Origin of the sequence: Richelia sinica FACHB-800 (genome assembly GCF_014698825.1) — a bacterium.
Taxonomy (GTDB): domain Bacteria; phylum Cyanobacteriota; class Cyanobacteriia; order Cyanobacteriales; family Nostocaceae; genus FACHB-800.
The window spans coordinates 173,014-230,684 of sequence record NZ_JACJTT010000002.1 but is presented as its reverse complement, the minus strand read 5'-3'; the positions used below and the strand labels follow the sequence as shown (position 1 = coordinate 230,684).

The window sequence follows — 57,671 nt, the reverse complement described above, 5'->3', positions numbered from 1 at the left end:
CGAGAACCTGTGAGTAGGTTGGGTTTCAGCAGGACGCGATCGCCTGGTTTCACGAAAGCTGCCATTCCTCCTAAAGGTTCCAGCAGCGTTGTCAGAGATTCTCTTAAAGCATCTTGTGCGTAGGATGTAGCCCGAATCAGACTAACGGAAGGTTTTTGCGTCTGCATAGAAAAAATGGCAATTATTGCTAATAACTAACTTAGGGGCAGAATAGCGCTCATTTGTTCTAAATCTAACACAGTGGCTAAGTCTGCCTCGGTCATTAACCCTTTTTCTAAAACTATCTGTCGCAATGATTTGCCGGTTTCTAAAGATTCTTTCGCCACAGCGGCAGCATTGAGATAACCAATATGGGTATTGAGGGCAGTGACTAGGGCTAAACTACCTTCCGCATAGGCTACACACCGTTCTTGGTTAGCAGTAATGCCTTGGATACAGCGTTGGGTCAGGGAGGAAATGGTATTACCCAGGATTTCGATGCTGTGAATGAGGTCGTAGGCAATGAGGGGCATCATCACATTTAATTCTAATTGTCCAGCTTGGGCAGCTAGGGCGATCGCATTGTCGTAACCCATGACTTGAAAACAAACCATTGATGTCATCTCTGCCATGACTGGGTTATATTTCCCTGGCATTATGGACGAACCAGGCTGAACAGGTGGTAATTGAATTTCTTTAAATCCAGTTTTGGGGCCAGAGTCCATCAACCGTAGGTCATGGGATATTTTCACTAAATCTTGAGCTAAGTTACGAATAGCACCGGAAACATTGACAAAAGGGGCCATACTTTGCATGGCAGCCATGAGATGGGGTGTAGGTTCCAGAGGAATGTTGAGTAATTCGGAAAGTACCTCCACTACACGGCCACGATATTGAGGATGGGTATTTAAACCAGTTCCCGCTGCACTTCCACCTAAACCCAGCACCATCAAATCCCCGGAGGCGGTATAAATACGGTTTTGATGTTCGGTGAGGATGTAAGCCCAGGCCCGGAAATTTTCACCTAAGCGCACAGGTACAGCGTCCTGGAGGTGAGTTCTACCAGATTTGACGATATCTTGAAATTCGTTGGCTTTGGCTTCCAGGGCTAAAATAGCTGCTTCTAAAGCTGGATGGAGAGTGTTGGTCAAGGCTAATAAACCACCGATGCGAATGGCTGTAGGAATTACATCATTGGTGGACTGTCCATAGTTTACATGGTCGTTAGGACTGACTCGTTTATAGTTGCCTTTTTCATCACCGAGAATTTCTAGGGCCCGGTTGGCTAGAACTTCGTTGACGTTCATGTGGTGGGAAGTTCCTGCACCTGCTTGATAGACATCCACCACAAACTGATCCCGTAAATTTCCTGCCAAGATTTCATCGGTCGCTTGGATAATAGCCTGACTGATATCTTGGGGAATACAGCCTAATTCACCATTGACAATAGCTGTAGCTTTTTTAATATATAAACAAGCATTTACGTAAGTAGGTAATGGCTTTAATCCACTGATGGCGAAGTTTTCAATGGCTCTTAGGGTTTGAATACCGTAATAAACGTTACTAGGAATAGAGCGATCACCCATCGAGTCTCGTTCAATGCGAAAATCTGTATTGTTGGTCATAATCTGGGAAGGATAATCTCAAAATACAGATCATCCCATGCAGATAGACCAAAAGCCGAAATTTTCAGTTTAGAACTTCTGTTCGCGCAGCGTGCCGTAGGCATACTCCTGAACTCCTGTCTTCTTCTTTTATGAACCCGATTCGTTACAAAGCACCTGTCGCATTTTGCGGAGGTTAGCTGGTAACTCGTGATTCATAGATTGTTGAATAAAAATTGAGGGGATAGGAATATTCGGTGTAGCTTGAACTTTATAGGTGATCAAAGTCCCATTTCCCATGTCTTTTAACTCTAAATGGGCGTTAAAGTCTTCAAAAGAGCCTTTTAAGAAGCGGAATTGGATTTGCTGTCCTAGCACTTCGACAACGTTGAGGTAAATTTCTACTTGAGCAGTAAAAAATAAAAAGGCTTTTTGACCTACTTGATACAGATATTTCCCATCTCCCTTGGATATAATTTCACTTTTGGTGACATCGGGAAAATACTGTACCCATCGAGGGTAATCTGTAAGTTTTTGCCATACATGGGAGCGAACTAGGGGTAAATATATCCAAGCTGTGACTGCACCACCCCAGGTATTATGCGATCGCGTTTCTACTAAAACTTCTCCCTGTACGAGCAACTGCTGTTTGTTTTGACTCCCAACCATATCCCCACCGTGCATAGTTGAGCCTGAATAAAAATTAGACATAATAATTTTAGTTACTCCTCAATTAGTCTCCTGGACTAGGCTGTCATAGTAACAACTATTAGACTCCTACAATTATTTTTCCCATGAGCATAGATATTAATTACAGTTGCAGAGGTTAATTTTTCGGACAATAATGATTGTAAATTAATGTATATTAATCAAATTTAATTTAAAAATTTGTTGTATCGGTTATTTAGATAATTAGCAACATATCCTCTCATAAATTATGGAGAATGACTATAAGTAATAATTGCTATTTTTGCCGTATCAACCTCAACATATGGTCAAACTTAAAAATTCAGTATTCAAAAAGCTTGTACCGCGATGAAAATCAACAATAGTCTATCAAGTCGCCAGTTTTTGATCAATAATTGAGTTTAATGAGAAACAGCAGATATATAGGTAAATTTGCAATTGTGCAATTATGAAAATTACTCAACTGATCATTGATAGCTGTGGACAAGGCAGTTGGGACATTAACTAAAACTTAGATACCCAAAGTCTGTTGACACTGTCTCCTGTACCCTGGGATGCACTGTATATCAACTACGCGGTAGTTAAGCGTAGTTGAAACTTGATAACCGTGGAGTCTGATCGCTAAACCGTTCGTGCAGCATTAGCGATAGTGTCACCTGCTGTATCTATAAAGGCGCTGCTGATTTCCCACAATTACCGTTCAGCAACGCCAAATCAGATAATAGCAGATAGACCCGACAGCAAATTTTAGGTAAATGAGGCAAGAAATTTAAGAACAAATCTATGTACCAAGAGATTTTCCATTTTTCTGTTTCTTCTTGCCTGTTACCTGCTGTAGGATTTACACTGCTTCTGTGTTTTTTTCGCCAGTACGAATACGGACAACTTGTTCAACAGGAGAGATGAAAATTTTACCATCACCAATTTCACCTGTTCTAGCAGCAGCAATAATCTTGTCTACTACCATATCAACTTGAGCATCTTCAACCACAATTTCTACTTTCAGTTTTTGTAGAAACTCCACTGTATATTCTGAACCACGATACCGTTCAGTTTGACCTTTTTGGCGACCAAAACCCCGCACCTCGGAAACAGTCATACCGACAATACCAGCATTTACCAAGGCAATCTTCACTTCATCTAGCTTAAATGGACGGATAATGGCTTCTACTTTTTTCATTGATTTTGATTCCTGACTTTTAATAGCGTCGTTTATCTATCTAACCAGATTCGTTGTCTAACGCTGTAACTACAGCACTACTTAATAGAGAGTTATACAGCTAGAAGGAACCTTTCAGTTGAATAGGATACACTGGGAAGGGAAGATATTGGTCGATACCGTTGAGGTCAATTGATTTTGTCGTGGTTGAGGTGCAGAAAATTTGATTGCCAATAGTTGAAGAATTTCTATTGATTTGTTTGTAATAAAGAACGCCAATCAGCGATCGCCTGTTCAGTCCACAGCCAATTATGAGATAATTTGTCTACGGTAAAATTTACTGGCTCTTTCTGAATCACCATTTGTCTGAGCTTAATCGCTTCATTAATATATTGTTGTTGCTTGCTACTATCTTGATTATTAGCTGATTTATACAAACCCAAGGCTAATCCAGCATAGGCAGTTAATGCTTCCGAGGGAATTTCAATTTGGCTGGCTGTACTAGAACTAGTATTTTGCTGGGAGTTGAGGGCTAAATTCAAGGCTTTGAACCAGGCATCATTCGCCCGATTTAAGTTTCCTTCCGCATAATAAGCAAAACCCAAAGCATTGTTATACACAACCGAATCTGGTCGGTCTCGTACTGCCACTTCCCAGTAACGACGGGCATCATCAATACTATATTTTTCTTCTCCTTTCTGGACTAATTGCCAAGCCAAACGGCCCCGCAAAAAGTTGACTTCCGCATCTTGACGTAATCGTGGAGGAATTAAATCTAAGGCTGTTTCTGCATCGGCTAAAGCGCCACGACTGAGTAGCGCATCTACGGCTTCTAGTCCTGCTTGTAAATTGCCTTGACTCAACAGTGCTGTGGCAGATGCTGTTACCATTCCCGTTGGGGATGTTTGTAAATTGATGGGTTTATGGTTCTGTTGGGCTAAATTTTCTGTGGGAATGGTAGGAATATCGGCGATGATTCCCGAATTTCGATATTGCCACCAACTAATAACTAAAGTTAGGGCGATCGCACTACTACCCACAACACCGATAATTTTCCATATAGGTCTTTTTTTCGGTCTTTTGGGACGGTTTGATGGCGGCAAGGAAGAAGTAAGAGGTGGCGTTTCTAAATCTAAAACCGTAGGTGCTGCGGAAGCGGGAGTTTCACCCCACAAACTTAAAGCCTCTTCCACCTTCATCACCTGCATATCCTCCTCATCATCCTGGGGCTGTAATAACTCTGCCGTCAAGGTGCTGTCAGTGACCTCTGAGGGGTGATTTAATTGGCGTAATAAATCGGAAACAATAGCAGAATCTTCGTCATAACTGGATTCATCATATTCGATGTCATTGCCTAAATCATCCCAAGCATCTTCACCCACCCAATCTAACCCCAAAGGGTCGCTATCAAAACTAGCCGTCATCTCGATGTCATCAACCAAAGGAGAATAGAAGGAATTGGTTGTTGATACTACAGGTATCTGATATTCATTCAGTAACTCACCATGACCAGATCCACTTCCTTGGGCGGTCAAAAAGCCGTCAAACTCCCTTTGCAAGTACAATACTGGTAATGCCCAGTACATTTGGTGAGAACCATAGGCAGAAATTAACCCCTGTCTGACTCTACTCACACACAAATCTAATGAATACCCTTGGTTTAGGTTCCGGTAAAACAGTTGTGTTAATGTCAGTGCTACTTCATCAGGAATTCTTTCTGACATGGCCAAGACACTTCTAATACCTCGTTTGACCAAACTTTCTGTCAGGTTCCTTTCCGCTGTATCTCCAGCCCCATCAGATTTAGCACTATAAGCCCCTAAGCAGGAATTAAACACTGCCATCTGGATATTGTTATTGACTAACAACCCTGCCAAATCGTCGCCACTCAGGATTTCTGTCAGACCAGTTTTGCGACTAACTAGATAAATTTCCCCTCCATTGGCCCCCACATTGCTATGGCCAGAGTAATGGAGAATATGATATCTTCCCTGTTCTAAGGCTTGGGTGAGTTCTTCCCGCCCTGGTTGGTCAAGAACTGTCAATTCGATTTCCGGTACATACTGGTTGTCTGTCCCTAATCTAGAGGGTTGTCGATGCAATTCTGCTTGCAGGTTAATAGCTTCTTGTTTAAGTAAATCTAGTCGGACTTGATCAGTGGGTGCAGAAATCACCATCAAGACCTTGACCCCTTTTGTGTCCTGGGAAGTTGGGGTTTTATGGGTGGGTAGAGAAGCTGCTGGTATTCCACTTTGATAGCGAGAGAAAGCGATATAGGGACCGGTAGCGAGGGGGCGATCTCCTGCGTGCATCACTTCCCAAGGTAAACTAGCTAAACGAGTATCCTTTAGCCCTAGCCGCAACCGCAGTACCTGTTGTTGATTTTGAGCAATTCCTTGGGCGGTAATCCAACTATCCCTGAGAGTCCCTTGAAATAGGGCGTTATATAATTGCTGACCTAACGCGACCAAATTGACTGAGTTAATGGCAAACATGTCTCCCTGCAATACTGATTGCAATGGGTCATTGATTAAATTTCCTGCCGTCGCTAACCACTCAGCCACAGGCCAAGTTACCAATTCCTCTGCCAATGGCACCCCAGGTGCGACTTGTTCCGTCCGCACCAAGTAGTCATTTTGTCCTACCAGGGTTACGGAAATATGAAATTCCTGTGGGAGTACCATAAATCAATGTGTTTAGCTTCTACTACTTTAATTAATGCTCAAAAAATTGCAAATTGCCTTGATCAATTTAGAGCATCTATCAAGTTAATAAATGTTGGCGCAATCTGCTCAACAGATGCTCATATTTTAATCGACATCTCAGTAGAACCTAAAACTATTGCCTGCAACTTAGATGGTAGAAAAAGTGGCTACCAACCTGTTTCTGATTTCTGAAACACGTAACCTGCTACTTCTAAAATTTCTTGGGCAGTTAACTTATCTTTGAAAGCAGGCATTGCCCCTTTACCATTTTGGACTTGATGAATAATAGCCTGTAACGGCTCCTGTTGATAATTTTCTAAGTATTTTGATAATGCTTCTTTGTGCAAAGTTTTCTGTTCAATCAGGATATTTGCCCCGCCTATGTGACACGCAGCACAGTTAGAGTTAAATATTTTGCTTCCGTTCGATGTTTCTGCGGCTATAGCTGGATGAATAAATATAAGGTTAAATAGAGCGATCGCCCATACTAAAATCAATAATATTCTGCTCAAGAGATTTTCCTCGCAACAACCATCCAGCAACTGAAAAACTTTCTTCAGTAACTATTCTATGGCTGATAGCCACCTGAGGAATTGATTTACATCTATAATTTTTAGCTGCTATGTATAGCCTAATACAGGTCTCTCATTTTAGCTGTGGGCGGGTGGGGTGAATCATTCCTTGATGGGGGAAATAGGGGTAACAGGGAAAGAGTTTAAATTTGTTACCCTCTAGCTCTAGCTACTGTGAGAGACTATTGGCAAAATCTTGTAATTGTAGTTCCCATTCCCCCTGTTCCCTGTTCCCGGTATTTTTAACCTTGAACAGTGATTTTACCAACCATACCAGCACCACGATGGGGTTCGCAGTAGAAGGTGTAGTCACCAGGTGCTGCATCTGCGGGGATCACAGTCTCTTGCGATTGACCAGGATTCATCAGCAACTTTTTATGAGACAAAGACTTAGCTAAATCAGCACTTTTAGCAGGGTTGAGAGCAGCATCAAAAACTACGTTATGGGGAGGAACTTTATTATTTACCCATTTAATTGTGTCCCCTGGTTTAACAGTGAGTTTTTTGGGTTGAAATCCTAACATGCCTTGATCAGTTCCCAGCTTCACTGTGTAGGTTTCAGCAGCAGCAGTGGGAGCGACAATTGCAAAGCTGCTAATCACCAACAGCACTGTTAACACAGCTAATCCAAAACGTTTCCATGTGGCAGCAATAAATTTCATTGCTCTCTCCTAACGACTAGTTTGATTTTTCTTTTCTTATTTTAAATAAGATTAACCCTAAATATGACAATCTGTCATATATACTTTTTAAATAAATGAAAAATAGTCATATCTGCCCACATTTTGCTGTTGTCCTGGGTTTACCCTTGAATATCTGGAGTTCCTAGCCCTGATACCAGAGAGCATTTCTTTGATTTAGCGCAATTAATCTTGCTAAAACTGGCGCACCCAAGTGTCAGAACCAAGAACTCACTTACCCCAGACAGTAAGGGCAAAACTGCCCCTACATTAATTCCCTACAGACAAGTATCTTTGTGACCTTAGTAATAAATCTTACCGCCACCCCATCTGGTGCCAACTACTTTTGGTTGTAGGAGAATATGACCAGCGATCGCTACTAAGTCATCTTCAGTCAGATTTCGCATTTCTGTAAAGATATCCGCACTCTTGAGACTGGGGTGTAGTTCAGAAATTTCCTGTTCACCATCGTAGGTGGTAGGATTCTTCATGTAGTCAACCAGACCTTCAATGTTATCTCGCTTAGGTGTAGCTAGTGCTAAAGCTTCTGGTTCTAAGCCCACATTTTGATTGGTTTTGGTCACACCACCAACATGGCATTGAGCGCAAGCATATTGAAATAAAGTTTTACCTTCTTTAACTTGCTTTAGACTCAAAACAACGGTATCACCTTGCTCATTTAATCGAACTGTCCGGGTAGCTTCATCCAGTTCTAGAGCGCTTGCAGCATTGATGAATAGCTGAAACGTCAGCAACACAGTAGCCACAACAACGCCAAATATTCTTCTAAACATGTTTCCCCTTAAAGATTTTGATGCTCAACACAGCTAAAGTAGCGATACTCAATCTCCAACGTTTGCTAATTGCTGATGGCTAATTTTTTTGCTAGTAGCCATTAGCACCCATCAAGTCATAACTACTTCTTGGGTGCGTTGCCAAAAATAATTGGGACTTAATTGCCTGGGCACAACCTAACGCCAAATGGGTCTTATGGTACTGACAAGCAATTAAGAATAGTTTAGACAGAGATAACTCAGGCCCCACAGTTATGCTATGGTCTGGCTCTATCTCTGCGGTCTTTAGGTCTGGAAAACCCATAAAGCTTGTTAAGTGATAGATAGAGATTGAGTCGCTGTAATACCAATATCATGTTAGGAGTCCAATTTGTTCGCCAAAATACTGTTTTCGGTAATCAGCAGGGGATAAGTGTAACTAATGAGAAGTTGTCTACTGGGTTTAATGATGTGCTAGTAGTTACTTCATGTATACCAAATGACCTTATAGTAAAAAGCCTCGGCACCTGCCAAGGCTGTATTTAGTTTCCTTAATTCATCAGCTACAAGTTTAGGTAGCAAAAGGGGAGAAATGGGGGAGAAAGTAGTTGTTAGGGCAAAATAAACCCATATTTCTTGAATACAGCCCTAGCTTCTGGACTGGAGAGAAAACGGGCAAAATCTTTAGCAGCATCAATATTCTTGCTGCGCTTGACGACTGCCAAAGGATAAATAATGGGTGAATGATATTTTTCATCAGCCGCAACTACCACTTTGATATTTCTGGAAATCTTGGCATCAGTGATATAAACTAAACCAGCATCAGCATTACCACTTTCCACAGATGCCAGCACCTGACGTACATTATTAGCGAACACAAGTTTAGATTTCACCTGAGGCCAGATTTTTAATTGTTCTAATACTTGCTGTGCATATTGTCCTGCGGGTACGCTTCTCGGTTCACCAATGGCAATTTTCTTAATCTTGGAGTCTTTTAAGTGATAGAAACTGGTAATGCCATTAACATTTTTCGGGACAACTAATACTAGACGGTTTTTAGCGATAATGCTGCGAGTATTAGCACTTAAAAAACCTTTTTGTTCTAAAGCATCTACTTGCCTTTTTGCCGCAGAGATAAATATATCCGCAGGTGCACCTTGCTCAATTTGCTGTTGTAGTGCACCTGATGCCCCAAAGTTATAACGAACACTGACTCCTGGGTTATTACTTTGGTAAAGATTTTTAATTTCTTCTAGGGATTCTTTTAAACTGGCAGCAGCGGATACGAGTAAGCTGGTGTTGGATTGAGCAACGACGGGTGAAGAGTGGATGGTTGGTAAGCCAACTGATAACAGAAATCCAAAAATTAAGTTAGCAAAATAGACGAAGATTTTTCTGCGTTTCATTGGTAAACAACTCAGAGAGAATTTGGCTGAGACACAATTGATAATTATTTACAGAATACCAACTTTACCCAATAAATACCAACAAACTTAGTAATATTTGGATATTTACCGCTAAATTTACCAACTAAGTTGTTTAAAAGCAGATTGTATCCTTGGCTCAGGGACTCATACTGTAGCCAAAGTTACGGTATTGCTAGGATGAATTGATTAACTGCATCAAGTAAATCCAAAATCACTGGTTCACAAAATGGCGATGGAGTTTTTGTAACTGAATTAGGTATACTACGGTTAATCAGTCGGAAAAGAGTTATATATGCAGATGTCTCTATACCCAGGTCTGACACAGTTACCCATCAAAGATACTCGCCAATATTTTGCCAGGCGATCGCTCTTACCAGATCAGAAAAATACAATTTGGCAAATAGAAACAGGCTTTGTGAGGACTTTTACTTATCTAGAAGACGGTACTACGGTGGCCCTGGGATTATGGGGGCCTGGTGATATGGTTGGTACTGCTTTTTCTCAGGTTAAGCCATATCAAATAGAATGCTTGACCAAAGTTGAGGTAAATCTTATCCCCTTAGGAGAATACAGCGAAATTGCACAAACTCTACTTCATCATATTCAACAAGCCGAAGAATTAATGATAATTCGTAGTTATAAAAAAGTAGAAACTATGTTAATTAAATTGTTGGCATGGTTGTCTAAAAAATTCGGGTCAGAAGTGGAAAAAGGACGTTTAATTGATATGCGTCTTACCCATGAAGATTTAGCGGAAATGATTGGTTCAACTCGCGTGACAATTACTCGTATTCTTGGTCAATTAGAGCAGGAAGGCTTAATTGATAGGTTATCCCTACATCGCATTGTGTTACGAGAAGAGGAAGTTTGGTACTATGAAATTTAAGTAAATAGGTTTTGATATTGACTAACATCAGAGCAATCTCAGTAAATTATTCCCAGGTATTTCCAATTATTGAATGTGAATTTGATAGTCACGAAAAGTCCAGAAGATTGCTCAATTAAAATTTGCTCTATTGAAAATAACAAGTAGCTAATTCACAGCAGGATTATTGAATGTAAAGCTAATAAGCAGCAATTAAATTAACCGTTTCACCTGGAATCATGGTCAATGAGATTGTGAAATGGGCGATCGCTGTCTCAACCACTTTGGTAAAATCCATCATTACTCTGAAGCACAGAAAGACGTGCTGTGATGTTGGGGTTGAGAAGAGTTTGTCCTGTGCAGATATCTTGACCAAAAAACAAGGTGATGAAACAGGTTACATAACTTTTTCAGTAATTGTCTCAGGACTCACTTACTACGCGTGATGGTATCTTATTCCCAGTAACATTGATGACTCTAGAGATATGGTCTATGGTCGGTCAAGTCTCTAGGCAATTGATTTTATAAAAGTTTACAGAAACTGGGAATAAGAGCGATGAATTTTTCTGACTATATATTTCATCAACCTATTACTCTCACTAATTGCGATCGCGAACCTATTCATATTCCTAACGCAATTCAACCCCATGGTGTCTTATTGATTTTTAACGAAGACAATTGGCAGATTACGCTAGTCAGTGATAACACTGACTCAATTCTTGGTTATTCACCCCAAGAATTACTCAACCAAAGTTTAAGTAAAATTCTCTCCACAGAAGACATAGATGCTATCACTCACTGTTTAGATCGGGATTTTGAAGCAATTAATCCCCTAAATTTAAAAGTTTGTAATGCAGCCCAAGAAACAATTAATTTCTCTGGGATTGTTCACCGCTCTTTAGAAAATTTAATAATTTTAGAGCTTGAACCAGTTCATCAAAAAGAAACCTATGATTTTTTAGGATTTTATCAATTAACTCGTCAGTTGCTGGCAAAAATTAAACATGCTTCTAATGTCAGTATTTTAAGCCAGTTAATTGCAGAAGAAATTAGAGAAATTACTAACTTCGATCGGGTAATGGTCTATCGTTTTGATTTAGATGGTTCAGGAGAAGTCATTGCCGAAGCTAAACAACCAGATTTACATACCTATTTAGGTTTACGCTACCCTGATAGCGATATTCCCAAACAAGCTAAGGAATTATATCGTTTAAATAAATTACGTTTAATTCCTAATGTTAATTATCAACCTGCTGCTTTAATTCCTAACCTTTCTCCTGTCACTCAAAAGTCACCAGATTTAAGTTTGTCTGTTTTACGGAGTGTATCACCATTGCATATTGAATATTTACAAAATATGCAAGTAGGTGCATCCATGTCTATTTCTATATTAAAAAATAATCGTTTATGGGGATTAATTGCTTGTCATCATCAATCATCAAAATATATTTCCTATCATGTTCGTACATTTTGTGAGTTGATTGGGCAGTTAATGTCTATTGAATTGAGCAACAAAGAAGATCAGGAAAATTTAAACGATAAAATTACATTAAAGAATTTGCTTTCTCATTTTGTCGAAAGTATATCTGAATCAGAAGACTTTATTGATGTTTTATCTCAAAATAAATCAAGGTTATTACAATTAGTTAATGCCAGTGGTGCCGCAGTTATTTCTAATAATGTAATTATGTTATTAGGAAGAACTCCCCTAGAAAATCAAGTTCAGGAATTAATAGACTGGATAATTCCTAATTTACAAAATAATCTTTATTATACTAATGCTTTACCTCAGGTTTATTCACCAGCAGAACAATTTAAAGAATTAAGTAGTGGAATTATTGCCATTTCCATTACCAAAACCCACCGCAATTTAATTATCTGGTTTCGTCCTGAAGTCATTCAAACGGTAGATTGGGGAGGTAATCCTGAAAAACAAAAAAATATTGATGAGAAGGGTAATTTAATTCTTTCACCACGTAAATCTTTTGAAAAATGGCAGGAAATTGTCCAATTAAAAAGCTTACCTTGGCAAAAATATGAAATCGAAGCAGTCATTGAATTGCGTAGTGTGATTGTTGGTATCATTCTCAAAAAAGCTGACGAATTAGCTGTAATTAATGAACAGTTGCAAGAAAGTAATAATGAATTAGATGCCTTTGCTTATATTGCTTCCCATGATTTGAAAGAACCATTAAGAGGTATTCATAATTATGCTAGTTTTCTGTTAGAAGATTATCGACATCAATTGGATGAAGATGGTGTCCATAAATTAGACACCTTAATGCAATTAACAAATCGTATGGAGAATTTAATTAATGCACTATTACATTTTTCTCGATTATCTCGAACTGAATTGTATCGAACTGATATTCGTCTCAATGACTTAGCAAATAATGTCTTGAATGTGCTCAAAATTAGCCAATCTGAACATCAAATAAATGTGGAAATTGCTGATGATTTTCCACTGGTGCAAGCTGATAGAATTTTAGTAGAAGAAATTTACACTAACTTAATGAGTAATGCAATTAAGTACAATGAAAAACCAGAAAAAGAAATAGAAATTGGTTGGACTATCGGTAAACCACATTGGGCATTAATAGATCATCAGTGCTTTCACCAAGATGTCCCAGTTTTTTACGTAAAGGATAATGGAATTGGCATTAGAGAAAAACATTTTGAAAGTATTTTTCGCATTTTTAAACGCTTGCATGGACGAAGCCAATATGGTGGTGGCACTGGTGCAGGATTGACAATTGTCAAGAAAATTGTAGAAAGACATGGAGGACAAATTTGGGTAGAATCAAAATTAATGGAAGGAACAACATTTTATTTTACGCTTGCCAAATCAAATGAAAATTGAGGATAAATCTATAAGTTTATTAGTAGTGGAAGATAGTGATGAAGATTTTGAATCCTTCAACAGGGTGATTAAATCTTTAAATTTTTCCTTTCCCATTTATCGATGTATTGATGGAGATGCTGCTTTAGATTTTTTGTTTCATGAAGGAGAATTTTCTCAATCAAACACTGTGCCTCGTCCTAATTTAATTCTTTTAGATTTGAATTTACCGGGAACTGATGGTAGAGAGGTATTAGAAACTATTAAAAAAAATGAAGAATTAAAATCAATTCCTATTGTTGTTTTTACGACATCATTCAATCATAAAGATGTAAACTTCTGTTATAAACATGGTGTAAATAACTATATATTAAAGCCAATGGGGTTATCAGCATTGACTGAAACCCTGAATACTGTGATTAAATATTGGTTTGACTTGTCTGTTTTACCTGATTAGAAATCAATCATCTATGGTAATTATGCTAGGTAGTAGAGATAATAATGTCTGGGATTCTGGAAATGTAGGGCATCAAATGATAATTTCTACTCACTACCCATACACAACTTATTCATGTAATAAACCTATGGCAACCAATTAGGGTGATAACCAACTAGGGGAAGTTGTTCTGGTTTGATTTCAATGTTGGGATTATCAACGATAGGTAATAGGGGCATTAACCACAAACTACTGGTAGAAATTGGTTCTCCTTCCTCAGTTTTCAAACTATTAGTTGGTGGTATGACATTATCTGCAAAGGGAACTACTTGGTCAAATAACAAGCCTAAACCATCCGGTGCTAAATTCATTTGTACATTTCTTTGGGCTGGAGGTAGTAACAGCAGTGGTTTTTGTTCCCCTGTTTTTAAGTTAATGGCTACTAGATAGGGCTGTTCAATATATTGGTCTTTGGAGACTAATTGTGTAAGTAAACAGTAAATAGTGGGTGAGGCTGTATCAAAGTTACAACTAAGAATTGAGCCTGTAGTTTTTAATAGTTGTTTTTGCACACCTTGATTAGTGACTAAAAATAAGTCGCGAGTGTAGTCAGTGTTAAACTTGACCATTGCGGCTTGCGATCCGTCTTTAGAAAAAGCCTTAACTAAACCAAATTGGGGCAGAAAATCTAAAGGTTTACTAGCATTGGTTTCTAAAGATAAAATCGCTGTTCCTTGACCTTGGGCTACTGCTACTGCTTTACTATCTGGTGTGATTAGAAAGTCTCCTGGTGGCTGACTTTGGAGTTTTTGAGGCGTGGTTTTTTCTCCATAATTATCACTATTGAGGTGTAAGTACCATAATCCAAAGTCACTAGGATTATCTCTTTTTCCCCGTTGAATAACTACAGTTTTTCCATCAGGAGAAAGGTCAAATTTGAGGTTTTGGTATTCCTTATTATCTAAAATGAGATTAACTTTACCTGCTGGTTCTGTCTGTTTACCAACCTTGCTAGGAATACCTGTTGTGACTGTATAGATTTGGGCAGAGAGAATATCTGGATTTTGGGAAGAACGGGCAGAGAATAATATTTTCTCTCCATCAGGAAATGGCTCAAAATCCATCACTAATAAATCTTTAGGTGTGAGTACCTTCTTTTGTTCTTGGGTTAAGTTATAAACTACTAATTGCCCTTGTTCTTGAGGGTTAGCTCCTACATAAATAATCGCTCGGTTGCGTGTGCTGAAACTACCTGTAAAAGGGTGAATTAGCCTTTTTTTACCTTCGATGCGAGAAAATTTATCGATCGCTCCCTGTAACTGCACCTTATAATTTGAGCCGTAAGGTGCTGGTGTTAACAGTGTGTACACCATTCTCCGTCCCGCCCAACTAATTTTACCTGCTAGCGGTGGGTCAACTTTTAAGTTGTCCTCGACGCTTTTAGTATCCATTGGTCGGCTAAAAGTCATCGTAAAAGAGGTATCGTCAGCACCTATTTGCTGATTTTGCCAGGTAAAGTCCCTTACTTTCGGCTTGACTGCATCACCTTGCCAGATCATCAACCCAATCAGTAGACTCAGCAAGAGTATGACAGCGATCGCTACTCGGTCTAATGGTTGAATAGATTTAGAAGATTTAATCATTTTGAATAGAAGTTACAGAAGTTCAGAAGTATGGCTGCGCCACGCTGCGCGAACAGGAGTGAATTATTTTAGGACTTACTCACAATATCTCTCAAACCCTCTTTCCTATCTCTCTAGATATGCTGCACGAACTAATTCTTGATTGATTCGGGGGTCATTCTGTTGTGATTCTTATGTAAGTCCTAGATTTTTCCCTTTCTTCCCCTTCTTCCCGATTTTGTTAATAGCTATAAGGATTCTTGGGTTGGGGAATTTTCTTTAGAGATGTGGCGTTAATTGTGAGTTGGCGTTTACCGACATGGGTTTCGGTCGTCATTTGTCCTTCTACTTCTAGCCAGGTGTCTGGTGGATATTGGTCACGGGTTCCTGGCAATTTTACAGGTAGGCCGATGGGATAAGCATCTGCGGCACAACAGGTAATGACGAATCTAGCTAAAAATAAATGTTCTTTTCCGAGTTCAGGAGGATGAATAACAAAACCTTGTACCTTGACTTTTTGCCCTGTATAAGCATCAGGTTCTGGGTAGACATTGAGTGTGCGTACCCAATCAATGAGCGATCGCTCTTCTGGACGAATGGTAGCTCTAAATGCCTGTGGTTGAGCGCGAACACCTCCCAGTAAGTCACTGACACCACGGTTTAATGCTGTCTGGCTGGCAAAGACGCGGGGTGTAATCATCAACCCTAAAATAGCTGCTGTTAATAGTAAGATACTACCCCAACCAGGTGGAAAAACGCTGATATGTTGGCCGCTGGGAATATCTTGACGGGGGTGGCGTTGCTTTAGTTGCCAAGCTTTGGCTAGAGCAATCATCAGTAACACAATGCTACCCACTATGGCTAACCAAAAGTAATCAGGATGAATTAATAGACTGAGTTTTTCTGTCAGCCAATATTTCAAAATTAAAATTCCCCATGCCGCTATGGCGACGACATCTAGCCAAGGAAGTAAAGGATTTGCTGTTTTGGGTTTAGTCATTGGTCTTTTGTCAAATGCAACTGACAGACATTAGATGACGTATAGGTTCAAAAATAAGGTAGACAAAAGTGTTAATAATCCGGCTAAAGCAAACAGATAAAATAAGGCTCTGGTTTTGAAAATTGATAACATCAAACCTACACCTTTAATGTCAATCATTGGCCCAAATACCAAGAATGCTAATAAAGAACCACTAGTAAAGGTGGAAGCAAATGAGAGGGCAAAAAACGAATCGACTGTAGAACAAATAGATACTACCGCCGCTAAGATTAACATGGCGATAATAGAGCTAATGGGGCCTGCACCTAAACCAATAATGAAATCACGGGGAGCTAAAACTTGAATAGCTGCGGCTACAGCACTACCTAGCACCATTACCCCGCCTAATTCCCGCAGTTCTTGGATGACATTCTCTAAAACCAAAGGCAGTTTCTCAACTACGGATTTCTTTGTGGGGCTGGGGTTGCTAGAAATGGGGAGAGAACTATCTAATCGAGTGGGTATTCCTGCTTTGCCACCCAGGATATAAGTTCCTGATTGTAAAAAATTTGGTGTTGATTGGTCTGTTGGGAGCGAAAACCTTTTCCCACGGCGCTTTTCTGATTTAGGTGGTGGGTTAAATTTCAGATAGCGAGCGATCGCTGGTTGCAAAATTGGACTTAAGTCTTTTTGAAAACTAAAGATGAAACCAATGATTGTGGCAATCGCTAAAGACAATATAACGCGTAATATCACAATTTCCGGCTGATCTCGGAAGGCCTTCCAAGTTGACCAAATGACAATTGGGTTAATGGTAGGTGCAGCCAGTAAAAAGCCAATAGCAACTGATGAAGGAACGCCTTGCATTAATAATCGTCGTGCTACTGGGACATTACCGCACTCACAGACAGGAAATAAGAAACCAATTAAACTCCCGAATAAAGCTCCCAGAAAGGGGTTGGTAGGCATTTTATCGACTAATTTGCGTTCATCGATAAAAAACAACAGCAAACTGGAGAATAACACCCCAATTAACAAAAAAGGAATCGCCTCGACTAGCAGACTCAAGAACAGAGTAAAGCCATTGTGTAATTGATTCATGGGTGTCGCAGTCACAAGCGGTGTTGAGTTTGTGGATTGTTCCTAGACATGTTACGGCAATGGGGATCAAGGACAGAACACAGAAAGTAAACCATATTATAAACAGTTATTTTGCAGAATGCGGGCGATCGCACCTAATTAATAGTTAGACCAACCTGAGGAAAAAGCTGATGATACATTTATTTAGCTTGTTATGCTTGTGATTGCTTCTTGTACCCTAATTTTCAGAATTTACCAATTCAACCAGATACCAGATGCTGATAGAGATAAATTCCTATGACCAGCGTTACCCGCAGACAAAGATGATCAATCTAACAAAAATTATGAATGTTGAGGTAGCAGGTAGAATATTAGGTAAGGGATTTCTCGTTTTCGTAAAAATTGGTGTGTTCGGTGTCACAAGAGTTTAGTTCTCAAATATCAGGGCCGTCTTTATCAGTAGGTAGCGATCGCGATCTGCATATAGATTCCACCCTCAACGAACTGCCAATGTATAGTTTTCAGGCAGAGAATACTTGTACTGGCAGAGAAATTATTAAATATTTAGAACAATATCCCCAATTACCAGGAATTATTTTATTAGAACAGGGAAAACACTGGGGCATGATCTCCAGAAAACAACTGCTAGAATTAGCAATTCGTCCCCATGGACACAAAATGTTACTAAAAGAAAGCTTAAGTGTTCTTTACAGTTATTTGAGAAAACCAATTTTATATTTAAGCGAGCAAACTTCCATTTTGTCGGCAATGCAATCCAGCTTAACCCGTTCCCCAGACCTGCTAGCAGAACCCATTGTCGTGCAAAGTACAGATAATCATTATCAATTATTAGATCAACAGGAATTAAATATAGCTGCTTGGCAAATTCGCAGCATTGAAACTCAATTAAAGTACGAACGCAGCCAAGCCAAAATGATTCAAAATGATAAAATGGCTAGCTTAGGCAGGTTAGTAGATGGTGTAGTACATGAAATTCTTGACCCTGTAGGTTTTATTTGGGGCAATTTAACCTATGTGACTAAATACAGTCAGGATTTACTCAAACTCATTGCTGTTTATGAGCAACAACTATCTCAAATTAATCAAGAAATAATTGCTTGTAAAGAAGATATAGAATTTGATTTTTTAGAACAAGACTTAATCCAAACTCTCAATAGTATCCGCACCGGAGCCGAAAGATTAAAAAAATTGGTTTCTAGTCTGCAAAACTTTTGTCATATTGATGAAGTTCACCCTAAACCAGCAGATATACACGCCTGCCTAGATAGTATTGTCCTGCTTATTAATAGCCGGATTAAAGGAGAAATCGAAATAGTCAGAAACTACGGACATTTACCGCCAGTTTTCTGCTTCATGGGACAATTAAATCAGGTATTTATGAATATTTTGAGTCAAGCAGTAGATGTATTATTAAATTCTTCTTGGCAGCGCAAATTATATCCAGAATCTACCAATACTAAACCTAAGCCACGCATTAATATTAAGACAAGTGTTATTTCTCAACCAGCAACCCAACCTAATGACCCTGACTCACGCTGGGTTTCTATCCGCATTGCTGATAATGGCCCTGGTATGTCTCCCGAATTAAAAAAACAAATTACAGAAACTTTTTCCACAGAAAAAAATGCAGACAAAGAAACTAGTTTAGCAGTGAGCTATCGTATTATAACTGTTAGACATGGGGGCAAATTATCATTCCAATCGGAATTAAATGTAGGCACAGAATTTGAAATACTTTTACCCCTAGTATAAGATTTACTTCCATGGATATAGTTTTCATCTATGCTCTGGAATAGTAAAATTTTTGTCACTGCACATAGCTATTAACTATCAAACATCACCATAAAGACCAAGCCTAGAGATAAATATATGAGTTATTACATTGCTCCCCGCTTTTTAGATAAACTAGCCGTCCATATTACCAAAAATTTCCTGAATCTTCCTGGAGTCAGAGTCCCCCTAATTTTAGGTATTCATGGACGTAAAGGTGAAGGTAAGTCATTTCAATGCGAACTAGTCTTTGAAAAAATGGGTGTGGAAGTAACACTCATCTCTGGAGGAGAATTAGAAAGTCCAGATGCAGGAGACCCAGCAAGATTAATTCGCTTGCGTTATCGAGAAACAGCCGAATTAATCAAAGTGCGTGGCAAAATGTGCGTACTCATGATTAATGATTTGGATGCAGGTGCAGGACGCTTTGATGAAGGTACTCAATATACCGTCAACACCCAATTGGTAAATGCCACATTAATGAATATTGCTGATAATCCTACAGATGTGCAATTACCTGGTAGTTATGACTCTAACCCCATTCGTCGTGTGCCTATTATTGTCACAGGTAATGATTTTTCCACACTCTATGCACCATTAATTCGTGATGGACGGATGGAGAAATTTTACTGGGAACCAAGCCGCGATGATAAAGTGGGAATTGTGGCAGGTATTTTTAGTCCAGATGGATTATCTCCAACAGAAATAGAACGATTAGTAGATACTTTCCCCCATCAATCAATAGATTTCTTTAGTGCCTTACGTTCTCGCATTTATGATGAACAAATTCGCGATTTTATTCATCAAATCGGCTTTGAAAAAATCTCTATGCGAGTTGTTAATAGTGTAGAACCACCACCAGAATTTAAAAAACCAGATTTCACCTTATCCCATTTAATTGAATCTGGTCAATTCATGATCAAGGAACAACAACGGGTGGAAACTTCCCATTTAGTAGATGAATATAATCGATTAAATCGTGGTAGAAGTTATCAAGCTGCACCTCCAATTCCCGAAGTATCTATTAATCAACCTGTTAATCATCAATACTTGAATCAATCCCCATCGAAAACCCATTTAAGTTTAGAAACTCAAGCTCAAATTCGCCAAATTTTATCCCAAGGTTACAAAATTGGCATTGAACATGTTGACGAACGGCGTTTTCGCACTGGTTCCTGGCAAAGTTGCGGCACTGTGCATATAGATGGGGAAGCAGATGCAATCTCCACCTTGGAATCTTGCTTACTGCAATATAGTGGTGAATATGTAAGGTTAGTGGGAATTGATCCAAAAGCTAAACGTCGAGTGGTAGAGACGATTATTCAACGACCCAATGGCAAAGTTTTCGGACTCACTAATTGATGACAAATAACAGTAGGATGCGTCGTCATGACGCATCCGAACAAAGTAAGATTATGAATAGGGAAGTTGTTAAGTGAGTTCTAACCAGCCTTGATATCCAGTGACAATCCGACTACCATCTTTGAGGATATGCACTTCAATTTGGTCACTGGCCCAGGTAATTTTATCTGCAAATTCTGGGTTTAATATCCGCACCTTTTGATTTTTAGAGGAAACTGGAGAATTAGGCGAATTAATAGCTAAGGATTTGACAAAGGGCCCGTCAATTAAAATGTCTAATTGTTCTAACAATTCTTGAGCACCGGGAGGGGCTGATTCTGATTGGAGTTGTGGGAGGGTAAAACCAGTAAATGACATGACATTTAAACCTGCGGCTTTTAACTTTTTCGCCAAAGCTGCCAATGCAGGTGCTTGCCAAAAAGGTTCACCACCAGAGAAAGTCACCCCTGTATTATTTGGATTACTGAGAATACTAGCTGCTAGACTATCCACGGAAATTAACTGATTAACTGCAAATGACCAGGACTCAGGATTAAAGCAACCAGGACACTCACGGGGACAACCTTGCACCCACACCACGGCACGACAACCAGGGCCATTAACTTCTGATTGATCAACATAACCCATAATGTTGAGATGTCCAGGGGGTATTTCTGGGAGTTGTACGGTTTGTGTGGAGGGCTGTGTTTGCATTGGTGTCTCCTTAGCAGTTTTACCTGTTAATCGTTAATATAGCTAGGTTCTAGAGGCATAACGCACGGGAATCTTGGTAAGATTATTAATTTTTTCAGCCAAAGCAGTTAACTTGTCAGCAGTTATACACTTGAAATACTGGTAAGAGGAAGAACGATTTTCACTGTGTTCATTACCTCTAGATTCTAAGGTTCTAGTTAAAATCCGGGGACGAGAGGGGGTATTAAATTGAATTTCGTCAGGTTTTATTCTTTCTAGAAAGCGGATGTAGTTGTTTTGAATATCTGCTGTCCAATTAGCTAAAACCATTGTTTGAATGGCTAAGATTCCTGAATATTCGCGACGAAATTGCTCAATACCAGCGAGAATTTGTGGTAAATCAATTGTCTCTGTAGGCTGATTAATGTGCCGTAGTTGATTTGACGAAATAGCATCTAATTTAACGGCGACAATATCAGCTGTTGTTAATGCTTGGCGGACAGCAGGATCATCTAACTTGCTACTATTAGTTAAAACAACGATCGCTCGATTGGTTATTTTTTTGGCTATTGCTAGCATTTCCCCTAAATTCAGTGCTAGGGTAGGTTCGCCACTACCACTAAATGTGACTACATCTATATCTAGATATCCCGCGGTGGGAATGGCTTGCAATTCACAGATAATTTGCTCTGTGGGGACAAAAATTTGCCGTTCACTCGTTCGCTGCTGAATATTACCCAGTTGGCAATAGACACAATTGAAAGAGCAGGTGGAAATAATGCCGATAGGATCGATGCCAAGCGATCGCCCATAGCGCCATGATTTAACTGGGCCATAAATTGCCGAAAAGCTTTGTCCTGGGGGAAATGACGACGCAACCATAACCACCTCATCCGCTAACCACCGTTAGGATTTTGGGCGATCGTGCCAACCTAGCGATTTATGTTCTGAATTTAAAGCTAGATTGTGAGAAAGTTGTGAGGGTTTTGGCAATTATCAAAGTTTGGAGGGGAACGAAACCTAGTCTGTATTCTCAATTATGAATATTACATATTAAACCGTAAACTTATTCTTGCATCTGGCATCACTTTCTTACACTGTATATTTTTAGCTTCTGTGTTTATTTTGTTGGTGCAAAATATTAGATTACGGATGTTATATAGGTATAAAACCTTTATTATAGTATTTATAAGCATGAATATATGCTTTTACATTGTATATTTATACTCTTGATACTTAATTGACATAAATTGTAATTTTATGAATTAAGAAAATTGATCAGGCAGGCTCAATAAGCTTATAAACTAAAAATTACATAACTGGTTTAATCCCAGAGTTATGCTCTAATTTTCTGGCTGACAAAAATCTCTATAGGGTATTCAGACTCCACTTTTGTGAATAGAGATGAAAGTTCCTATGTTTATTGTTTAAAACAGCCTCTTACTAGGAACTGAAATTCTATTGTTATTTCATGATTTATGAGCCATCGTCTCCCCCTCACTGTTCTGCTAATTGATGATTGCCCCGAAGACAGGTACTTATACAGTCGCTTTTTGCTACAAGATAGCCTGTATATCTATCAGATTGTGGAGAGTGAAACAGTAACAGAGACAATGAAATATTGTCAGCAGGAGACACCAGATATCATTTTGCTGGATTATAAATTGCCAGATGAAGATGGGCTAGAGGTGCTGGAGAAATTGAAGCAATACTTTACCAACAGTCACACTTCAGTTATCCTGCTGACAGGACAGGGAAACGAAATGATTGCTGTCCGTGCGATGAAAAGTGGTTGTCAGGATTATCTCGTCAAAGACCAACTTACTCCTAACATTCTGCACCGGGCAATTCATCAAGCAGTTGAACGGATGAACCTGACTAGACAGCTAGAACAAAGCCGGCAAAAACAAAAAATAATTGCGGCAGCAGCTTTACGGATTCATCAGTCTCTTCAATTAGAAGAAGTTTTACAGACAACAACAACAGAAGTACGCCAGTTTCTTAAGGCAGACAGAGTATTGGTGTATCAATTTAATCCAGATATGAGTGGTACTATTGTCGCGGAGTCGGTGCTGCCAAATTGGAGAGCATCTTTGGGGGTGCAGATTCAAGACACTTGTTTTCAAGAAGGTGCAGGTCAAGACTATCATCAGGGAAAAAAACGGGCAATTGATGATATTTATCAAGCGGATTTAACAGACTGCCATTTGCAGTTACTAGAACAATTTCAAGTCCAAGCCAACTTGGTAGTGCCGATTATTGTCACAGGGCAATTATGGGGATTATTAATTGCTCATCAATGTTCTGCACCACGTCACTGGGAAGCACAGGAACTGGAATTATTAGATCAACTTTCCGTGCAAATTGCGATCGCCATTCAACAATCTAGCGCATATCAACAGGCACAGGCAGAATTAGCAGAACGCCAACGGATACAAAAGACTCTCCAAGAGAACGAAGAAAATTTTCGCCAACTAGCAACAGCGGTGGAGGAAGTATTTCTGATCCAAAATGCTGACTTTAGTAAAACAATTTATCTTAGTTCGGGATATGAACGCATCTGGCAGCGGCCTTGTGCAGAAATGTACAAAAATCCGATGGTGTGGCTGGAATCTGTTTATCCAGAAGATATAAGTCGGTTACAAATAGAAATGCAGCAAGTGATGTCTGGTCAGAAATGCCAAACCGAGTACCGCATTTTTAGACCCAGTGGAGAATTACGCTGGATTTACGTCCAAGCATTTCCAGTTTTTGATGATTCTGGCAAAGTTTATCGTACTATTGCCTCAGCCAAAGATATTACTGAACGCAAACAAGTAGAAATAGCATTACAAGCACTGAATCAGGAATTAGAAACTAGAGTAGAACAGCGTACAGCAGCTTTACAGGCAAGTGAAGAGCGTTGGCAACTAATATTGCGTGGTACTAATGATGGAATTTGGGATTGGGATACTAGAACGAATCAAGTTTTCTTTTCCACTCGTTGGAAACAAATGCGAGGCTTTAGCGAGGATGAAATTAGCCACAACGTAGAAGAATGGTCAAGTCGCATCCATCCCGACGATTATGAACGGGTGATGCAAGCAGTGGCTGACCATTTTGCCCAAAAGACACCTTTTTTCCAAGAAGAATACCGAGTCAAGCACAAAGATGGCTCCTATCTATGGATATTAGACCGGGGTCAAGCTTTATGGGACGACGCAGGTAGTGTCATTCGCATGAGTGGTTCAGAAACTGATATTACTGAACGCAAACAAAAGAAGGAACAGTTACGGAATCTTTCTGACAGACTGACATTGGCACTGCAAGCAGGAGCAATTGGCACTTGGGACTGGGATATGGTTCAAGACCCAGTATGCGATGACCGAATGTATGAACTGTATGGTGTGCAAAAATCCCAGATTAAATCCACTTATGAGACTTGGCGAAATGCCCTTTATCCAGATGATCTTCCTGAAATTGATGCTGCCCTTGCAGCTGCTATCAGAGGTGAAAAAGACTTTGATACAGAATTTCGCATTGTTCATCCAGATGGCAGCATTCACTTTATTAAAGCTGCTGCCATAGTTCAACGCAATCACCAGGGCGAACCCATACGGATGGTAGGTATTAACTCTGATATTACAGAGCGCAAAACAATAGAATTAGCCCTGCGAGAAAGTGAACGCCGCTATGCAGCTTTAACACAAGCGGTTCCTGTTGGTATTTTCCGGCTGGATACCATTGGTAATTGTCTCTATGTCAATGAATCCTGGAGTCAGATGACAGGTAGACCGACACAAGCAGCTTTGGGTCAGGGATGGATAGAAACTTTGCATCCAGAAGACCGCGATCGCTTGTCGCAAAAATGGGTTCAATGGTCTCAAACTGCCCAGACAGGAGAACTCTTTTCTAACGAAGGTAGACATCTGCTACCAGATGGCAGCATTACTTGGTTCTACAGCTATGTCATAGCAGAAACCAATACCGATGGTAGCATTATCGGCTATGTTGGGACATTGACTGATATCACCGAGCGCAAACAAGCAGAAGCACAACTGTTGTATTTCAATCAGGAACTTAATAAAACTAATAGTGAACTAGCACACGCTACTCGCCTCAAAGATGAATTTCTGGCGAACATGAGCCATGAATTACGAACACCTCTCAATGCGATTTTGGGAATGTCGGAAGGCTTACAGGATGATGTGTTTGGAGCTATCAATGAACGACAACTAAGAGCCATTTCTACCATCGAGCGTAGCGGTAGACATTTGTTAGAACTAATCAACGATATTCTTGATTTATCAAAAATCGAATCTGGCAAACTAGAACTAGACCTGAGTGATGTTTCAGTTCAAAGCCTCTGTGATTCTAGTTTAGTCTTCATCCGACAGATAGCATTGAAAAAAAATATTGCCCTCAAATCCCATATTGCCAACAACCTTGGCAGCCTTCAGATAGATGAACGCCGGATGCGTCAGGTACTGATCAACCTACTAAATAACGCTGTCAAATTCACAAAAGAAAACGGTTCTGTATCCCTAAAAGTCTGGTTGGAAGAACCAGGGGGAGTAGAATCTACAGCTACAGTCAATTCTGCTTTGTCTTCTCCTTTCCTTTGTTTTTCTGTTACAGATACAGGTATCGGTATTAACCAAGAAGATATTAGTAAGTTGTTTCAAGCTTTTATGCAAGTTAATAGCAGCCTTAGCCACGAATATGAAGGCACTGGTTTAGGACTAGCACTGGTGAAGCAAATTGTGGAACTACATGGGGGAACGGTTTCAGTTAGCAGTGAAGTGGGAAAAGGCAGTTGTTTTACTATTCGTATTCCTTACCATAGCAGCAATGAAAGCTTAACAACAAAGGTAAATATTCCCTCACCTACTGAAATTGAATTATCACCACCATCTTTAGAATCTCCCTTAATTTTGATAGTGGAAGATAATCAGGTAAATATTGATATGATGTTTGACTATCTGGAAAGTCACGGATATCGTCTGATTACAGCCAACAATGGTCAGCAAGCACTGGATATTACTGCAACTCAACGCCCCGACTTAATTTTAATGGATATTCAAATGCCCCAAATGGATGGACTTGAGGCAATTCGACGCATACGCAATGATCTACAATTGACCGATATACCAATTATTGCCCTAACCGCTCTAGCTATGCCAGGGGATATGGAAAGTTGTTTAGCAGCAGGAGCAAATGAATATTTATCTAAACCTGTCAGACTTAAACAACTTGCAATTACGATTCAGCAACTTTTATCAAAATAAGTGCGGCTAGTTACTTATATATATTTCAACACCATCTACACGCAGTTTAGCCATGATGCTAACCAAGCTAAATCTTCCTTTGCCTTGTCCTAATTTTCTCGTTTTCTAAAGCTTGTTTCTTTTTTTCTATACTCACATTTTTAAGTGGTCTACCCAGTGGCAGACCACACATACCCTATGAAATAATTGGATATTCCATGGAACTTCTTTAGAAGGATAATAGACAACGCATATTTAATTTCACCAGATGTCTATTTAATAATTTCAAACTTGTCAATTGTTAAATACAATTCTTCATCAGCTATTTGAGTATCGTAATCAATATTAATTTGAGTAGGATAACCAAGTTTCGCGTCATATTTGACATTTAAGCTAGCAGCTTTACGGTCAATTGCATCCTGAATTACAGCAAATAATTTGGGTACACTGTCATATTGTTTAAACAGTTCTGGGTCTACTGCCTGTCCTGTTTCTTCAGAAGTAACTGAAGTAGTTACCCCATCTTTAACAACAATGAGCACTGGGCCTCTTGCTGCGGGAGCACAAAAGCAACTTTTACTGAGTCTATAACGATAATTTTTAACATCTTTCTCTTTCCATAACCGACTAAAAACTTTTAATTGAGCCTTGTCTAATTTGACTTGTTGAGTGGGTGTAAGTTGGACAGGTGGTTTTTTAGATAGTACAGAAGTGTTGAAACTTAAGGCAATTATTAATCCTGTACAAATAGCAATGGGTAAACGCATACAATTTTTGTCTACTGATTCAATCAACTAACTTTCACTTTGACGAGAGAGATAAATATAAAGTTGCCCAAAATGCAGTTTGACACTCCAGATTCAACTAGAGAGTCCTACAGGTAGGTTGAGAAAAGTTTAGCCTCTTGAATTCTTTGCGTCCTCAGCGAACCTCTGCACTAACAACTCTTCTACTTTCTTTTATTTCTTAAAAACTCCCTTAAACTCAATAAACTCAGAGTTTGGCCTAAATTCAGAGGTAACATAGACACTCCTTCTAGACGTGACTGTACCCAACCTTCACCCCAATACCATTCGTGAAATCCATCGATGCCTCCACTCAGTAGTAAGCGTACACAGTTACTTTTCACCACATCGACTTGATGGTGAATTGGGATAGGCCCAGTCCAGGTTGTAAATTGAAATCCTGAAGTTAGTTTTTCTGGCATTCCTGAAGCAAATTTTTGTGCTAATAACCATTGTTTCAGGTTATCTGGACGTAATAGACTATCGTGAATAGCTTCAGATGATGCTGCTATTTCAATTCGCAGTTGGCTTTGTTGAAAATTACCTAGCATAGTGATTAGTGGTTGGTGATTTCCCTTGGTTGCTGCTTTTTATGTTATACCGAAGTCACTTTTGGGGCAGGGGAGAACTTAGAATAGAAAAGTAGACTTGTTAAGAATTGTAAGGTTTTTCATGGCTGATCAATTGATTCGCGCGACAGCAGCGGATGGGGGAATTCGTGCAGTTGGTGTGATCACCACACGCTTAACAGAGGAAGCAAGGGTACGTCATAAGCTTTCTTATGTGGCAACAGCAGCTTTAGGCAGAACCATGACAGCAGGGTTGCTGATGGCTTCCAATATGAAGCGTACTGGTTCGAGGGTGAATGTCCGAATTAAGGGCGATGGGCCTTTGGGTGGTATATTGGTAGATGCTGGTTTGGATGGGACTGTTCGTGGCTATGTTGGCAACCCATCTATAGAATTACCTCCGAATGCCAAAGGTAAACTGGATGTTGGTGGTGCTGTGGGTAAGGGCTATCTCTATGTTGTGAGAGATATTGGCTATGGTTATCCTTACTCTAGTACAGTTGAGTTAGTATCTGGTGAAATTGGTGATGATGTGGCTCATTACCTTGTGAGTTCAGAACAAACACCTTCAGCTTTAGTATTGGGTGTTTTTGTGGGAGCACAAGGAGTGACAGCAGCAGGGGGGATATTGGTGCAGGTATTGCCAAAGGCTGCTAGAGATGAAGCGTTAGTAGCCAAGTTGGAATCAAGGGTTTCTGCTCTATCGGGGTTTACGCCTCTGCTACAAGCTGGAAAGAATTTAATTGAAATCTTGACTGATTTGCTAGGAGATATGGAACTGAACATATTTCCAGAAACTCACATGCTACGCTTCCATTGTGGTTGCTCTTTTGATCGGGTGCTAGGAGCACTAAAGATGTTAGGAGAAGCGGAATTACAAGACATGATTGTCAAGGATGATGGTGCAGAAGCAACTTGCGATTTTTGTGGGCAAGTTTATCAAGCTAGTAGCGATCATCTGGCTCAATTAATTGTTGATTTACAAGCTGAATCTTCTGCGTCTGGCTAATGTAGTTAGTTAAACGGCAACAAATTTAAGCAAATGATAAGTTTGGAGGTGAAAAATGATAAGGATAGATTTTTTATCGGGAGAAAGTATAGGATAACAAAAACAAAATTATCAAAATCGATCATATAGAGATCGTTAAGAAATTACTTTGGTGTGAGAAATGACAGAGCGGGATATTCCAGACAATTGGTCCCCAGGTAGAGCTAGAGAGTCCAATCATCAAGGCAATTTACCCTTGGATGGTGCTGCTACTGGCTCTACCTCTAAGTCAGTAAAAAAAAGGAAAAAAAAAGATACGTCAGGATTTATAAGTAAGGATTCCAAAGTAACGGCTGCATTTAATCAGTTAGCTGAGAAGATGCCAAGGTGGATGAAAAGCTGGGTGTTATGGTCAGTGATACTGACTTTAATTCCTGGTAGCACTGCCTTTCTGGCTGTGTCGATGCTGTTGAAGTTACCTTCTGCTCCTAATTGCCCAGAAATTTTTTGGCCCTTGGCAAGCGCGTCTGTACGGTTACACTGTGCTCAATTAGCAGCTTCTAAGCAGACGGTCAGTGATTTGTTACAAGCGATCGCACTGGTGAAGGAACTACCATCTAATCATCCATTACGCACACAAATTGATGGATTGTTAGAAGATTGGTCACGGGATATTTTACAGTTAGCGGACGAAAGTTTCCAAGCTGGTAATTTAGAAGAAGCGATCGCTACTGCTCGTCAAGTGCCAGAAGATTTAAAAGCTCACGAACTAGTAGACGTACAAATTGCCAAATGGCAAAGAATCTGGACAAGAGCAGAAAAAATCTACCAAGATGCAGAAAATGAACTGCGGCAAAGAAATTGGCAATCAGCTTTTATGCTGACGGCTAAATTGTTGCGCGTGAACAATAAATATTGGTCTAGTACAAAATATGATCAACTAAACCGAATTATTGTCACAGCCAGGGAAGATGGGGATAAGCTTTACAAGGCTGAAAATTTAGCTGGCAGTGGCTCAGTGGAAAATGTCCTGAAAGCCATGAAAATAGCTGAATCAATTCAACGCGATAGCTACATGTATCAAAAAGCGCAAGAATTGATTCCTAAATTTGGCAGCAAAATGCTCAAACTTGCCCAAGCTAGGATGGATCAGCGTGATGCGGATACAGCATTAGATATTGTGCGGAAAATACCTCCTATCCCTTCCCTACAAGCACAAATTGATGATTTTATTGTTTTAGGTGAAGCTCAAAGAAGTGCATTTATTGGCACAGTTGCTGGTTTAGAAGCAGCAATTTCCCAAGCACAACAAATTGATGCTTCCAGGGATATCTATGATAAAGCACAACAATTAATCGCCCGTTGGCAATTAGAAATTGGTGACGTGGGTCGGCTAGAAAAAGCGCGGACACTGGCTAGTCAAGGAACAATTAACGATTTAACCGCCGCAATTTCTGAAGCTGAACAGATTCCTTCTCAAAACCCCCGTGGCCAAGAAGCTCAACAAGAAATGGGACGGTGGCGTTATCAAGTAGAGTCCATTGAAGATAGGCCTTATTTAGATAGAGCAGACCAAATCGCCATGATGGAGGATATCAATTCACTCCAAGCAGCGATCGCAGAAGCTAGACAAATTCGTTCTGGTCGCGCATTATATCCAGAAGCTAGGCGCAAAATCCGCCAATGGACAGCTAAAATGCAGTTAATTCAAGACCGACCAATTTTAGATAATGCCAATGCACTAGCTGATAGTGGAGACTTAAGTGGTGCGATTAATGCCGCCAGAAGCATTGCTGGTTCAGGTAGAGTCTTAGCAGGGGAAGCACAAACAGCTATTAATGGTTGGGAAGAACAACTCAGCGCCAAAGATAACTGGCGCAAAGCCCAGGAAAACGCTAGCATTGGCACACCGGAAGCTTTAGCCAGCGCCATTAGGCTAGCTAATCGTATTTCGACAAATAACATCTTACGGATGGATGCTAATGTCGCTATTGATGGATGGAGTCAACAATTGTTACAGATAGCTCGCTCTCAAGGAGAATCTGACATTCCCACAGCAATTAATACTGCTAAGTTAATTCCCCGTGGCAGTTCTGCTTATGCAGATGCTCAAGCCCAAATTAACACTTGGCAACAGTTTCTTAATCCTCCCGCCACACCTTCAACATCGGAACCGACACCAAATAGCGAAGGTTTGTAGCACCAAGAAAAATATATCAACCAGGGGAGGCAGGGAAAGCCAGACATTTTTACATCTTGAAGGTGAAACTTGTAGGCTAGAAACTGCCTTCTATTATTTATTCATTGAGTGAGAGTTTTTTAATGAAAATATCAACTCATTTCTTGTTTTCACGTAAACAAGATGATAATTTATACCCTTTCAATTTTTAATTTTTAATTCATATATGTCTTAATTCACATAGAGAATTAATCCAGAATACAGTTGATAACTGATACCCAATATTTACTTTGTCCGATGATGATATTTTTGAATATAATGAAGTGGATTTTTAATCATGGTAGACTCTCAAACCTAACTTCTACCATTTTTTAGTCCCGAAATTTATATTGCGGACAGGTCTATTGCTGTTGGGATATGGATGATTTTTTCTGTGTTTAAGATTAGATTTTTTGTGCCGATTAGTCTAAGTATCAGCCTCTTGATTACTGGTTGTAGTGAAAGTAAAGTTTCACAGTGTCAGCGATTAATTCAAGTTGTCAATCAAGGCATATCTTTGATTGATAATAACAAAGGTAAACAAGCTAACACTAGCTTACAATTATCTAAAGATTTAAAAGATGTGACCAAATCTCTCGCAGAACTGAAATTTACAGACCCCAAGCTGGAGGAATTTCAAGGTGATTTTGTCAAAGTTTTTCAAAATTTAAGTCAAGCTATAGCCAAAGCTGCTCAAGCTCTCAATACAGCTAAGACAGCGGAAGCAACGCCATCTGGTAGAGAAAAAATTCAAAAGGCTCGTACTGATATTGATTCTGCACTGACAGCAGCCGCTAAAACGGCTGGTAAAGAATCTGATAATTTAAGTAATCAGCTGAATAAGTATTGTAGTCAATCTCAATAACCACAAAATAGAACCAAGGACATGAAAAACCCAGTCTAATTTACAAGTAGATTCTAGCAGTGTCCTTGGTGGACAAGATACTGTTCAACTCCTTGAATAACTATGAAAGCAGAAGCGATTGAATTGATAGCCAGGGTTCTCCAGGTTTTACAAATTAATATGCGGTGGATGACTTGGAATTTATTTCTGGCTTTTATCCCTTTAGTTTTAAGTGTTTGGTTATTTCGGACGAAAAAGGGACGCTCTTGGGTTTGGTGGTTAGGATTTACAGTTTTTTATGCTTTTTTACCCAATGCACCTTATTTATTAACAGATGTGATTCACCTGATTGATGACATTCGTCAAATTCAATCTGTGTGGGTGATTACACTAGTGTTAATTCCCGTGTATCTATTAGTGATCCTAGCTGGATTTGAAGCCTATGTTATATCCTTAATTAATTGGGGCTATTATTTACACCGCATTGGCAAGAGTAACTGGATTTTCAAGATGGAAATTATCACCCATGCCCTTTGTGCTGTGGGCATTTATTGGGGTAGGTTTTTACGCTTCAATAGTTGGGATTTTATTACTCAACCAGATGCCATTCTGACTAGAGGTGTGGAAGAAATTCTGGGTAAACAACCTTTAGTGATTATTGCTATCACTTTTGTTATTTTGCTTGCTTTGCACTTACTGATGAAACGAGTCACCTTAGGATTTGTTTCGGCTAAAAATCATGACAATGGAATTGATGCAGAATCAAATCATCCTCGTTTACCTCATACTGGATAGTAAAAACAATATATTCAACTTTTCAGGTGTGTTAACGAAGTGTAACGCACCTTATTTATTTATCTTAACAAAGTCTTAAACTACCCATTTGCTAGCTCTATCGGCATGAAGTGGGTGGGAATAAGTTGATCCCTTGCTGATGAATTGTAATGAAAGCATAATCTAGAGTTGCGAAATATCATCAGTATTGATAAGCTGAAACACTGATAAGATTAGCCTTCTGGCGGTTTTTCTGTTTTCACATCCCCATAGGCCGACCTAAGATAGGAGTGTTGTTTCGTGAACGCAGCTGAACAGGCAACCAATGTTGAACTCGCCAGCAAGATTGCTACGGTAGTTAATTTGTTTAAAACGGAGTTTCCTGATGCTAAATCGGATCTCAAACCCTGGAAGAATGACCCGGAAACCAGAGAGTTGGTAGATCCAGATTCCATTGACATCGGGTTTCATTTTCCGGGGATCAGTAAATCTTGGCGTAGTCGTAGCGTATTAATTCAAATCCGTTTTTATGAAGATCCCATCACCAATGTACGACGGGCAATAGGGATAGAAGCTTCAGGATTTGACCATCGAGGAGAAGTTTGGCGACTTTCGACTATCGAAAAATGGAGTTTTGTGGGTGAGTCTCTACCTGCTTCTTCTGTGGCAGAAAAGCTGAAAAAGATTTGTCAACAAATTTTAGAAGTATTTAACAATTCCTGTAATCTTGACCCCAATGTCAATGAATAACTATAGCATCAGATGGTTGGTTGAATGTCAAGATAAATACCTTTGATTGTTTATGGTAGAGATGTGTCAGGGCAAGGTCTATCAAAAATTGATTTGACTTCAACCATCAGCTTGGAGGGTCAATTTGAACCTTGTTTAAGTCGAAAAAGACCAAATTTAGTTGAAAAAATCTATCTATCAATAGTTACCAAAACCAGATGAAGTTGAGAAGGTACTAAAGAGTAGGTGTCAGCAACGCTGATATTTTCTGGCAATGCCAAATAGTACCTGAATCGTCTATGAACTTAAATTCCTGTGCTTTTCTGTTCCCTGCTATTGTGTCTGCACCGATTAAGGAACCTGTACCTGTTTTTTTGACGATATTAGGGATGATGCTGATTGCACCTCTAATTTTTGAAAAAATCCGTCTACCAGGCATCGTGGGATTAATTTTGGCGGGGGTAATAGTTGGGCCACATGGTTTGGGTTTGTTGGCACGGGATAACACCATTGTGCTGTTAGGTACTGTGGGATTGTTGTTTCTCATGTTCATGGCAGGTCTAGAAACAAGCTTGGATGACCTGAAATACAACGCAGATAAGGCAGTGATATTTGGATTAGCCACCTTTGCTGTACCCATGATTTTGGGCACAGGGGCCATGTTAGGTATTGGTTATGGTTTTTTACCTGCAATTTTGGTGGCTTCTTGTTTTGCATCCCATACTTTGCTGGCTTTACCTGTGGCCAGTAAATTAGGGATTATGCGATCGCCAGTTTTAACTACCACTTTAGGTGGAACTTTAATTACCAATATTTTGGCCCTCTTAGTTTTAGCTGTGGTGGTCAGGGCCCATCAAGGTAATTTAACGCTAAGTTTTTGGTTATTTCTCATTCCCTCGCTCATTCTCTACACCTTTCTCACCCTTTGGGGTGTACCTCGTCTCGGTAAGTGGTTTTTTCAGCAGTTCGGACATGATGAAGGAGCAGAATTTACTTTTGTCCTAGCTACCCTGTTTGTGGTGTCCTATGGGGCAGAATTGGTGCAAATTGAACCGATTATTGGCGCTTTTTTGGCAGGAGTGGCCATTACCCAACTTATCCCCCAACTCAGTCCGTTGATGAATCGCCTTCAATTTATTGGTAATACTTTATTTGTGCCATTTTTCTTGATTTCTGTGGGGATGCTGGTTAACCCCAAGATTTTATGGCAAGAACCGCGATCGCTTTTAGTTTCTGGTGTGATGGTAGCGGTGGCACTCGTTGCTAAATATGTACCTGCTTGGGCTACGGGTAAGTTATTTGCTTTCAATTTTGACCATGTAATGGTGATGTTCGGCTTATCTGTGGCTCAAGCGGCTTCTACCTTAGCAGCAATCACTGTAGCTTACAATATCAAGTTGGTAGACCAATTAACGGTCAACGGCACCATTGCGATGATTTTAGTCACCTGTATCGCCTCTCCTTGGGTAACGGCGAGGTGGGGGCAAAATCTTCACCCCGCAGACCAAAAAAGCGTTAATTCTACCGCTGGCAATTTAGGCGATCGCGTTTTAGTTCCTGTTGCTAATCCCAATACTGAGGATAACTTATTAAAATTAGCAATTATTTTGACAAAATCTGTGTCAGGAACACTGTTACCACTGCATATCTTAATTAACGATGGTTCTCCCATTTCCGCCTCTGCCAAGGCTAGGCAGACTCAATTACTTTCTACCGCAGAAATGATAGCCCATGCTGCCGTAACTAAAGTTACACCTATTAGCAGAATTGACGAAACTATTGATCAGGGAATTGCCCATGTGGCAGTGGAACAGCAAGCTAGTGTGATTGTCTGTGGCTGGAAAGGTTACTCCACCTACCAAGAAAATTTCTTTGGTGGTGTGATTGATAAATTGGTATATCGTAGTTTTGTTCCTGTGTTGTTGACGCGGTTTCCTTTACCAATTGAACACACATCAAGGGTTTTTCTAGCCTTTACCAGTCAACAAGCTTACGCTAGTTCCTTTGGGCAAAGTCTCCGATTAGCTCAAGGTTTAGCCACAGAACTGAAAGCATCTTTACGGTTGTTGCAGGTGGTGACAGCAAAAGCAGTAGAAATCAATTTAGCAGAAGTAGGGCTAGCTGAGGATACAGTAATTCAAAATGTGCGGGGTAATTTTGTCCGTCAAGTTTCCCAACTGCTCAAACCTAATGATTTGCTGCTGTTCAATGGTGCAGTGGAACATAAAAACCAAATATTTTCCCTCTTAGGCAGTGTTCCCAGTGCGATCGCTCGTAATCATCCGCAGGTGGGTATGATAGTTGCTTATTTTCCGATACAAAAAAGCTAACTAATGCTAACAAGAGCCAGCTTTTTCTTCCTGCTTCATCCTAAAAGTGTCGGCACTATCTAGTCCACAGGCTAACACGGTCAATCTGACCGCTTCTTGTTTTAAGTTAATCGCAGCATTTACATCTCTGTCACACTCAAAACCACAATGATCACACTGGAAAAATCTTTGAGACAATGACAATGATGATTTTTTCGCACCACATTGAGAGCAAGTCTTACTACTGGGATAATATCTACCCACAATTACTAACTTACTGCCATAAAGTTGTGTTTTATATTCTAGCTGCCTTCTAAATTCATAAAAGCCCATATCTGATATAGCTTTTGATAATTTCCCATTTGCTAACATCCCTGATACATTCAAATCTTCTATCCCTATAACCGCGTGGTTTTTGCTGATATAAGTCGTGATTTTGTGTAATGTATCTTTTCTGATGTTGGCTATTTTTTGGTGTAATCTCGCTATTTTGATTTGTGCTTTTCTGTAGTTATTTGAACCTCTGAGTTTATGACGGTTCAAATATTGCATTCTTCCTAATTTAGATTCATACTTTTTATAGCTTTTTACGCCATTAAATATTTCTACTGTTGATAATGTTGCTAGATGATTTATTCCTAAATCAACTCCTACAAACTCTTGTTTTTTCTCGGTTTGAGTAGCTTCTGCGTCTATTTTCCAAGAGATAAACCACTTATCAGCTTGTTTACTGATGGTGACAGATTTAGGTTTATATCCTGTAGGGAGAATTTCATAAGTTTTTATCCTACCAATTACGGGGACTTTGATTTTTCTGTATTCAATATGAATTGCACCATCTAAGGTAAAAGAATCATGTTGGCCTTTTTTCTTAAACTTAGGAAACCCTTGAGTTTTTTTGAAGAAGGATTTAAAGGCATTTGACAAATATCTTAATGCGTATTGAGGGGCGCATTTAGACACTTCCTAGTACCAAGGATGGGTAGATTTAATGGCTGCTACTAACAATTTGTGTAAATCTATGGCTGTGGGAAATTTAATTTTGTCTTCAGGATTAAGTTTGTTATGTATGAGAACCTGTTGACATAATGCTAAACCTTGATTCCAAGCGTGTCTAGCTACTCCTGCGTGTTGTGCCAGTAGTAGTCTTTGTTGCTGGCTTACCTTCAGTTCTGTCTTGAATCCTAGTAGCATCATTGTATTTTACAGCCAAAGAAGCACACATAACAAGAGCCGATGACTTTAACTGGGAGCATAAGTAAGCAATTGTTAGTAATTGTTAGCTTTTGGCTTACTGTTAATTAACCTCCACAAAAAAGGTGCATTACACGATGTGAATGCACCTAATAGCAAATGATTAATTCTGATTTTTCCTCACAGAAAGTTGGTTAATAACCGCCTTCTTCTTCGTATTCAGGCTGTCTTTCCTTCACCTTCTTGGGAATATTCACAGGTTTTGGTGCATCATCCCAAGCATCACCTTCTACGTCATCATAATCATCGTAATCATCAGCGTAGGTCTTTCTGTAGGTTGGAGTTTCGTATTTCGGCGCTTCTTGATATCTATCTCTACCAGTCGCCTCACTCCAGTTATCTTCCTCTTCTTCGTATTGAATGGATTCGTAGGAACGAGCTTGCATAACTTGACGTTGTGGCCTTTCTTCTTCTATATAGTCCTCAGTCCATTCCTCTTCCTCCCTGGCTACAGGTTCAGGGGTACGAACTTTGGGTTTAGGTGGTTGCAAAGGTACACCGCTAGGTAGCTGGTTACTTGGTGCAACGGCACGGGGCGTAGAATAACCATACTCTTCATCTGCATCTCGTTCCCAGGGGGCTTTACCAATACCCAGCCTTTCCAGCACACCAACTGTTAATTGATTTACTCTTTCTTCAGCACCTTCAAAAACAATCAACCGACTAGGGCCAGTGCTGACAATTTCTTCGATAGATATTTCGTAGGTACTCAAAAACTGGTCGGGAATTTGGGGAACACCCAAGGAAGCAATGACAATGGAGTAAATTTTCCCAGTTTCGCCATTGAATTTAAAGCCTCTGACTCTACCTAAGACTTCACCTGTTTCCGTGATGACTTCCCAGTTCATCAGATTGCTGAGGGATTCCACCTCAATATCTTCGATTACGTCCTCATTATCTACCAAGATAACGTCACCGATCTGGTTGATACTGTTGAGGTACATATAACGAGGAAGACTGGAGATAGAGATCAGGCTGTCTCGTAAGCCAAGAGCCACAACCTCTCTTTGGTCAATATCTACCCAGACTTGACTCACGATACCTAGCCGCTTGCCGTTATCGCGGGTAATCACCTGAGTGTTTAATATATCGGAACGCCTAATAATTTGTTCGGAGGTCATTCTATACGGAGTCCTGATCTCGAATCCGGTTTATATATAAACTATTTTTAACAAAAACTCAAGTCGATTGGTGTTTTGGCGTTTGGGGTCAGGTAGACGAGGAGAAATATAAACCTCTTCTCTGACCTGATTACCTGTCGCTTAACCAGGAGGATGATAAGTTAATCCTCAGAACTTGAGTGTGAAGGTACTCATGCTTGAGTAACGCCAATTTTGCGTTCGGCTGATTCTATCATTGGACGACGCAAACTCACAACAATGAATTGTGCTTGTTGTGCCTGTTGTTTAATTATTCTAGCTAATCGTTCTACGTTTGCCCCATCTAAAAATCTATCAACTTCGTCAAAGGCGTAAAATGAGCTTAGGTGTGGCTGCGCCTGAAGGAGATATCTTTTTTTGTGGATGCTGGTGTTGTGATGGACGCAGATACCATTAATAGACATCAAACTCAAATTTGAGCTTCAACCATTCTGATAATATTTGTACAAGAATAAATATATCAAATTAATTTGATGTCAAGTGGTTGGGTTTCCTTTGGTCAACCTAACCTATAAAAGATCGCCTAACGGTAAAACGTAGCGGTGGCAGATAACCCCAAACTCAGCACCGAGGGTTTTCATCTGTCCGTCTGGACGTGTAAGGCGAACTCACATTCTCCACTCTTGTTTCAGGCAGCACTTCTTGTATTTTTTACCGCTCCCACATGGACATTTTTCATTGCGCCCTACTTTCTTAGATTGTCTAGTTGCAGGGGCAAAATTAATTTTATTTTTTCCTTCAAGGTTCTGAGGCTTGGGCAAATCTTGCACTAATTCATCCATTTCATTAGACTGAACCCAGTCGTATTCTTTATTTACGCCAAATCTTAGCCTCGGAACTTTTTGTCCAATACAAATTCCGAACCATGAGCGTGCTTTTTGTGTGTACTTTCTTAGTTCACAGTGATTTTCTAAACGAGGTCTGGATATAGATTCATGATCATCGTTACAATGGATAGTCAAACCTAATCCCCCCTCACTTATTTCAAGAGTTAGATCATGGTGCTGACCATCTTTTCTGCCTCGCTTAATTAATTCAGAGATACCATTGTTTATCATCTCAATGGCATTGCTGCTCATCGAGAGCAATGTAAATCCAAGACTAATTATTTCAGAATGCTCAAGCTTATCTATATTTCTTATTATTTGATCGAATACCGTCCCTTTGTATTTTGTTAAAATTCCCTCTGGAGTATCTGAACCTGGAGCGCCATCTCGTCTTGTTAGCATCGCAAGATCAAGATCAACACATATTTCATCCTCAATTTGCATCATTGCATACTTATTATCTATCCACAAATTCTGTTTCAGATGATAAGAAAGAATGGTTAACTCATGAGTCGAGAGAATTTTGTCACCGTAAGATGTCCGCCTATTTACATAACTCAAGAAATGTAAGGGCGACTGCAACATTTCTGTCATTACATCAAGCAAAAAAACATCCATTACAAATGGAGGTTTTATATTTTTAGTTTCCTGGAATTTTAAAAACTGCCTTGCTTGGAACGAAAGAGCTGGATAATGCTCAGAAATCACACAAAAAGGATAAATTTCCTTATACTCTCGATTAATATTTAGCTCTTTTCCACTCTTATCAACAAGCTTATATTTTTTATCGTTTAATAGCGTGGCGCACAAATAAGCTTGATCGTAAGCCTCCTGAATAGCTTTCTTAAAATCAGACTGTAAGCTGTTATCGTTACCTTTACGTGAAGTAATAGTCAGCTTCTTTGACTTCGCCTGTAGAATTATTGCTCTGTCGGCGAAAACGACCAATACATCAATTTCACCAACCTGATCTTTAGAATTGTAGATATCAATGTTTGAAAATACGCGCTCTTCGCCAAATACAAGTTTCAATCTCTCAGCAGAAAAGTTTTCAGTAAATTCACCTCTATGCTGGTTCGCAATATTTTTATAGGCTTTATCATCGTTAAACCAGAAAAACGGTGTTTCATATAATGCCTGTGTCAAACTATAAATTTGAAATAATAAATATTCATCTTCTGGAAGCTGAATAATTGGATAAGCATTTTTAGGATTAAAATCATCTAAAGAGTTGAATTCATCCATGCCAATAGATGATACAAATGACTCGATGACCAGTCTTACAGTATCAATTTCAATATTTGAGATGTCACTGACTTCTTTAGCCGTAAACTTATATGCTGAAAGGACAGTCCATTCGCTAGGATTTTTATCAAAGAGTCCTCGCAATACGTTCTTTGCTTTATCGTTTTGTAGCGATTGTATTGACATCACCACATCAATAACTTGTTGAATAGAAAATCCTTTATTCCTCAAGAACCAATCGTTATCTTTTTCATATTTTATCTTTGAAAGGTCTCTGTATTGAAAATAATAGGCACTCTCTCCGCTATAAAAAATAGGTTCCCTCAAGACTAAGCCATCTCTAAACGGATTGAAATTATGATCACTAACTTCATTTGAATCAAATATGTATTCCATTGGCAGCATCATAGACTGATGAATTTCTTTCAGCAAAGAATCAGTCTTGTCAATGTATCTTTGGATTACTTCAGGCGATGGCAAGTCTATATTGAGTTGTTTTTTGCAAGCAAGTCCTATAAGAGTTGATACTTCAGTCCTCACCAAAATATCCCTCGCGAACTGCTGAAGCATATCCTCTGGAGTTAATTTATCAGCATATATAAGTATGTTGTTCTGATAGCAAAGGCTCGCAATTGCATGAACGTATCCTGGAGAAGTACATATTTCAGCTAACTCCGAAAAAATCTCAGATTCTTTTCTGACTGCCTCTCTCACAAATACTTACTCCAATACTATGATTTTTGAGTGCCTAACTGGTTATTTGAAGGAAAATTTCCGTCTAACATACCTAGATATTAAGCGGGTTATGTTGAGATTAAGTGAGGTGTGAAAAAATTAGTGGCCACCACAGCGTATCATAACACTTAGATAATAGCAGGAAAAATTCTGGATATCGTCAATATCCAGGTATTACACAGAATACTTCGGCCTGTTCATCTGAGTTTCTAGGTAAATACAGTAGTTTGAGCTTATTTCTCGCTTATATCCACAATTTTTCTATCAAATGCCAAAGCTGAGATATTAAACGAAAATCTTATGGATATTATTTTATGGAACAACACTCAAAGAAGCTAATTCAATGGTAAATAAATCGTTATGCTAATAATTTAATCTTTATAAACTACTATTAATAATTCAATGGTCAGATGATTTCAATTTAATCCCCAAAACCTGAGTATAAGCACCTCTCGCTTGAGTAACGCCAATTGTGCGTTCGGCTGATTCTATCATCGGACGACGTAGACTCACAACAATGAATTGTGCCTGTTGTGCCTGTTGTTTAATCATTCTCGCTAATCGTTCCACGTTTGCCCCATCTAAAAACATATCAACTTCGTCAAAGGCATAAAAGGGGGATGGACGATAGCGTTGCAAGGAAAAAATAAAACTTAATGCAGTTAAGGATTTTTCTCCCCCAGACATGGAAGCTAAACGTTGTACAGGTTTTCCTTTGGGGTGTGCAACTAAATTTAAGCCACTGTTAAAGGGGTCTTCTGGGTTATCTAGTTGTAAATAACCATCACCATCGGAAAGGGTAGCAAAGATAGATTGGAAGTTTTCGTTGACAGCATCAAAGGCTTCTTTAAAGGCAATTTGGCGTAAGGTGGTGAAGTTTTCGATGCGTAAGAGTAATTCTGTCCGTTCTGCTTCTAATGTTTCTAATTTTTGGGTGAGTTCTTGCAAACGAGTTTCAACTTTTTCATAGTCTGTAAGTGCCAGCATGTTTACAGGTTCCATTGCCTGTAGGCGTTTGGAGAGACTGCGTAATTCTTTTTGCAAGTCATCTAAATCAACTTTTTCTGGTACTTCAGGTAGGGGGTTGGGCAATTCTGCGCTGAGGTTTTGCAGTTGAGTTTGCAGGGCAGTTAAATCTTCCCGACGCTTTTGTTGGGTTTGGTCTAGTTTCTCTAATTCCCATTGTAGTTGCTGTTGTCGGAGAAGAAGCGATCGCACTTCCTGTTCTGTTACATCCCGTTTCTTTTTCTCTTCCCCTAAATTCTGTTCTAGTTGGTGTAAATTGGCTTGAATTGCCAAAATTTGCTGATTTAGCTCCACCAATTGATTGTTAACTACCGTTTGTTGGTTGTTAATACTAGATTGTTCTTGTGCCAACTCCAGAATTCTCGCTTCTGCTGCTTGAATTCTTTCCTGTAATCGCTGTTGTTGACTTTCGAGATTTTTTAATTGCTGTTCCCCATCCCGTAAAGTCGTTTCCCGTTGTTGTAATTGTTGCTCTTGAGATTTAATGGTAGCTTGAATTTGTTGCCATTCACTGGGAGTTTGGGAGGCTTCCAACTCAGCTAAAGTCTGTCTTAATTGTTGCAGTTGGGCTTCCTGTACTGGTAATTCCCGATCTAAAACTTCCAATCGAGTTTGGGCAGTGGTAAATTTTTCGCGATTTTGAGTTAGTTGAGAACCAGTTGTTTCTAATTGCCCCGTTAAAGCCTTGATTTCCTTCTTTAACTGTTCTAATTGTAATTGCTGTTCCCGTCGCCCTTGACGCGCCTCTGTGAGTTCATGAGACAATTGTTTACTGCGGGTAGACAAATTAGTAATTGCTTCTGTGCAACGGTCTAAAATTCGGTCTATATCTGCCAACCGACTTTTTAAATTGCTGACTTCTTCTGATTCTGCGGCTTCCCCTGTACCAAATCTTAAGGCAGAACGTTGGGTATTGCTACCACCAGTCATAGCCCCACTGGTTTCCAATAATTCCCCATCTAGGGTGACGATGCGATATAAACCTAATTGCTTTCTGGCTTGAGCCAAAGTCGCGAAAACCACGGTATTACCAAAGACATAATTAAACACATCTCGATAACGGCGATCGCACTCTACCAAATTCACCGCATAATTGACAAACCCATCAGCAAATCGCAAAGTTGCGTCTTGGGTAAACTTAGGTGCATGAATTTTATTTAACGGTAAAAAAGTCGCCCGACCCGCCCGTTTTTGTTTTAATAATTCTATTCCTGCTGCCGCAATACTATCATCTTCCACCACAATATGTCCCAACCGTGCCCCGGCGGAAATTTCCAACGCCAACTGATAGCGGGGTTCTACTCTGCCTAAATTAACTACCAATCCGCATAAACCAGGCATTCCCGACTGTAAAATCACCTTACTAGCTTGGGTTCCCTGTACTTCCTGCTGTGCTTGGGCCTGTGCTTCTAATTTATCTAACTGACGTTGTTTTTCTCGCTGTTCTTGGAGTAAACGCTTTTGGGTGTCTTGCTGAATTTGTAATTCCTGTTCTGTGGCCGCTAAATTTTCTGCTAAAGCTTGAATAGGTTCACTAGCGGTAGTAAATGCCGTTTCTAACTGTTCACATTCCCCTTGCTTCTCTGCTAATTGAGGTTCTAAATTAGCCAGCAACTGAGATTGTTCTGCTATTAATTCCTGTAATTGGGTGTTGCGTTCCCTGAGTTGGGCTTGTTCAGTGCGTTGCGGTTCCAGACTTTGGAGTAAAGTTTCAATTTGTCGGTTGAGGGCAGTTTGTTGCTGTACCCAAGCCTCCGAAGCTGAAGCAATTTCCGCCGCAGCTTGACGAGAAGCTTCCAAATCTTGTCTAGCTTGGTCACGTTCAACTTGAAGAGAACTAACCTGAGAAGTTTCCACAACTTGTTGTTGTGCAGCTTGGGCTAAAGCCTCTTGATGCTGCTGAATTTCCTGTTGAGTTTGAGTTAAACGCCTTCCACTTTCCTGCAAAGCTGTTTCTAACTCACGCTGCTGACGTTGGAGTTGCTTTCTTTCTGCTTCTTGAGTCGCTAAATTAGACTGTACCGCCAATAACTCCTCCTCACCCAATGCTTTCACACGGGCATTGAGCGCGTCAAGAGCAGTAGTTTTTTCATCAATATCACTATTCACAGCAGTTAACTGTGTCGAAAGCTGACTAAAAGACTGTTCACCAGCTTGAATTTCCGTCGCTAACTTTTCTTGCTGTGCTTGAAAAGAACGCCAAGATAACACAGCTTCCCAAGATTGCTTTTCTTGAAACTCCTTTCGCAGTTGACGATACTTTTCTGCCTTCAACTTGTCCTGATAAAGGCGATCGCGCTGTATAGTTAACTCACCCTCAATAATCCGACAACTGTCTTCCTTATCCTTAACTTCCCCTAAAGTCTCCTTCGCTTGATTAATCTTCCGGTCAAAAGCTGCCACCCCAGCCAACTCATCAATAATTTCCCGACGTTCCCGCGCATTCATCGAGATAATACTCGTCACATCCCCCTGTAACACCACATTGTATCCCTCTGGATAAATCCGCAGATTCTCCAACTCCTCATGCAACTCCGTCAGCGTACAGGAAACCCCATTAATATAATAATTCGACGTATAAGTGCCCTGAGAAGTCACCCGCAACTTCCTCGTCACACTCCACTCAGTCCCATCCAAACTAGAAATTTTCGACTGCCCGTTTTCCCCCTCATCTTCCTCTGCTTCCTCACTCTGCGCCTCTGCGCCTCTGCGTGAGACAATATCCGATAAATCAAACGTCACCGTCACACTAGCTTCAATAGACGAACGCCCTTTAGCGGTTTGATTATTATTCACCAAATCTGGCAACCTATCAGCCCGCATTCCCTTAGAACTAGCCAGTCCTAAGCAAAACAACAAAGCATCCAGAATATTCGATTTACCAGAACCGTTAGGCCCAGATATGACAGTGAACCCCGGCAATAATGGGACAGAGGTAGTACCGCCGAAGGATTTGAAATTAGTAAGTTCTACGCGCTTGATATGCACCATATTGGCGCTAGTTCACCTGTTACCGATGATCAAAAAACAAGTGTATCAATTATTTACAGTTGCGCAACTAGAAAGAAGAAAGAATTTTCTCTCACGCAGAGACAGAGATAACGTAGCTTGTACCAGCAGACAACTAGTAAGACTGTTATTTGATTTTCTGATTTTGGAAATGTACTAGCGAGATGCGAAGATTAAACCAATAGTCCGATCACTTCTCGGAATCTGACTTTTAATCTTAAACCCTAAGTTTTCGATGACTGATCTAATCTCTTCTTCTGTGTGATCTGGCCATAAATGATATTCCATCGTTAGGTTCTTCACTGACTGCCAAGCTTCTTTGTCTTCAAAGATTGACCACTCTGCACCCTCACAGTCCAACTTAAGCAAGTCAACATCACCTCCTAATCGCGTGATAGCCTGATATAAAGATACCACAGGTATATCACCTTTTTCACTAAATTGGGAGCGAGTTCTACTTGATTCCACATCATAATTAAGGAATACTTTTCCAGGTTTTGAACCTACTGCTTCCATAAAGTATTCAAATTTAGCAATTTGAATTTGATTTTTGATATACTTTTGCATCGATGGATTGGGTTCATAGGCATGAATAATTGCTTGGGGGAATACATTCCTAGCTGCCAGAGAAAACAGCCCTACATGGCCACCAATATCTAGAATTTTTAAAATCGGTTGAGATAACTTCTCCAACTGATAGCAATCATCCAGTAAATTATCTATAAATTCTGATTTCAATCCCCGCTCTTCAGGAAAACTAACTTGCTCAATTCTCCCCCTAAAGATTATCTGATCTGGTACTTGAAAAGTTGCACAGCGTTTAAATGTAATTCCTAACTTTCTTGCCCTAATTCGCCTTTTAAGTAATTTTACAGCACGAAATAACTGCTTTGTAATCAGCCGAATAGGTCGAACTAAATAGTAGAGAAAAGAAAGAGAATTAGGCAGTGATATAAACCTCCTATCAGCTTTGTTGGGGGCAAGCAACATATATATACGATAAGTTAAGAGGGGAATAATATCCCGTTTGCGCTCTCTCACATTAAAATAGAAAGCTTTTCTTTCATCGGTTTTGGCAGAGTTATTTACCTCAGATAAGTCCGAAAAAAGCCATTGACAAACCTGTCTTGCCAGCAGATTAATAACTTGTTCTTTTTGTATTTTTTGTAAAACGTTTTGAGGAAGTTCTGTTGCTAGAAGTTCGTGTGCCAGAAATAGACCAAGGAAAAGTATTCTTTGAGTGCCAATCTGACGAGCTTCTTCCATAATCCAGTCCCAATCTATGTTTCTATGAACACGGATCACTTCTGCAATATCGCAAATTTCAACCAGTCTCACCCGTTCGTACCAACAGTCCCTTGCAACATAGATACAGAGAATCAATAGTAAATCTTCTGGAGAGAAACTGAGTGCTTTTTTACCAGCAAGAGTAACTGGCTGACAACGTTTCCACAATTGATCAAAATTAAGTTTTACGGAAAAATCCCATGGTGTCAATCGGTGGTGAAGATCCACAGAAACTCTACCATCTTTTGACACCAGTTGATGCTCCCAACCTAAATCAGCTGAAGGTCTATATCCATGAGCAATGAGCAAATCCTCAGCTTTCAAAATATGTTGCTGGTGAACTAAAATATCTAAATCACTGAATTGTCTGAGGGTCAAGTTGCCATAAGCTAAAGCTGTTAGAGTAGCTCCTTTATAGGGAATTACTGATATTCCCTCTTTTTCAAATAAAGGCAGAAGATTGAGAAGTTCACTTGAGAGGGCTAGATTCAACCCGGCATTTGCTTGAAAACTATCTCTTAACTCAGCCAGTATAGTCTGGGGAACAGCATCAGGGCAGGAATTGCTGAGATTCCAATACAGAAGCGGCATCACTCCGTGACGAGTTGCTGTTTGGATCAGATAATTCCAGTTAATCTGTTGCTTAAGGAGACCATTTAGCCTTTCTATATCTTGATGAGTCATTTCAGTACGGCTACAGCACAGCAACATTTCGTTTTCTGCACAAGTCCGCACTCTTGGTAACTGAGCAAAGATGGGAGTTAAGGTGGTCATAAAGCCCTCACTTAGAAGTTGTCGGGATTCACAATGATACGGGTTCTGTTTTCTTAAACAGAACTTTCTCATACATCTGTTTAATGCGGTCTAAATAGGGTTCTGGAAGCTCCCCAACCCATTTTTGAGTAATAACTCCACCTTCAATTAAAACAGCAGTGGGATAGGCATCAGCCATATAACCGAATAACAACTTATCCATTGAAACCAAAGGGAAGCGCACCATCTGTTCATCCGTAAAGGTTTCTAATTCTTCTGGAGTAAGAGACATAATACCCATGACTTGCGGTAAATCTTTTTGGGTATTCATCATGTTCAGGAAAGGAACCCATCTTTTACAGTAGGGACAATCTTTGCTGAGGAAGACAATAAAATGAGTACCATTTTGTAAGTCATTGGGGCTATTTTTTAACCAACGGCGTTTCCAAGTATTGCCGATTTTTAGACGAGAGAAGTTGATTAAAGGTTTGTGTTGAGACTGCCAACCAAGGATACTGGCAGAAACACCAATGATTAAAGCGAGTACCCATTGCCAAGTTTGGGTATGATGGTCTGCTACTGGATAAAACAAAGCAATTCCTAGCAACAGGATATATCCAATATTCAACAGGATACTTTGTTTGGGAGTAATGATAACAATACCCCCATAACAACCGCAATCTTCAGTTTTACCGGAGGATGTAGACCAAAGAATTAAAGCTGATGAACCTATTAAGAAAATGATTGATATAGGGATGAGCCATTGAGAGAATTGATGGAGAATTAGAGCTAATCCTAATGCTGATTCTAGACCGATGAAGGTGATGGCTACCTGTGGGACAATTCTTGGGGGTAGCAGACCATATCTGTAATTGTGATGGATGAATTGTTCTGAACTGAGGGCTTTAGTGATTCCAGTGATTAGGAAGACAGAGCCTATAATTAATGTAAAGAAATATGGCATTATTATTTTATAATAAACCTAATTTAATGGTTCAAATACAGTTTTTCACTGATGGTACAAGAATTTTTGTTGGTTTATCCTGGATTACTACAATTTCGTTTTTACAGATAGGCTCAGCCTTTTTTTTCTTGCAGCAAAAATCTCTTGAACGTACTATTGCATCGTCGCCCTGCCCATCTATACAGGTACTAGTGACTTTAAATAAATAGCTAGGACAAGACCGAGCCATTGCAGGTTCAGGAGCAATAATAGATTTCACCAAAGGAAACATCGAACCAATAGCAAACCCACCCACCAAAGTAGCCGTCTTAATCACCTGACGGCGTGAAATACCGAAAATTTCCTCTGTAGCTGGTTGCTTCAAATACTCTTTAATCAGGGAATAGCATTCTAATTCTTCCAATGTTAGCCAAACCAACCCCCGCACATCTACATCACTATTCGTAGACAAATCAAACTCTTTTTCCAGTTTGTTAGCAATCTCATTCACCGTATTTTGACCATTGGATAATTCCCACACTCTCACTGCTATTGGTGTTAAACAATGGGAAGAATTATTTTTTTGATCATAAATAATCAACTCATTACCTACATCTTGAAGCAATAGGTTTTCTGTTCTGGCAACAGGTATCATGGTTTTTCTCCCTAGTGATTAAGTTTTCCAAAATATGCCTATTGGCAACCACAAAATCCTTCTACTTTGGCATTCCAAGTTCCATCCTGGTTTTGTGTTGTACTGGTGGGGTTAAAGGCTTCAAAAGTACCACATCCAGGAGGGCAAGTCTCTGGACACTTGGCAGTGGGAGATTTCGTATCTTTGCAATTTTTGATTGCTTCACTGACAGCTTTATCTTTGTCTTTTTGATTATTGCTAGATCCAGCGCAGAAGAGTATATTTCTCTTGCCTTGACAAGAACCCGCCATCGCAGGTTCAGGAGCAACAATAGACTTCACTAAAGGAAACATAGAACCGATCGCAAACCCACCCACCAAAGTAGCCGTCTTAATCACCTTCCGGCGCGACATACCTGCAATTTCGACTGTCGTTGGTTGCTTCAAATATTCTTTAATCAGGGAATAGCGTTCTAATTCTTCCAAGGTTAACCACACTAACCCCCGCACATCTACATCACTATTCGTAGGCAAATCAAACTCTTTTTCCAGTTTATTGGCAATCTCATTCACCGTATTTTGACCATTAGATAATTCCCATACTCTCGCTGCTATTGGTGTTAAACAATGGGAAGAATTATTTTTTTGATCATAAATAATTAACTCATTACCTATATCTTGAAGCAATAGGTTTTCTGTTCTAGCAACAGGTATCATGGTTTTTCTCCTAAGTTAATAAATGAATTTTTAAAGCTGACAAAAAATTAATCTTCTAATTGTTGCAATAATGCCATAGCTACATCTTCTGCTTCCCCCCGTGTCCCTTCCAGACATAAAGCACCAGAAACAGCACTTGCCAAAATAGGCAGGGCAAAATCAGGACGAAGACTTGCAACAATTGTGTTATCCAACAGTGCCAGTACCCCATGTCCTGAAGACATCGGTTTTGGACACCACTGCACCCCTGATTGATACTGAACATGAACAATTAAACCTACTGGTAAAGGTTCTGTTCCTGCTGTACCTTTCAGTTCTTCTACTGAACACCGTTTTACTCGCTCACCTTCTCCTTGCCTTATAGATAAACGTCTCGGATAGGGATGAACAAGTCCATTAGCATCCAATACCGCATATTCATCAGAGTAGTAACTTGCACCTGCTTTTACCAACGCAGCTACCAAAGTGGTTTTGCCACTGAAACTGCGTCCAGGAATAACTATGGCTTTACCACGCCAACCTACTACACCTGCATGAACAAAAAGCCAATCTTTAACTGCAATACCTACTTGCAAACGCAATTCAGAGTCTAAGGTTTCAAAGACATCTTCAATGTCTGTAGTGTTAATTAACTCTTCCTGGTCAAAATAAAGTTTGTAGTAAAGTAGAGAATCAGAATTATTAGTTTCTTGGTAAACAATTAGTGAATAAAGCTTATCGACTTCAGACGATGGTGATGATTCCCATCCTGGTGGAAGGTATTCTATCAGACGTTCTAATATTTTTGGTACATTTACACGGATACCAATACGTACACCATAGCTAATTAAACAAATTCCCGCTTGCCAAGATGAGTGATTAGCTGTAAATAAATCCTGATTATATTCATTTATAGATTGAAGTCTAGGTAAAACTAACATAAGTTTATGTTATTTTATTATTGATACAATAAAAGCATATACAAGCATAAATACCAATAAATCTATGTCCAGCTTTACTTAATCTTTATCAATCAGAATACATTTTTAAAGAATTAGTAAAGATATTTGTTATACAAAAGATGAACCAATATTATCAAGATTTTTTAATTCGGAATTGGCAGGCAGAAAATCGCCACCAAGCCGCAGCCGTAATTAGTTCTGTACTTTCAGAATATGGTTTAAGTTGGGAACCTGAGGGGGCTGATCAAGATGTATTAGAAGTAGAAAAATATTACTTAAATACAGGGGGTGAATTTTGGGTGATTGAACACAAAAACCAAGTAGTTGGTACTAGTGCATATTATCCTATTCATCGCGGTCAAAACGCTGTAGAAATTCGTAAAATGTATCTTTTACCAATTGCGCGGGGTTGTGGTCTAGGCAAGTATTTATTACAACAACTAGAATTAGCTATAGCTAAACGTGGTTTTGAGCAAATTTGGATTGAAACTGCCAGTGTGTTAACAGCAGCGGTTAAATTGTATGAAAACAATGGTTATATACCCGCTACAGGTGTAGAAACAAAAAGGTGCGATCGCATTTACATGAAATCCCTTTAGTTGTAATCTATGCAGAATCAGCTTTTTTCTCTCCTCGTAGGTACATCTTCACTGTTGTGGTTGACTAATTGCTTACCTGTACAAGGAAATCAATCAACTATAGTAGCAGGGGTAAATTCCTTAAAACAAAACGTAATCAAGGCTTTTTTGCAGCAAGCTAACGACCCTAAATCAAAGTTTCACCAAAAATTATTACAGTTAAATCAAGAAATGACAGATGGGAGAAATCAACGAGGAGTGATTCCCAAAACTTTAACTGTGGCTGATTTGCAAATAATATTAATTGATGGAGAAGACCAATTTGGTGCTTATTGTCAACAAATTCCTAACAAGCCTGATTATCGGCAATGTGAAAATGGTGTGACAGAAACTTATTTAATTCAAATACCCTATAGATATCGTGTCCATAAAGCTACATCATATCCCAGTTTTAAATTTGTGGTTAAAGCTGAAAAAAATAGCACTTGGAAAGTCGATGACAAGGAAAAAAAATACGATCGCTCCGAATCTATCACAGTTTCTTCACCAGTAGATGCAGTTATCCAAGCTGGAAGTGAAAAATATTAGACATCTGGTAGAGACGTTACATGTAACGTCTCTACCAGGGTTATGGGAAACGCATATTTAATTTCTGGAGATATTTGAATCTATCCCCACCCATCACCAGACTATAAAGGACGATAAACCCGATAGTTAATATTGGGGAAAATATTATCCATTAACTCGACTTTTTCCAACCACCCGCTATCCACTTTACCCACTTTCACATCTTCATAGATTTTATTAAACCGCATTAAGTGCGATCGCGTTCTTCTCACCGCATAGGGAACCATTGTTCCTGTCCGCATAATAAAAGCCCAGTCAGAAGATTGTGCTAAAAGCAACTCCCTTGCTGCTTGATTTAAAGCCTTCCACTGCAACTCATCCTCCGGTTCTAACTGAGAAATTTCAATCATCCGTTCCGCAGCTTTGTGCAAATGAGGATAAATCCAAGCATTGGTATCATTTAACCAATATTCATGGAAGCCTTTGTAACCCCAACTCGACTGGGAAGGACGACAAACCTGCTGAGTTGGGTTCTCCCGTAAATAATCTGCTAAATGGGTCATTTGATATGTTTTTTGGTCATACCAAGACTTACGGAACAGGTAATCGATAAACCAAGGGCCCTCATACCACCAATGACCAAATAATTCCGCATCATAGGGAGAAACAATTACAGGTGGTCTTCCCATAATCCCATGTAAATGCTCAGATTGTCGTTCTCGATTATACATGAAGTTGGCAGCATGTTCTGCCGCCTTCTCCCTTGCCCAATAAGGGTCATAGAGGGCTTTATCAGACAGCCCTAAACCACGACCTGTGATTTTATGATACTTGATTCCCGTATTTTTACGCTGTCCATTGGGCATAATGTAGGGCTTAATGTACTCATACTCAGCTTCCCAACCCAAGTCCTTGTAAAATTCCCGATATTCTGCCGCACCAGGATAACCAACCTCAGAAGACCATACCTGTTGAGAAGATTCGTGGTCGCGACCAAAGGCTGCTACACCAGTTTCTGTAAAAATGGGGGCATAAGTACCAAAACGAGGACGGGGACGGGCATAGAGAATACCATGACCATCAGTGAGGAAATAGCGTAAGCCAGCATCCGCCAGCATCCGCTCTAAACCCTCATAATAGGCACATTCTGGTAGCCAAATCCCTCTTGGTGCTTGACCAAATGTTTCCTGATAATGTTCACATGCTACCTGGATTTGCGCCCAAACGGCTTGGGGATACATTTTCATCAACGGTAAATAACCGTGAGTGGCACCGCAAGTAATAATTTCTAAGTTATTGGTATCTTGAAATTGTTTAAAAGCTGTTACTAAATCACCGTTATAACGTTCCCATAACTCCCGTGCTTCATTAAATTCAGTTGCGTAATGCTCTGCTAAATAACGAAGATGCCCATTATGGATATTTCGCTCTGCTTCTAATTCTATCAGTTCTTCTAATTGAGCCAAGTGAGCATCATAACGCTCTTGCAGCAAGGGGTCACGCAGCATAGACACGAGGGGTGGTGTCATACTCATCGTGATTTTAAAATCAATGCCGTCTCGCTTTAAACCCTCAAATACTTTCAGTAAAGGAATATACGTTTCCGTAATGGCTTCATAGAGCCATTCCTCTTCCAGCACATAATCACTTTCTGGGTGACGAACGAAGGGCAGGTGTGCGTGGAGTACAAGCGCGACGTAGCCTATAGACATAATTGTAGTTTTTTATTGGTAGATTTGCAGGTCAAGGAGTTGGGGAAATTAACAATATTTTAAGATGATATCGGTTTTGTGAAGTTAGTTTATTTAATTTGGCCGTGGTTGTTCTGAATTCCTCTTTCACTTCTATACCTTCTACACACAAGCATTTCCTTTACTCATCTACCTTTTAGTGTTCATTCGCTTCTACTCACAGGAGGAAATTTTCTGCCAACTTGATTTTTTAATTGTTAATATTTAGCTTTAAATTTATTCATCTTCACTTTCCTCGTCCCAGTTACGTACACTCTGAACTTGGGAACGACGGGAAACGCGACGATATTTTTTAGTTTCTAGTTTAGGTTCGTATTTATTTTCCCCTTTGCCCTTAGTTTTTAATTTGAGGCTAGATTCTGGGTCTGCTTGTTGATTAAGAAGTGTTTGCCTAGCGATCGCCTGTTCCAAAAACTCTAGATAATGTTCATAGCGTTCCCAATCGCCTCTGACGACGCAATCAGGCTCATCCCGATGCAAACAATCAGTAAACCGACAACTACCCTCAGCTAGCCTTGCTCGCGCTTCTGGGAAATAATGTACTAATTCTTCTGGGTCGCAGTCTAAATCTGGTTGATTGAAGCCAGGAGTATCTGCTAGCAAACCCCCACTCGGTAATTCAAATAATTCTACATGGCGGGTGGTATGGCGACCACGAGCTAATTTCCCAGACACCTCTCCTACCCGCAGGTTAGCGTCAGGAATCAGCAAGTTAATCAAGCTGGATTTTCCCACACCGGAAGGACCAGCAATAACTGTAATTTTTTGCTGCAAATAATCGCCAATGGGTTGAACATTCAACCCTTGCTGGACACTAATAAACAGAGGTTGATAACCCCAAACACCGAGGCGATCGCTAATTTCCTGTTGTGCCTGGGGGCTAATCAAATCACTTTTATTCAAGCACAGAACCACATCCAAACCAGTGGACTCGGCCTTAATTAAAAATCTGCTCAACTGGAAAGGTTCTAGGGGTGGGTCAGCCACAGCAAAGACCAGGAGAATCTGATTCACATTAGCGATCGCTGGACGGTCTAATTGACTGCGACGAGGTAAAACATCAGCAACTGCACCCCTACCCCCCAACCAGTCTGGTTCTTCCACCACCACGCGATCGCCCACCATCACTTGCTGACCAATTTTTTTCAGGCGAGTTCTGCGGGTACACAGAAGCATCGGGGAATGTAACTCGTTATCAACCCCTAATGTATCTAGTTGTACTCGATAGAAATTCGCCTGTACAGCTAAGACTGTCCCCAATAACTGTCCGTTAGTAGCAGTAATTTCCCCTTTCATGCAGATGGACGACGGACTAATAGGGAAAAATAACCAGAGCAGTCAGCAATGTTTTCTACCTGATAACCTGCCATTTTCAGGCTATCAGGGACTTGTTCAATTGGCTCCCCTGCATCTAACCAAACTTCTAATAGACTACCCGGTGGCATCTTTTCCAACCGTAATTTTGTCCGCACAAAATTAATTGGACAAGGAGTGCCACGTAAGTCTAGCTGGCCATCGGGAGTTGATAAGGAAGATACACTCATTACTTAAATAAATTTCCCAAAAAACCTTCTATTCCACCTTTACCAGTGCGGTCTCCCTTAATTTTAGCTAGCTTCTCCAGCAGTTCTCTTTCCTCCGGTAAGATTTTGGTGGGAATATCAATTAACACGGTCAACAAATGGTCACCCCGGCTGACAGGGTTACCTAATCGGGGTACACCGCGATTTTCCAACTTCATCACTGTATTGGGTTGTGTACCAGCAGGAATAATGAGTTCTACTGGCCCATCTACCGTTTCTACTTCCAAACGGCAACCTAAAATCGCTTGGAGATAGCTGATTTTAATTTCCGAAAGGACATTAATTCCATCGCGGTGGAATTCTTCGTCTTCATTGACAAATAGGTAGACATACAAATCACCTGGTGGACCTCCCCGTTGACCCGCATCTCCTTCTTGGGAAATGCGTAGTCTTGTGCCGTTGTCCACACCAGCCGGAATGGTGATTTTCAATTTCTTGGTAACTTGATTAGCACCTTTACCATCACAAGCATCACATTTATCTTCCACTACTGTGCCTGTACCGTTACAGGTGGGACAGGTGGAAACTTGGGTAAAGCTACCAAAAGGAGTTCTGGTGACACGTCTCACCTGACCAGAACCACTACAAGTTGCACAGGTTTTGGGGCGAGTTCCTGGTTTAGCACCAGAACCGTTGCAAACTTCACAGGTTTCTAAATGGGAAATGCGAATTTCCTTTTCTCCACCAAATACTGCTTCCCGAAAGTCTAATTTTAAATCTAGTCTGAGGTCATCACCCCGGACTGGCCCACTGCGTCGTCTTTGCTGAGTTTGTCCACCCATACCACCGCCAGCAAAGCCACTGAAAATGCTTTCAAAGATATCGGCAAAACCACCCATGTCACCCATATCTTGGAAACCTGCACCAGCGGCACCAGACACACCAGCTTCACCAAAGCGATCATAACGAGCACGGGTTTCTGGCTCAGACAGAACTTCATAGGCGCGGTTGATTTCCTTAAACCGCTCTTCCGCCCCCGGTTCTTTGTTCACATCTGGGTGATACTTCCGGGCTAATCGACGGTATGCTTGTTTAATTTCTTCTTTGTCGGCGTCACGAGAGACACCCAGAGTTTCATAATAGTCGCGGGCCATATAGCAAGGGTAAAAGTTAGAAGGAAGAAAGCAGAAGTATCATGAGCAGCAGGTAAACCCACCCTGACGGGTAGCCGCTTTGTAGTCTATAGATTTTTCACTAATTGAGGCTATCTCTTTTACAATTGTGCTACTTAGGTGATCAAAACCACGCCTATCAACCAGAGGGACTAGCCGTCTAATTAGGTGTGGAAACCCACCCATGCCATTTTGGGTGCATCTGTGATAACAGATTTTTTACAATCACTTCATTTGCCTTTACAATTTAACAAAAAATGTGAGAGAAGTCTTGGTTTATAGCTTCTTTCTTCTTCAGTCTATAGCTTCATAATCAGCCTGTGCAGTGCTGTCTCCATCAAAATCGAAGTTAAATTGGGGAATTAGGGTGCCATTCATCGCCGCGTCCTCTTCATCCTCTTCTATTTGTTCGGGCGTAAAGGAAAGATCCCCAGATTCCTCTATTTCTATCGATTCTTCCTCTGCTGATTGATTACTAACTCGTTTATAAACATCTGCACCAATGGCAAATAAGGTTTGTTGGAAATCATCTAATAACTGTTTAAAGAAGGCTGTGGACAAAGAGGGACTTTCCATTGCTGCTTGTAATTGAGCAGCTTTTTCATCGGCTAAGGTTTTTAGGGTTTCACTAATTAAATTGCCATTACTTTTTAATGTAGAAGCATAACTCAACAACAGGTTGTCTGCTTGGTTTTTCAGTTCCACCTGTTCTTTACGTTTTTTATCTTCTTCTGCAAATAATTCTGCTTGTTGGCGCATCCGTTCTACTTCATTAGAACTTAAACCGCCTGTACTAGTAATGCGGATACTTTGCTCTCTACCTGTGCCTTTATCTTGGGCAGAGACCTTCAAAATTCCATTTACGTCTATTTCAAATATCACTTCAATTTGCGGCACGTTACGTGGTGCTGGGGGAATACCTGTGAGGAAAAACCTACCCAGGCTTTTGTTATCCCTAGCCATGGCACGTTCTCCCTGAAGCACATGAATTTCCACGGAAGATTGTCCATCAACAGCAGTGGAAAAGATTTTCGAGCCACTGGTGGGAATGGTGGTGTTGCGCTCAATAATTTTGGTGAATACTTCCCCTAAGGTTTCTACTCCTAAAGATAGAGGAGTAACATCTAATAACAGTAGGGTATCTACTTCTCCACCCAATACCCCAGCTTGAATGGCTGCACCTAATGCTACCGCTTCATCAGGGTTAACGGAACGGTCAGGGGTTTTGCCATTGAAGAACTTAATTAAGGCATTTTGAACAGCAGGAATGCGAGTAGAACCACCAACTAAAATAATTCTGTCGATATTTTGCGGTTTTAAGTCTGCATCTTTGAGGGCTTGGATCATCGGTTCGATGGTGCCAGCAATTAAATGTTTTGTGAGTTCTTCAAATTTGGCACGGCTCAGTTCCATTTCTAGATGCTTGGGACCTGTGGCATCAGCGGTAATAAAGGGCAAGTTAATGGAGGTACTGATCATGCTGGAGAGTTCGATTTTGGCCTTTTCTGCTGCCTCGCGCAGGCGCTGTAGGGCCATTTTGTCTTGGGATATGTCGATATTTTCCTGGTCTTTAAAGTTATCGACCATCCAACACACAATACAGTTGTCAAAGTCATCTCCACCCAGGTGGTTGTTCCCACAGGTAGCTTTGACTTCAAAAACACCATCTCCTAGTTGGAGAATGGAAACATCAAAGGTGCCACCACCAAGGTCAAACACTAAAATTATTTGTTCTTGGTCTTGTTTTTCTAAACCGAAGGCTAAGGCAGCCGCGGTGGGTTCATTGATAATCCGTAGAACTTCCAGCCCAGCTATGGTGCCAGCGTCTTTGGTAGCTTGTCTTTGGGCATCTGTAA

47 protein-coding genes and 1 pseudogene (2 of these 48 only partly in view) are annotated in these 57,671 nt (G+C 40.1%); 15 read left to right on the top strand and 33 right to left on the bottom strand.

Annotated features, from left to right (window positions below; genetic code table 11):
• The 5 genes from H6G73_RS02840 to hetF all read right to left on the bottom strand — a co-directional run.
• On the bottom strand, positions 1–167 hold the 5' end (the start) of the coding sequence (locus tag H6G73_RS02840) for a DUF362 domain-containing protein (RefSeq protein WP_190601430.1). 805 nt of this gene lie to the left of the window's left edge; 167 of the gene's 972 nt are visible here — the first part of the coding sequence; the start codon lies at positions 165–167; the stop codon falls past the left edge of the window.
• 27 nt (positions 168–194) lie between these two features.
• Positions 195–1,604, bottom strand: coding sequence for an aspartate ammonia-lyase (locus tag H6G73_RS02835; protein ID WP_190601429.1), 1,410 nt, complete (start codon positions 1,602–1,604; stop codon positions 195–197).
• 129 nt (positions 1,605–1,733) lie between these two features.
• Positions 1,734–2,294 carry an SRPBCC family protein gene (locus H6G73_RS02830; RefSeq protein WP_190601428.1) on the bottom strand — a complete coding sequence of 187 codons (561 nt, stop codon included), beginning with the start codon at positions 2,292–2,294 and terminating at the stop codon, positions 1,734–1,736.
• Between the two features lie 817 nt (positions 2,295–3,111).
• Positions 3,112–3,450 carry a P-II family nitrogen regulator gene (locus H6G73_RS02825; RefSeq protein WP_190601427.1) on the bottom strand — a complete coding sequence of 113 codons (339 nt, stop codon included), beginning with the start codon at positions 3,448–3,450 and terminating at the stop codon, positions 3,112–3,114.
• A 227-nt stretch (positions 3,451–3,677) separates the two neighbouring features.
• Positions 3,678–6,113, bottom strand: coding sequence for a cell division protein HetF (gene hetF, locus H6G73_RS02820; RefSeq protein WP_190601426.1), 2,436 nt, complete (start codon positions 6,111–6,113; stop codon positions 3,678–3,680).
• Positions 6,114–6,119: 6 nt separating this feature from the next.
• Between hetF and H6G73_RS02815 the strand changes: the two genes are divergently transcribed.
• Positions 6,120–6,326 carry a hypothetical protein gene (locus H6G73_RS02815; protein WP_190601425.1) on the top strand — a complete coding sequence of 69 codons (207 nt, stop codon included), beginning with the start codon at positions 6,120–6,122 and terminating at the stop codon, positions 6,324–6,326.
• On the opposite strand, the gene petJ is transcribed toward H6G73_RS02815, so the two are convergent.
• The 5 genes from petJ to modA form a co-directional block, all read right to left on the bottom strand.
• Positions 6,302–6,646 carry a cytochrome c6 PetJ gene (petJ, locus tag H6G73_RS02810; RefSeq protein WP_242034099.1) on the bottom strand — a complete coding sequence of 115 codons (345 nt, stop codon included), beginning with the start codon at positions 6,644–6,646 and terminating at the stop codon, positions 6,302–6,304. The two genes, H6G73_RS02815 and petJ, sit on opposite strands and share 25 nt — an antisense overlap.
• 302 nt (positions 6,647–6,948) lie before the next feature.
• Entirely contained in the window at positions 6,949–7,368 is a 420-nt protein-coding gene (gene petE, locus H6G73_RS02805) for a plastocyanin (RefSeq protein ID WP_190601423.1), read from the bottom strand.
• A gap of 320 nt (positions 7,369–7,688) precedes the next feature.
• Complete coding sequence (gene psbV, locus H6G73_RS02800; protein WP_190601422.1) at positions 7,689–8,180, bottom strand: photosystem II cytochrome c-550; 492 nt, start codon at positions 8,178–8,180, stop codon at positions 7,689–7,691.
• A gap of 91 nt (positions 8,181–8,271) precedes the next feature.
• On the bottom strand, positions 8,272–8,484 hold the full coding sequence (locus H6G73_RS02795) for a hypothetical protein (protein ID WP_190601421.1): 213 nt from the start codon (positions 8,482–8,484) through the stop codon (positions 8,272–8,274).
• Between the two features lie 286 nt (positions 8,485–8,770).
• Positions 8,771–9,565: a molybdate ABC transporter substrate-binding protein gene (gene modA, locus H6G73_RS02790; RefSeq protein WP_190601420.1), complete on the bottom strand. Its 795-nt coding sequence runs from the start codon at positions 9,563–9,565 to the stop codon at positions 8,771–8,773.
• Between the two features lie 319 nt (positions 9,566–9,884).
• On the opposite strand from modA, the gene H6G73_RS02785 reads away from it, so the two are divergent.
• From H6G73_RS02785 to H6G73_RS02775, 3 genes are all read left to right on the top strand, one after another.
• Entirely contained in the window at positions 9,885–10,472 is a 588-nt protein-coding gene (locus tag H6G73_RS02785) for a Crp/Fnr family transcriptional regulator (RefSeq protein ID WP_190601419.1), read from the top strand.
• Positions 10,473–11,007: 535 nt separating this feature from the next.
• A complete protein-coding gene (locus tag H6G73_RS02780) occupies positions 11,008–13,311 on the top strand; it encodes an ATP-binding protein (protein WP_190601418.1) in 2,304 nt (767 codons plus the stop codon).
• Positions 13,301–13,747 (top strand): response regulator, encoded by a 447-nt coding sequence (locus H6G73_RS02775; RefSeq protein WP_190601417.1) that lies wholly within the window; start codon positions 13,301–13,303, stop codon positions 13,745–13,747. Before H6G73_RS02780 ends, H6G73_RS02775 begins: the two co-directional genes overlap by 11 nt.
• Positions 13,748–13,872: 125 nt before the next feature.
• Here H6G73_RS02775 and H6G73_RS02770 read toward each other — a convergent pair whose 3' ends face one another.
• The 3 genes from H6G73_RS02770 to H6G73_RS02760 all read right to left on the bottom strand — a co-directional run bounded on the left by H6G73_RS02770 (position 13,873) and on the right by H6G73_RS02760 (position 17,428).
• Entirely contained in the window at positions 13,873–15,369 is a 1,497-nt protein-coding gene (locus tag H6G73_RS02770) for a hypothetical protein (RefSeq protein WP_190601416.1), read from the bottom strand.
• A gap of 220 nt (positions 15,370–15,589) precedes the next feature.
• Positions 15,590–16,348 (bottom strand): TIGR03943 family putative permease subunit, encoded by a 759-nt coding sequence (locus H6G73_RS02765; protein WP_190601415.1) that lies wholly within the window; start codon positions 16,346–16,348, stop codon positions 15,590–15,592.
• Between the two features lie 30 nt (positions 16,349–16,378).
• Entirely contained in the window at positions 16,379–17,428 is a 1,050-nt protein-coding gene (locus tag H6G73_RS02760) for a permease (RefSeq protein WP_190601565.1), read from the bottom strand.
• A 393-nt stretch (positions 17,429–17,821) separates the two neighbouring features.
• On the opposite strand from H6G73_RS02760, the gene H6G73_RS02755 reads away from it, so the two are divergent.
• Both H6G73_RS02755 and H6G73_RS02750 read left to right on the top strand, forming a co-directional pair.
• The gene (locus tag H6G73_RS02755; protein ID WP_190601414.1) at positions 17,822–19,180 is read left to right on the top strand and encodes an ATP-binding protein; all 1,359 of its coding nucleotides are present in this window, start codon (positions 17,822–17,824) and stop codon (positions 19,178–19,180) included.
• A 117-nt stretch (positions 19,181–19,297) separates the two neighbouring features.
• Positions 19,298–20,560 (top strand): ribulose bisphosphate carboxylase small subunit, encoded by a 1,263-nt coding sequence (locus H6G73_RS02750; protein ID WP_190601413.1) that lies wholly within the window; start codon positions 19,298–19,300, stop codon positions 20,558–20,560.
• Between the two features lie 69 nt (positions 20,561–20,629).
• On the opposite strand, the gene H6G73_RS02745 is transcribed toward H6G73_RS02750, so the two are convergent.
• Positions 20,630–21,253, bottom strand: coding sequence for a 4Fe-4S single cluster domain-containing protein (locus H6G73_RS02745; RefSeq protein WP_190601412.1), 624 nt, complete (start codon positions 21,251–21,253; stop codon positions 20,630–20,632).
• A 42-nt stretch (positions 21,254–21,295) separates the two neighbouring features.
• Entirely contained in the window at positions 21,296–22,114 is an 819-nt protein-coding gene (locus H6G73_RS02740) for a radical SAM protein (RefSeq protein WP_190601411.1), read from the bottom strand.
• A 596-nt stretch (positions 22,115–22,710) separates the two neighbouring features.
• Between H6G73_RS02740 and H6G73_RS02735 the strand changes: the two genes are divergently transcribed.
• Entirely contained in the window at positions 22,711–26,499 is a 3,789-nt protein-coding gene (locus H6G73_RS02735) for a PAS domain-containing protein (protein WP_190601410.1), read from the top strand.
• Positions 26,500–26,750: 251 nt separating this feature from the next.
• Here the strand turns inward: H6G73_RS02735 and H6G73_RS02730 are convergent, their stop codons facing one another.
• Both H6G73_RS02730 and H6G73_RS02725 read right to left on the bottom strand, forming a co-directional pair.
• Entirely contained in the window at positions 26,751–27,245 is a 495-nt protein-coding gene (locus H6G73_RS02730; RefSeq protein WP_190601409.1) for a DUF6174 domain-containing protein, read from the bottom strand.
• Between the two features lie 182 nt (positions 27,246–27,427).
• Positions 27,428–27,814, bottom strand: coding sequence for a hypothetical protein (locus H6G73_RS02725; RefSeq protein ID WP_190601408.1), 387 nt, complete (start codon positions 27,812–27,814; stop codon positions 27,428–27,430).
• Positions 27,815–27,935: 121 nt separating this feature from the next.
• Here H6G73_RS02725 and hslO point away from each other — a divergent pair, with 121 nt between their 5' ends.
• From hslO to H6G73_RS02695, 6 genes are all read left to right on the top strand, one after another.
• Positions 27,936–28,841 (top strand): Hsp33 family molecular chaperone HslO, encoded by a 906-nt coding sequence (gene hslO / locus H6G73_RS02720; RefSeq protein WP_190601407.1) that lies wholly within the window; start codon positions 27,936–27,938, stop codon positions 28,839–28,841.
• A 160-nt stretch (positions 28,842–29,001) separates the two neighbouring features.
• Complete coding sequence (locus H6G73_RS02715) at positions 29,002–31,020, top strand: chromosome segregation ATPase (protein ID WP_190601406.1); 2,019 nt, start codon at positions 29,002–29,004, stop codon at positions 31,018–31,020.
• A gap of 400 nt (positions 31,021–31,420) precedes the next feature.
• Positions 31,421–31,903, top strand: a complete 483-nt coding sequence (locus H6G73_RS02710; RefSeq protein WP_190601405.1) for a hypothetical protein — start codon at positions 31,421–31,423, stop codon at positions 31,901–31,903.
• A gap of 102 nt (positions 31,904–32,005) precedes the next feature.
• Positions 32,006–32,677 (top strand): DUF1361 domain-containing protein, encoded by a 672-nt coding sequence (locus tag H6G73_RS02705; RefSeq protein WP_190601404.1) that lies wholly within the window; start codon positions 32,006–32,008, stop codon positions 32,675–32,677.
• A 279-nt stretch (positions 32,678–32,956) separates the two neighbouring features.
• Positions 32,957–33,406 (top strand): hypothetical protein, encoded by a 450-nt coding sequence (locus tag H6G73_RS02700; protein WP_190601403.1) that lies wholly within the window; start codon positions 32,957–32,959, stop codon positions 33,404–33,406.
• Positions 33,407–33,684: 278 nt separating this feature from the next.
• Entirely contained in the window at positions 33,685–35,715 is a 2,031-nt protein-coding gene (locus H6G73_RS02695) for a cation:proton antiporter domain-containing protein (protein WP_190601402.1), read from the top strand.
• A gap of 6 nt (positions 35,716–35,721) precedes the next feature.
• Here the strand turns inward: H6G73_RS02695 and H6G73_RS02690 are convergent, their stop codons facing one another.
• The 11 genes and pseudogenes from H6G73_RS02690 to H6G73_RS02645 all read right to left on the bottom strand — a co-directional run bounded on the left by H6G73_RS02690 (position 35,722) and on the right by H6G73_RS02645 (position 50,203).
• Positions 35,722–36,657: an RNA-guided endonuclease InsQ/TnpB family protein gene (locus tag H6G73_RS02690; protein WP_256443760.1), complete on the bottom strand. Its 936-nt coding sequence runs from the start codon at positions 36,655–36,657 to the stop codon at positions 35,722–35,724.
• A 3-nt stretch (positions 36,658–36,660) separates the two neighbouring features.
• A complete protein-coding gene (locus H6G73_RS24325) occupies positions 36,661–36,891 on the bottom strand; it encodes a helix-turn-helix domain-containing protein (protein ID WP_242034097.1) in 231 nt (76 codons plus the stop codon).
• Positions 36,892–37,082: 191 nt separating this feature from the next.
• Positions 37,083–38,069, bottom strand: a complete 987-nt coding sequence (locus H6G73_RS02685) for a PRC-barrel domain-containing protein (RefSeq protein WP_190601401.1) — start codon at positions 38,067–38,069, stop codon at positions 37,083–37,085.
• A gap of 130 nt (positions 38,070–38,199) precedes the next feature.
• Positions 38,200–38,431 (bottom strand): annotated as a pseudogene (locus H6G73_RS02680) (hypothetical protein); the annotation flags it as partial.
• A gap of 285 nt (positions 38,432–38,716) precedes the next feature.
• A complete protein-coding gene (locus H6G73_RS02675) occupies positions 38,717–40,894 on the bottom strand; it encodes an NERD domain-containing protein (RefSeq protein ID WP_190601399.1) in 2,178 nt (725 codons plus the stop codon).
• Between the two features lie 420 nt (positions 40,895–41,314).
• Positions 41,315–44,932: a chromosome segregation protein SMC gene (smc, locus tag H6G73_RS02670; RefSeq protein ID WP_190601398.1), complete on the bottom strand. Its 3,618-nt coding sequence runs from the start codon at positions 44,930–44,932 to the stop codon at positions 41,315–41,317.
• Positions 44,933–45,106: 174 nt separating this feature from the next.
• A complete protein-coding gene (locus H6G73_RS02665; RefSeq protein ID WP_190601397.1) occupies positions 45,107–47,011 on the bottom strand; it encodes an FkbM family methyltransferase in 1,905 nt (634 codons plus the stop codon).
• Between the two features lie 28 nt (positions 47,012–47,039).
• On the bottom strand, positions 47,040–47,954 hold the full coding sequence (locus H6G73_RS02660; RefSeq protein WP_190601396.1) for a peroxiredoxin family protein: 915 nt from the start codon (positions 47,952–47,954) through the stop codon (positions 47,040–47,042).
• Positions 47,955–47,985: 31 nt separating this feature from the next.
• Positions 47,986–48,588, bottom strand: coding sequence for a PqqD family peptide modification chaperone (locus tag H6G73_RS02655; RefSeq protein WP_190601395.1), 603 nt, complete (start codon positions 48,586–48,588; stop codon positions 47,986–47,988).
• A 38-nt stretch (positions 48,589–48,626) separates the two neighbouring features.
• The gene (locus H6G73_RS02650; protein WP_190601394.1) at positions 48,627–49,283 is read right to left on the bottom strand and encodes a PqqD family protein; all 657 of its coding nucleotides are present in this window, start codon (positions 49,281–49,283) and stop codon (positions 48,627–48,629) included.
• A 47-nt stretch (positions 49,284–49,330) separates the two neighbouring features.
• Positions 49,331–50,203 (bottom strand): hypothetical protein, encoded by an 873-nt coding sequence (locus H6G73_RS02645; protein ID WP_190601393.1) that lies wholly within the window; start codon positions 50,201–50,203, stop codon positions 49,331–49,333.
• A 140-nt stretch (positions 50,204–50,343) separates the two neighbouring features.
• On the opposite strand from H6G73_RS02645, the gene H6G73_RS02640 reads away from it, so the two are divergent.
• Together H6G73_RS02640 and H6G73_RS02635 are read left to right on the top strand one after the other, a co-directional pair.
• A complete protein-coding gene (locus tag H6G73_RS02640) occupies positions 50,344–50,823 on the top strand; it encodes a GNAT family N-acetyltransferase (protein ID WP_190601392.1) in 480 nt (159 codons plus the stop codon).
• 9 nt (positions 50,824–50,832) lie between these two features.
• Positions 50,833–51,390: a hypothetical protein gene (locus H6G73_RS02635; protein WP_190601391.1), complete on the top strand. Its 558-nt coding sequence runs from the start codon at positions 50,833–50,835 to the stop codon at positions 51,388–51,390.
• A gap of 101 nt (positions 51,391–51,491) precedes the next feature.
• Here H6G73_RS02635 and H6G73_RS02630 read toward each other — a convergent pair whose 3' ends face one another.
• The 5 genes from H6G73_RS02630 to dnaK form a co-directional block, all read right to left on the bottom strand.
• Positions 51,492–53,081, bottom strand: coding sequence for a glycoside hydrolase family 57 protein (locus tag H6G73_RS02630; RefSeq protein WP_190601390.1), 1,590 nt, complete (start codon positions 53,079–53,081; stop codon positions 51,492–51,494).
• Between the two features lie 255 nt (positions 53,082–53,336).
• Positions 53,337–54,416, bottom strand: coding sequence for a small ribosomal subunit biogenesis GTPase RsgA (gene rsgA, locus H6G73_RS02625; protein WP_190601389.1), 1,080 nt, complete (start codon positions 54,414–54,416; stop codon positions 53,337–53,339).
• Entirely contained in the window at positions 54,413–54,664 is a 252-nt protein-coding gene (locus H6G73_RS02620; RefSeq protein WP_190601388.1) for a sulfurtransferase TusA family protein, read from the bottom strand. The genes rsgA and H6G73_RS02620 overlap by 4 nt, the downstream gene beginning before the upstream one ends.
• A complete protein-coding gene (gene dnaJ / locus H6G73_RS02615; protein ID WP_190601387.1) occupies positions 54,664–55,797 on the bottom strand; it encodes a molecular chaperone DnaJ in 1,134 nt (377 codons plus the stop codon). The genes H6G73_RS02620 and dnaJ overlap by 1 nt, the downstream gene beginning before the upstream one ends.
• Positions 55,798–56,109: 312 nt before the next feature.
• A protein-coding gene (gene dnaK / locus H6G73_RS02610) for a molecular chaperone DnaK (RefSeq protein WP_190601386.1) crosses the window boundary here: on the bottom strand, positions 56,110–57,671 show its 3' portion. Its footprint extends 430 nt past the window's final position; only the last 1,562 of its 1,992 coding nucleotides appear in the window; the start codon falls outside the window, past its right edge — the gene reads right to left on this strand; it ends in the stop codon at positions 56,110–56,112.

Excerpts from the sequence above, each read along its gene's own strand:
- H6G73_RS02835 (WP_190601429.1), bottom strand. The coding sequence starts at position 1,604 with ATGACCAACAATACAGATTTTCGCATTGAACGAGACTCGATGGGTGAT.
- H6G73_RS02830 (WP_190601428.1), bottom strand. The coding sequence starts at position 2,294 with ATGTCTAATTTTTATTCAGGCTCAACTATGCACGGTGGGGATATGGTT.
- H6G73_RS02825 (WP_190601427.1), bottom strand. The coding sequence starts at position 3,450 with ATGAAAAAAGTAGAAGCCATTATCCGTCCATTTAAGCTAGATGAAGTG.
- hetF (WP_190601426.1), bottom strand. The coding sequence starts at position 6,113 with ATGGTACTCCCACAGGAATTTCATATTTCCGTAACCCTGGTAGGACAA.
- H6G73_RS02815 (WP_190601425.1), top strand. The coding sequence starts at position 6,120 with ATGTGTTTAGCTTCTACTACTTTAATTAATGCTCAAAAAATTGCAAAT.
- petE (WP_190601423.1), bottom strand. The coding sequence starts at position 7,368 with ATGAAATTTATTGCTGCCACATGGAAACGTTTTGGATTAGCTGTGTTA.
- psbV (WP_190601422.1), bottom strand. The coding sequence starts at position 8,180 with ATGTTTAGAAGAATATTTGGCGTTGTTGTGGCTACTGTGTTGCTGACG.
- H6G73_RS02795 (WP_190601421.1), bottom strand. The coding sequence starts at position 8,484 with ATGGGTTTTCCAGACCTAAAGACCGCAGAGATAGAGCCAGACCATAGC.
- modA (WP_190601420.1), bottom strand. The coding sequence starts at position 9,565 with ATGAAACGCAGAAAAATCTTCGTCTATTTTGCTAACTTAATTTTTGGA.
- H6G73_RS02785 (WP_190601419.1), top strand. The coding sequence starts at position 9,885 with ATGTCTCTATACCCAGGTCTGACACAGTTACCCATCAAAGATACTCGC.
- H6G73_RS02780 (WP_190601418.1), top strand. The coding sequence starts at position 11,008 with ATGAATTTTTCTGACTATATATTTCATCAACCTATTACTCTCACTAAT.
- H6G73_RS02775 (WP_190601417.1), top strand. The coding sequence starts at position 13,301 with ATGAAAATTGAGGATAAATCTATAAGTTTATTAGTAGTGGAAGATAGT.
- H6G73_RS02770 (WP_190601416.1), bottom strand. The coding sequence starts at position 15,369 with ATGATTAAATCTTCTAAATCTATTCAACCATTAGACCGAGTAGCGATC.
- H6G73_RS02765 (WP_190601415.1), bottom strand. The coding sequence starts at position 16,348 with ATGACTAAACCCAAAACAGCAAATCCTTTACTTCCTTGGCTAGATGTC.
- H6G73_RS02760 (WP_190601565.1), bottom strand. The coding sequence starts at position 17,428 with ATGAATCAATTACACAATGGCTTTACTCTGTTCTTGAGTCTGCTAGTC.
- H6G73_RS02750 (WP_190601413.1), top strand. The coding sequence starts at position 19,298 with ATGAGTTATTACATTGCTCCCCGCTTTTTAGATAAACTAGCCGTCCAT.
- H6G73_RS02745 (WP_190601412.1), bottom strand. The coding sequence starts at position 21,253 with ATGCAAACACAGCCCTCCACACAAACCGTACAACTCCCAGAAATACCC.
- H6G73_RS02740 (WP_190601411.1), bottom strand. The coding sequence starts at position 22,114 with ATGGTTGCGTCGTCATTTCCCCCAGGACAAAGCTTTTCGGCAATTTAT.
- H6G73_RS02735 (WP_190601410.1), top strand. The coding sequence starts at position 22,711 with ATGAGCCATCGTCTCCCCCTCACTGTTCTGCTAATTGATGATTGCCCC.
- H6G73_RS02730 (WP_190601409.1), bottom strand. The coding sequence starts at position 27,245 with ATGCGTTTACCCATTGCTATTTGTACAGGATTAATAATTGCCTTAAGT.
- H6G73_RS02725 (WP_190601408.1), bottom strand. The coding sequence starts at position 27,814 with ATGCTAGGTAATTTTCAACAAAGCCAACTGCGAATTGAAATAGCAGCA.
- hslO (WP_190601407.1), top strand. The coding sequence starts at position 27,936 with ATGGCTGATCAATTGATTCGCGCGACAGCAGCGGATGGGGGAATTCGT.
- H6G73_RS02715 (WP_190601406.1), top strand. The coding sequence starts at position 29,002 with ATGACAGAGCGGGATATTCCAGACAATTGGTCCCCAGGTAGAGCTAGA.
- H6G73_RS02710 (WP_190601405.1), top strand. The coding sequence starts at position 31,421 with ATGATTTTTTCTGTGTTTAAGATTAGATTTTTTGTGCCGATTAGTCTA.
- H6G73_RS02705 (WP_190601404.1), top strand. The coding sequence starts at position 32,006 with ATGAAAGCAGAAGCGATTGAATTGATAGCCAGGGTTCTCCAGGTTTTA.
- H6G73_RS02695 (WP_190601402.1), top strand. The coding sequence starts at position 33,685 with ATGAACTTAAATTCCTGTGCTTTTCTGTTCCCTGCTATTGTGTCTGCA.
- H6G73_RS24325 (WP_242034097.1), bottom strand. The coding sequence starts at position 36,891 with ATGATGCTACTAGGATTCAAGACAGAACTGAAGGTAAGCCAGCAACAA.
- H6G73_RS02685 (WP_190601401.1), bottom strand. The coding sequence starts at position 38,069 with ATGACCTCCGAACAAATTATTAGGCGTTCCGATATATTAAACACTCAG.
- smc (WP_190601398.1), bottom strand. The coding sequence starts at position 44,932 with ATGGTGCATATCAAGCGCGTAGAACTTACTAATTTCAAATCCTTCGGC.
- H6G73_RS02665 (WP_190601397.1), bottom strand. The coding sequence starts at position 47,011 with ATGACCACCTTAACTCCCATCTTTGCTCAGTTACCAAGAGTGCGGACT.
- H6G73_RS02660 (WP_190601396.1), bottom strand. The coding sequence starts at position 47,954 with ATGCCATATTTCTTTACATTAATTATAGGCTCTGTCTTCCTAATCACT.
- H6G73_RS02655 (WP_190601395.1), bottom strand. The coding sequence starts at position 48,588 with ATGATACCTGTTGCCAGAACAGAAAACCTATTGCTTCAAGATGTAGGT.
- H6G73_RS02650 (WP_190601394.1), bottom strand. The coding sequence starts at position 49,283 with ATGATACCTGTTGCTAGAACAGAAAACCTATTGCTTCAAGATATAGGT.
- H6G73_RS02645 (WP_190601393.1), bottom strand. The coding sequence starts at position 50,203 with ATGTTAGTTTTACCTAGACTTCAATCTATAAATGAATATAATCAGGAT.
- H6G73_RS02640 (WP_190601392.1), top strand. The coding sequence starts at position 50,344 with ATGAACCAATATTATCAAGATTTTTTAATTCGGAATTGGCAGGCAGAA.
- H6G73_RS02635 (WP_190601391.1), top strand. The coding sequence starts at position 50,833 with ATGCAGAATCAGCTTTTTTCTCTCCTCGTAGGTACATCTTCACTGTTG.
- H6G73_RS02630 (WP_190601390.1), bottom strand. The coding sequence starts at position 53,081 with ATGTCTATAGGCTACGTCGCGCTTGTACTCCACGCACACCTGCCCTTC.
- rsgA (WP_190601389.1), bottom strand. The coding sequence starts at position 54,416 with ATGAAAGGGGAAATTACTGCTACTAACGGACAGTTATTGGGGACAGTC.
- H6G73_RS02620 (WP_190601388.1), bottom strand. The coding sequence starts at position 54,664 with ATGAGTGTATCTTCCTTATCAACTCCCGATGGCCAGCTAGACTTACGT.
- dnaJ (WP_190601387.1), bottom strand. The coding sequence starts at position 55,797 with ATGGCCCGCGACTATTATGAAACTCTGGGTGTCTCTCGTGACGCCGAC.